Annotated in this window: 54 protein-coding genes and 2 pseudogenes (2 of these 56 running past the window's edge); 38 read left to right on the top strand and 18 right to left on the bottom strand. The window is 70.4% G+C overall.

Annotation, left to right across the window (positions count from 1 at the left end; translation table 11 throughout):
* The 3 genes in view from IE107_RS10210 to IE107_RS10200 are tightly spaced (at most 59 nt apart) and all read left to right on the top strand, a layout consistent with a single transcriptional unit that may run on beyond the window.
* Positions 1-887 carry the 3' portion of a DEAD/DEAH box helicase gene (locus IE107_RS10210; RefSeq protein WP_189543370.1) on the top strand. Its footprint begins 619 nt before the window's first position, so the window shows 887 of its 1,506 coding nt (coding positions 620-1,506); its start codon lies off the left edge, out of view; its stop codon occupies positions 885-887.
* A gap of 46 nt (positions 888-933) precedes the next feature.
* Complete coding sequence (locus IE107_RS10205; protein ID WP_189543369.1) at positions 934-1,332, top strand: CBS domain-containing protein; 399 nt, start codon at positions 934-936, stop codon at positions 1,330-1,332.
* A gap of 59 nt (positions 1,333-1,391) precedes the next feature.
* On the top strand, positions 1,392-1,703 hold the full coding sequence (locus tag IE107_RS10200; RefSeq protein ID WP_189543368.1) for an SCO5918 family protein: 312 nt from the start codon (positions 1,392-1,394) through the stop codon (positions 1,701-1,703).
* 121 nt (positions 1,704-1,824) lie between these two features.
* On the opposite strand, the gene IE107_RS10195 is transcribed toward IE107_RS10200, so the two are convergent.
* On the bottom strand, positions 1,825-2,184 hold the full coding sequence (locus IE107_RS10195) for a GvpU-like protein (protein ID WP_189543366.1): 360 nt from the start codon (positions 2,182-2,184) through the stop codon (positions 1,825-1,827).
* Between the two features lie 937 nt (positions 2,185-3,121).
* On the opposite strand from IE107_RS10195, the gene IE107_RS10190 reads away from it, so the two are divergent.
* From IE107_RS10190 to IE107_RS10170, 5 genes are all read left to right on the top strand, one after another.
* A complete protein-coding gene (locus IE107_RS10190) occupies positions 3,122-3,460 on the top strand; it encodes a MerR family transcriptional regulator (protein WP_189543364.1) in 339 nt (112 codons plus the stop codon).
* A 242-nt stretch (positions 3,461-3,702) separates the two neighbouring features.
* Positions 3,703-3,906 (top strand): cold-shock protein, encoded by a 204-nt coding sequence (locus IE107_RS10185; protein ID WP_008735947.1) that lies wholly within the window; start codon positions 3,703-3,705, stop codon positions 3,904-3,906.
* Between the two features lie 592 nt (positions 3,907-4,498).
* Positions 4,499-5,158 (top strand): SMI1/KNR4 family protein, encoded by a 660-nt coding sequence (locus tag IE107_RS10180; protein ID WP_189543362.1) that lies wholly within the window; start codon positions 4,499-4,501, stop codon positions 5,156-5,158.
* Between the two features lie 13 nt (positions 5,159-5,171).
* The gene (locus IE107_RS10175) at positions 5,172-5,489 is read left to right on the top strand and encodes a hypothetical protein (protein WP_189543360.1); all 318 of its coding nucleotides are present in this window, start codon (positions 5,172-5,174) and stop codon (positions 5,487-5,489) included.
* Between the two features lie 412 nt (positions 5,490-5,901).
* Complete coding sequence (locus IE107_RS10170; RefSeq protein WP_189543358.1) at positions 5,902-7,194, top strand: LAETG motif-containing sortase-dependent surface protein; 1,293 nt, start codon at positions 5,902-5,904, stop codon at positions 7,192-7,194.
* 499 nt (positions 7,195-7,693) lie between these two features.
* Here IE107_RS10170 and IE107_RS10165 read toward each other — a convergent pair whose 3' ends face one another.
* A complete protein-coding gene (locus tag IE107_RS10165) occupies positions 7,694-8,293 on the bottom strand; it encodes a hypothetical protein (protein WP_189543356.1) in 600 nt (199 codons plus the stop codon).
* A 1,109-nt stretch (positions 8,294-9,402) separates the two neighbouring features.
* Between IE107_RS10165 and IE107_RS10160 the strand changes: the two genes are divergently transcribed.
* Positions 9,403-12,456 (top strand): FG-GAP-like repeat-containing protein, encoded by a 3,054-nt coding sequence (locus tag IE107_RS10160; protein ID WP_189543354.1) that lies wholly within the window; start codon positions 9,403-9,405, stop codon positions 12,454-12,456.
* Between the two features lie 446 nt (positions 12,457-12,902).
* Here IE107_RS10160 and IE107_RS10155 read toward each other — a convergent pair whose 3' ends face one another.
* Positions 12,903-14,033: a site-2 protease family protein gene (locus IE107_RS10155; RefSeq protein ID WP_189543352.1), complete on the bottom strand. Its 1,131-nt coding sequence runs from the start codon at positions 14,031-14,033 to the stop codon at positions 12,903-12,905.
* 245 nt (positions 14,034-14,278) lie between these two features.
* On the opposite strand from IE107_RS10155, the gene IE107_RS10150 reads away from it, so the two are divergent.
* The 3 genes from IE107_RS10150 to IE107_RS10140 all read left to right on the top strand — a co-directional run bounded on the left by IE107_RS10150 (position 14,279) and on the right by IE107_RS10140 (position 15,574).
* The gene (locus tag IE107_RS10150; protein ID WP_189543350.1) at positions 14,279-14,566 is read left to right on the top strand and encodes a hypothetical protein; all 288 of its coding nucleotides are present in this window, start codon (positions 14,279-14,281) and stop codon (positions 14,564-14,566) included.
* 130 nt (positions 14,567-14,696) lie between these two features.
* Positions 14,697-14,993 (top strand): hypothetical protein, encoded by a 297-nt coding sequence (locus IE107_RS10145; protein WP_189543349.1) that lies wholly within the window; start codon positions 14,697-14,699, stop codon positions 14,991-14,993.
* 149 nt (positions 14,994-15,142) lie between these two features.
* Positions 15,143-15,574, top strand: a complete 432-nt coding sequence (locus IE107_RS10140) for an SRPBCC family protein (RefSeq protein WP_189543346.1) — start codon at positions 15,143-15,145, stop codon at positions 15,572-15,574.
* A 308-nt stretch (positions 15,575-15,882) separates the two neighbouring features.
* Here IE107_RS10140 and IE107_RS10135 read toward each other — a convergent pair whose 3' ends face one another.
* From IE107_RS10135 to IE107_RS10125, 3 genes are read right to left on the bottom strand one after another with little or no spacing between them, the layout of a single operon-like run.
* On the bottom strand, positions 15,883-16,722 hold the full coding sequence (locus IE107_RS10135; RefSeq protein WP_189543344.1) for an ABC transporter ATP-binding protein: 840 nt from the start codon (positions 16,720-16,722) through the stop codon (positions 15,883-15,885).
* Positions 16,719-17,684, bottom strand: a complete 966-nt coding sequence (locus tag IE107_RS10130) for a FecCD family ABC transporter permease (RefSeq protein WP_189543457.1) — start codon at positions 17,682-17,684, stop codon at positions 16,719-16,721. The genes IE107_RS10135 and IE107_RS10130 overlap by 4 nt, the downstream gene beginning before the upstream one ends.
* Before the next feature lie 56 nt (positions 17,685-17,740).
* A complete protein-coding gene (locus IE107_RS10125) occupies positions 17,741-18,790 on the bottom strand; it encodes an ABC transporter substrate-binding protein (RefSeq protein ID WP_189543342.1) in 1,050 nt (349 codons plus the stop codon).
* 285 nt (positions 18,791-19,075) lie between these two features.
* Between IE107_RS10125 and IE107_RS10120 the strand changes: the two genes are divergently transcribed.
* The 8 genes from IE107_RS10120 (at position 19,076) to IE107_RS10085 (ending at position 27,003) form a co-directional block, all read left to right on the top strand.
* Positions 19,076-20,572 carry a PepSY-associated TM helix domain-containing protein gene (locus IE107_RS10120; RefSeq protein WP_189543340.1) on the top strand — a complete coding sequence of 499 codons (1,497 nt, stop codon included), beginning with the start codon at positions 19,076-19,078 and terminating at the stop codon, positions 20,570-20,572.
* Positions 20,569-21,228, top strand: a complete 660-nt coding sequence (locus tag IE107_RS10115; RefSeq protein WP_189543338.1) for a DUF5134 domain-containing protein — start codon at positions 20,569-20,571, stop codon at positions 21,226-21,228. Before IE107_RS10120 ends, IE107_RS10115 begins: the two co-directional genes overlap by 4 nt.
* Before the next feature lie 204 nt (positions 21,229-21,432).
* Complete coding sequence (locus IE107_RS10110) at positions 21,433-21,651, top strand: hypothetical protein (RefSeq protein WP_189543336.1); 219 nt, start codon at positions 21,433-21,435, stop codon at positions 21,649-21,651.
* Positions 21,651-23,939 carry a heavy metal translocating P-type ATPase gene (locus IE107_RS10105; RefSeq protein ID WP_189543335.1) on the top strand — a complete coding sequence of 763 codons (2,289 nt, stop codon included), beginning with the start codon at positions 21,651-21,653 and terminating at the stop codon, positions 23,937-23,939. Before IE107_RS10110 ends, IE107_RS10105 begins: the two co-directional genes overlap by 1 nt.
* The gene (locus IE107_RS10100; RefSeq protein ID WP_229866810.1) at positions 23,939-24,457 is read left to right on the top strand and encodes a copper chaperone PCu(A)C; all 519 of its coding nucleotides are present in this window, start codon (positions 23,939-23,941) and stop codon (positions 24,455-24,457) included. The genes IE107_RS10105 and IE107_RS10100 overlap by 1 nt, the downstream gene beginning before the upstream one ends.
* A gap of 136 nt (positions 24,458-24,593) precedes the next feature.
* Positions 24,594-25,439 carry a hypothetical protein gene (locus IE107_RS10095; protein ID WP_189543333.1) on the top strand — a complete coding sequence of 282 codons (846 nt, stop codon included), beginning with the start codon at positions 24,594-24,596 and terminating at the stop codon, positions 25,437-25,439.
* A gap of 250 nt (positions 25,440-25,689) precedes the next feature.
* Positions 25,690-26,319 carry a sigma-70 family RNA polymerase sigma factor gene (locus tag IE107_RS10090; protein WP_189543331.1) on the top strand — a complete coding sequence of 210 codons (630 nt, stop codon included), beginning with the start codon at positions 25,690-25,692 and terminating at the stop codon, positions 26,317-26,319.
* Positions 26,320-26,433: 114 nt separating this feature from the next.
* The gene (locus IE107_RS10085; RefSeq protein WP_189543329.1) at positions 26,434-27,003 is read left to right on the top strand and encodes a hypothetical protein; all 570 of its coding nucleotides are present in this window, start codon (positions 26,434-26,436) and stop codon (positions 27,001-27,003) included.
* Between the two features lie 125 nt (positions 27,004-27,128).
* Here IE107_RS10085 and IE107_RS10080 read toward each other — a convergent pair whose 3' ends face one another.
* The 4 genes from IE107_RS10080 to IE107_RS10065 form a co-directional block, all read right to left on the bottom strand.
* Positions 27,129-27,911: a polysaccharide deacetylase family protein gene (locus tag IE107_RS10080; protein ID WP_189543327.1), complete on the bottom strand. Its 783-nt coding sequence runs from the start codon at positions 27,909-27,911 to the stop codon at positions 27,129-27,131.
* 316 nt (positions 27,912-28,227) lie between these two features.
* Positions 28,228-30,951, bottom strand: coding sequence for a cation-translocating P-type ATPase (locus IE107_RS10075; RefSeq protein WP_189543325.1), 2,724 nt, complete (start codon positions 30,949-30,951; stop codon positions 28,228-28,230).
* A gap of 14 nt (positions 30,952-30,965) precedes the next feature.
* Positions 30,966-31,928, bottom strand: a complete 963-nt coding sequence (locus tag IE107_RS10070; RefSeq protein WP_189543323.1) for a polyphosphate kinase 2 family protein — start codon at positions 31,926-31,928, stop codon at positions 30,966-30,968.
* A gap of 230 nt (positions 31,929-32,158) precedes the next feature.
* Positions 32,159-33,109, bottom strand: coding sequence for an alpha/beta fold hydrolase (locus tag IE107_RS10065; RefSeq protein WP_189543321.1), 951 nt, complete (start codon positions 33,107-33,109; stop codon positions 32,159-32,161).
* Between the two features lie 126 nt (positions 33,110-33,235).
* On the opposite strand from IE107_RS10065, the gene IE107_RS10060 reads away from it, so the two are divergent.
* The 10 genes and pseudogenes from IE107_RS10060 to IE107_RS10015 all read left to right on the top strand — a co-directional run bounded on the left by IE107_RS10060 (position 33,236) and on the right by IE107_RS10015 (position 41,851).
* Positions 33,236-33,847 (top strand): TetR/AcrR family transcriptional regulator, encoded by a 612-nt coding sequence (locus tag IE107_RS10060; protein WP_189543319.1) that lies wholly within the window; start codon positions 33,236-33,238, stop codon positions 33,845-33,847.
* A 465-nt stretch (positions 33,848-34,312) separates the two neighbouring features.
* Complete coding sequence (locus IE107_RS10055) at positions 34,313-35,542, top strand: ATP-binding protein (RefSeq protein ID WP_189543317.1); 1,230 nt, start codon at positions 34,313-34,315, stop codon at positions 35,540-35,542.
* Positions 35,539-35,943 (top strand): roadblock/LC7 domain-containing protein, encoded by a 405-nt coding sequence (locus IE107_RS10050; protein ID WP_189543316.1) that lies wholly within the window; start codon positions 35,539-35,541, stop codon positions 35,941-35,943. The genes IE107_RS10055 and IE107_RS10050 overlap by 4 nt, the downstream gene beginning before the upstream one ends.
* Positions 35,940-36,314 carry a DUF742 domain-containing protein gene (locus IE107_RS10045; RefSeq protein ID WP_189543314.1) on the top strand — a complete coding sequence of 125 codons (375 nt, stop codon included), beginning with the start codon at positions 35,940-35,942 and terminating at the stop codon, positions 36,312-36,314. Before IE107_RS10050 ends, IE107_RS10045 begins: the two co-directional genes overlap by 4 nt.
* Positions 36,289-36,879 (top strand): GTP-binding protein, encoded by a 591-nt coding sequence (locus IE107_RS10040; protein WP_072487819.1) that lies wholly within the window; start codon positions 36,289-36,291, stop codon positions 36,877-36,879. The genes IE107_RS10045 and IE107_RS10040 overlap by 26 nt, the downstream gene beginning before the upstream one ends.
* A 115-nt stretch (positions 36,880-36,994) precedes the next feature.
* Entirely contained in the window at positions 36,995-38,386 is a 1,392-nt protein-coding gene (locus IE107_RS10035) for a cytochrome P450 family protein (protein ID WP_189543312.1), read from the top strand.
* 347 nt (positions 38,387-38,733) lie between these two features.
* The gene (locus tag IE107_RS10030) at positions 38,734-39,864 is read left to right on the top strand and encodes a cytochrome P450 (protein ID WP_189543455.1); all 1,131 of its coding nucleotides are present in this window, start codon (positions 38,734-38,736) and stop codon (positions 39,862-39,864) included.
* Positions 39,861-40,640 (top strand): enoyl-CoA hydratase/isomerase family protein, encoded by a 780-nt coding sequence (locus tag IE107_RS10025; RefSeq protein WP_189543310.1) that lies wholly within the window; start codon positions 39,861-39,863, stop codon positions 40,638-40,640. Before IE107_RS10030 ends, IE107_RS10025 begins: the two co-directional genes overlap by 4 nt.
* 134 nt (positions 40,641-40,774) lie before the next feature.
* A pseudogene (locus IE107_RS10020) lies at positions 40,775-41,152 on the top strand (CU044_5270 family protein); the annotation flags it as partial.
* Positions 41,153-41,353: 201 nt separating this feature from the next.
* Positions 41,354-41,851: a CAP domain-containing protein gene (locus tag IE107_RS10015; protein WP_308434216.1), complete on the top strand. Its 498-nt coding sequence runs from the start codon at positions 41,354-41,356 to the stop codon at positions 41,849-41,851.
* 126 nt (positions 41,852-41,977) lie between these two features.
* Here the strand turns inward: IE107_RS10015 and IE107_RS10010 are convergent, their stop codons facing one another.
* Positions 41,978-42,601: a TetR/AcrR family transcriptional regulator gene (locus tag IE107_RS10010; RefSeq protein WP_189543306.1), complete on the bottom strand. Its 624-nt coding sequence runs from the start codon at positions 42,599-42,601 to the stop codon at positions 41,978-41,980.
* A gap of 190 nt (positions 42,602-42,791) precedes the next feature.
* Here IE107_RS10010 and IE107_RS10005 point away from each other — a divergent pair, with 190 nt between their 5' ends.
* Positions 42,792-43,952 (top strand): serine hydrolase domain-containing protein, encoded by a 1,161-nt coding sequence (locus IE107_RS10005; RefSeq protein ID WP_189543303.1) that lies wholly within the window; start codon positions 42,792-42,794, stop codon positions 43,950-43,952.
* Between the two features lie 17 nt (positions 43,953-43,969).
* Positions 43,970-44,164, top strand: coding sequence for a hypothetical protein (locus tag IE107_RS10000; RefSeq protein WP_189543301.1), 195 nt, complete (start codon positions 43,970-43,972; stop codon positions 44,162-44,164).
* Here the strand turns inward: IE107_RS10000 and IE107_RS09995 are convergent.
* Positions 44,127-45,113 (bottom strand): hypothetical protein, encoded by a 987-nt coding sequence (locus IE107_RS09995; RefSeq protein ID WP_189543299.1) that lies wholly within the window; start codon positions 45,111-45,113, stop codon positions 44,127-44,129. The genes IE107_RS10000 and IE107_RS09995 overlap by 38 nt on opposite strands.
* A 531-nt stretch (positions 45,114-45,644) precedes the next feature.
* Between IE107_RS09995 and IE107_RS09990 the strand changes: the two genes are divergently transcribed.
* The 5 genes and pseudogenes from IE107_RS09990 to IE107_RS09970 all read left to right on the top strand — a co-directional run.
* Positions 45,645-47,843, top strand: a complete 2,199-nt coding sequence (locus tag IE107_RS09990) for an MMPL family transporter (RefSeq protein WP_189543297.1) — start codon at positions 45,645-45,647, stop codon at positions 47,841-47,843.
* Positions 47,844-48,018: 175 nt separating this feature from the next.
* On the top strand, positions 48,019-49,278 hold the full coding sequence (locus tag IE107_RS09985) for a sensor histidine kinase (protein WP_229866808.1): 1,260 nt from the start codon (positions 48,019-48,021) through the stop codon (positions 49,276-49,278).
* Positions 49,275-49,964 (top strand): response regulator transcription factor, encoded by a 690-nt coding sequence (locus IE107_RS09980; RefSeq protein WP_189543293.1) that lies wholly within the window; start codon positions 49,275-49,277, stop codon positions 49,962-49,964. Before IE107_RS09985 ends, IE107_RS09980 begins: the two co-directional genes overlap by 4 nt.
* Before the next feature lie 134 nt (positions 49,965-50,098).
* Complete coding sequence (locus tag IE107_RS09975; protein WP_189543291.1) at positions 50,099-50,896, top strand: VOC family protein; 798 nt, start codon at positions 50,099-50,101, stop codon at positions 50,894-50,896.
* A 137-nt stretch (positions 50,897-51,033) separates the two neighbouring features.
* Positions 51,034-51,657 (top strand): annotated as a pseudogene (locus IE107_RS09970) (phosphoribosyltransferase); the annotation flags it as partial.
* A gap of 70 nt (positions 51,658-51,727) precedes the next feature.
* Here IE107_RS09970 and IE107_RS09965 read toward each other — a convergent pair.
* From IE107_RS09965 to IE107_RS09950, 4 genes are all read right to left on the bottom strand, one after another.
* Positions 51,728-53,260, bottom strand: a complete 1,533-nt coding sequence (locus IE107_RS09965; RefSeq protein ID WP_189543287.1) for an alpha/beta hydrolase — start codon at positions 53,258-53,260, stop codon at positions 51,728-51,730.
* A 155-nt stretch (positions 53,261-53,415) separates the two neighbouring features.
* Positions 53,416-53,631 carry a DUF397 domain-containing protein gene (locus IE107_RS09960; RefSeq protein WP_189543284.1) on the bottom strand — a complete coding sequence of 72 codons (216 nt, stop codon included), beginning with the start codon at positions 53,629-53,631 and terminating at the stop codon, positions 53,416-53,418.
* A gap of 143 nt (positions 53,632-53,774) precedes the next feature.
* Positions 53,775-53,990 (bottom strand): DUF397 domain-containing protein, encoded by a 216-nt coding sequence (locus IE107_RS09955; RefSeq protein ID WP_189543282.1) that lies wholly within the window; start codon positions 53,988-53,990, stop codon positions 53,775-53,777.
* Positions 53,987-54,823 (bottom strand): helix-turn-helix domain-containing protein, encoded by an 837-nt coding sequence (locus IE107_RS09950; RefSeq protein ID WP_189543280.1) that lies wholly within the window; start codon positions 54,821-54,823, stop codon positions 53,987-53,989. Before IE107_RS09950 ends, IE107_RS09955 begins: the two co-directional genes overlap by 4 nt.
* Positions 54,824-55,103: 280 nt before the next feature.
* Between IE107_RS09950 and IE107_RS09945 the strand changes: the two genes are divergently transcribed.
* On the top strand, positions 55,104-55,325 hold the full coding sequence (locus IE107_RS09945; RefSeq protein WP_189543278.1) for a hypothetical protein: 222 nt from the start codon (positions 55,104-55,106) through the stop codon (positions 55,323-55,325).
* Between the two features lie 15 nt (positions 55,326-55,340).
* On the opposite strand, the gene IE107_RS09940 is transcribed toward IE107_RS09945, so the two are convergent.
* The gene (locus tag IE107_RS09940; RefSeq protein ID WP_189543276.1) at positions 55,341-55,757 is read right to left on the bottom strand and encodes an arsenate reductase ArsC; all 417 of its coding nucleotides are present in this window, start codon (positions 55,755-55,757) and stop codon (positions 55,341-55,343) included.
* Positions 55,750-56,469: the 3' portion of an ACR3 family arsenite efflux transporter gene (gene arsB / locus IE107_RS09935; protein WP_189543275.1), read on the bottom strand. Its footprint extends 405 nt past the window's final position; only the last 720 of its 1,125 coding nucleotides appear in the window; its start codon lies off the right edge, out of view; its stop codon occupies positions 55,750-55,752. The genes IE107_RS09940 and arsB overlap by 8 nt, the downstream gene beginning before the upstream one ends.

Raw genomic sequence — 56,469 nt, 5'->3', positions numbered from 1 at the left:
ACCTCATCGACCGCGGCGACTGCCGGCTGAACCAGGTCGCCATCACCGTCCTGGACGAGGCCGACCAGATGGCCGACATGGGCTTCATGCCGCAGGTCACCGCGCTCCTGGACCAGGTCCGCCCCGAGGGCCAGCGCATGCTGTTCTCCGCGACCCTGGACCGTAACGTCGACCTCTTGGTCCGTCGCTACCTCACCGACCCCGTCGTCCACTCCGTGGACCTCTCCCAGGGCGCGGTCACCACGATGGAACATCACGTGCTGCACGTGCACGGTGCCGACAAGCACCGGCTGACGACGGAGATCGCGGCGCGCGACGGCCGGGTGATCATGTTCCTGGACACCAAGCACGCCGTGGACCGCCTCACCCAGGACCTCCTCGCCAGCGGTGTCCGGGCTGCCGCCCTGCACGGCGGCAAGTCACAGCCGCAGCGCACCCGCACCCTCGCCCAGTTCAAGACAGGACACGTCACCGTCCTGGTCGCGACGAACGTCGCGGCGCGCGGCATTCACGTCGACCACCTCGACCTCGTCGTGAACGTGGACCCGCCGACCGACCACAAGGACTACCTCCACCGCGGCGGCCGTACCGCGCGGGCCGGCGAGTCCGGCAGTGTCGTCACCCTGGTCACCAACAACCAGCGCCGCGACATGACGCGCCTCATGGCGGCCGCGGGCATCGTGCCCCGGACCACCCAGGTCCGCTCCGGCGAGGAAGCGCTCCGCCGGATCACCGGCGCCCGGACCCCCTCCGGCATCCCCGTGACGATCACCGCGCCGGCACCCGAGCGGCGCAAGCGCGGCACGGCCTCCCGCGCTCGTCGCAGCCCGGCCGCGGCTGCCCGGCGCGTGAGCGGGCGACAGCCCGCCTTCGACGCGGCGGCCTGAGCACCGCGTGATCCGGAAGCTGACCCATCTCTGCAGGAGGCACGTTGTGACACTGGTCCGGATACAGCCCCACCCGGCGACCGCCGGCCCCGTGCCCCGGACGGCGCTCGACGCCATGGACACGGCCGCGCCACAGGTCTGCGACGACATGACCGTCGAGGTGGCCCTGTCCGTCATGGCCAGTGCCAGGACCGGACACCTGAGGGTCTGCGACAACGACGGTCTGTGCACCGGACTGATGACCCGGGCCCAGCTCACCGTCGTCCGCGACGGCCCCACCTACTCGGACCGGCTCCAGCTGCGCGACATCCTCGGCGACCGCGGGCCGCACACCTCGCCCGCCACCATGACGGCCGAGCACGCCACGCCCCACCGCCGGCCCGCTGCTCCGTCCGCCGTGGACGAACAGGACAGCGCGTCGGGCGTCCTCGCCCTGGCCCTCTGAACCGTCTCACCACGGCGGAACAATCTCCTTCCTCATCTCTGTGATCCCTGTGAGGCATCGTGCGCTGTGTTATCGCCCGCTTCCCGTTCGAACTCACCAGGAGCGGCGTCCTGGACTCCATGAAGGGCATCAAGCCCGAGGAGGTCGTCGGCGAGTCCGTGACCATCGGCCGCCGCGCCTACCCTGTCAAGCAGGTCGGCGAGGTCATCACCCGCCAGGATCGCCGCGACTTCAGCGCCGACGAAGTCCTCCGGGCCATGACCAAGCTCGGCTTCACCTGCCGCCGCCTCCCCCGGACCGCCGCCCCCACCCGCGCCCTCAGCCCGCTCCAGCACGCCTCCGCGATGCTCGGCGTCCCGGTGGCCGTCTGACTGTCTGACCGTTTGGCTGATGGGAAGCGCGAGCTGACAACCGAACAGCCAAGAGGGCCCGACCGGCACACGCCGGTCGGGCCCTCCCGCGTACCGGTGGGTTTCTCTGCGTGGCGCGACGTCAGTGATCGGAGTAGCTGAAGTCGCCCATGGTCCAGGCGCTGACATCCGCGATCGAGACGCGGTACATCCCACCCGTCTCCGGGATCCCCACCGTGCCCTGAAGGATCCGCGCCATATGGAAGTGCAGATACGCGGGCGGCCCCTCCCCTCGCGTCGTAGCGGTGAACATGGCGGAGAACTCGCCCAGATGGGACGAGTCCGTCAGGACCTCCGACACCCGTTGCCTCCACACGGCTTCGGGCGCCAGCCGGCCGGTGATGACAGCGCCACCGGTGACCACGGTCAGGGACATCTGATTGCTGTGCCCGGACTCCACCAACGTGGCGACGTCAACGAGCAGCTCGTCAGGCTTCGACATGAGAGCCGATCCTATTCACGAGTCGTCCCGTCCCCTCGACCGGTCGTGCTGCCGAGCAAGACGGACAGTCGCTGTCTTCCCCTCGGAGACCCGGCGGATGACCGCGGTCGCTCTGGCGAGCCGGTTGACCACGGGCCAGCCGGAGCCTCCGGCGAGGTCAATTACCTCCTCACGGGACACGCGAAAATCTCTATTGGCCGGAGTAGACATTGAGTGGTGGCGTGGTTATGGTTTCTCTCGTACCCCAGAGAGACAGCAGGGCCTGGCAGAGATGAACTGCCGGCAGTACATGTAGTTGCAGGACGGTGCGGCAGTGGAGTTTCGAAGCCAGGGTTGTCGCAGGACGGCGACGGGACTGACGGCCGGACCGGGTGGCCCGCAGTGAGGGGCCGCCAGAGCGGGACCGCTGTCATGGAAGTTGCGGTACCCGTGAGTGCAGTTCGCAGTACCCAGCAGTGAAGTGACTGAGCGGTACCTCGGTGAAGGCGTCGGCTGCGGACGCGCGCACCGGGAAGTTCGGCAGTGGGGTTCCAAGCCAGAGCAGACGCAGGAAGGGCAACGGGGCTGGCTGCCGGAGAGCGGCGCTGTCACAGGCCGCTGAGCAGTTCGCATCACCAGCAGTACGCAGTAGTGCAGTACCAGCAGTACGCAGTGCCCCATGGTAGGTAGTTGATCACCGAGGGAAGAACGGAGGAGCCCGCGCCATCAGGATCGCCCGGGCCGGAGCATTGAGCCCGGGTACCGCAGGACATCGATAGTGAGGTGGTCTCCGGTCAAGCAACCGCGATCCCCGCACTCCCGACAGCAGCCAGGTCGGGTCTGCGGACACAGAATGCCGGTGCAGTATCAGGGCCGGCAGGTGGTGTAGTAGTTCCTTCAGGGCCCTGGTGCCGTACGGCACCAGGGCCCCTCCATGCGTTCCACAAGAGAGGTGCAAGTGACAGCAGACGACTCGTACGGCCGGCTTGACGACGACGACTACCCCGCCTACACGATGGGCCGGGCCGCCGAGATGCTCGGCACCACCCAGGGCTTCCTCCGCGCCATCGGCGAAGCCCGCCTGATCACCCCCCTGCGCTCGGAGGGCGGCCACCGCCGCTACTCCCGCTACCAACTGCGCATCGCCGCCCGCGCCCGCGAACTGGTCGACCAGGGCACGTCCATCGAGGCCGCCTGTCGCATCGTCGTTCTGGAAGACCAGCTGGAAGAGGCGCAGCGCATCAACGCCGAGTACCGCCGCGCCGCCGAATCGGCAGAGCCGCCGACCGAGGACTGAGGCGGTGCGCGCCCGCCGGACATCACCGGACACCGGCGGGCACCGCGCACAGATGCAGGCGATTCCTCTGGTGACGGAGTGTGCGGCCGTGTACCGTCCCGGTGAGTTGTCGTGGTTCGGAAGTTCCCTCTGCCCACCCCTTCGGTGTGGGCGTTCTGCTGTGCTGTGCCGCAGGAACCAGGACGATCACCTCCGTCTTCCGCATGCAGCGGAAGTCGTGAATCGACTGGAAGGCATGAGACATGGCTACGGGAACTGTGAAGTGGTTCAACGCGGAGAAGGGCTTCGGCTTCATCGCTCAGGACGGTGGCGGCCCGGACGTCTTCGCCCACTACTCGGCGATCAACTCCTCGGGCTTCCGTGAGCTCCAGGAGGGTCAGGTCGTGACGTTCGACGTCACCCAGGGCCAGAAGGGCCCCCAGGCGGAGAACATCAACCCGGCCTGACCTCACCCACTCCACCGGCGGAACCAGGATCCCCTGGGTCTGGCCGCAGGCTATGGCGGCCCCGGACCGACTCGGTCCGGGGCTCGCTCACGCTCGTGCGGGGTTTGGATGTATGCGCGCGGGGTGCCGGCCGGGAAACGGCGGTACCGGGCAGGGGCTTCGCCTACTCCGTCCCCCTGGCAGCACCGCGTGCCACAACGTGCCGGTATCGGCGGTGAACAGCGGTCAACAAGGGATCGGCCGATACGGCCAGAACAGCACCTTCAGTGGGCGTTCTCACAGGTCAGGAGCCCTGCGGGCCATCAAGTACCGGGTGATTCCCAAGCTCAGAGCGCGAGTTCGATTCCCGTCACCCGCCCTTCGGATGAAGCCCCAGGTCAGAGACTTGGTGTTTCACTGTTGTCCAGACCTCTCAGGTTTCTCGGCCGGTGCAGCCGACACCCTTGCCGCGTATGGCCGGCGAGCCCGCCAGCCTGGCTCCTGCCGTCGCGAGCGATCACGCCGGCGACGGCAGAGGGCAGCGTGCGCTGGACACTCGTGCTCCACGGTAAATTCCGGGTCGGTACAGTGCGCGTCGCCCTAGCGTGTACCCATGAGTGAGGACACGTGGGCGGGAGTGCGGGAGCGGGTGCTCCGGCTCGCCGAACGCCCCGGAGCGGACAAAGTCTTCGGGGCACGGGGGCATGGCTTTCGCCTCGGTCCGGTCATGAGCGAGGAACAGCTCCGGGCACTGGAGGCGGACCTGGGCGTGGATCTGCCCGCGCAGTATCGGAGTTTTCTCCTCCATGTCGGAGGAGGGGGAGCCGGCCCCGACTACGGCCTGACGACACCGACCTTGGGCGACGGTGGGTGGCAGTGGCGCGGCATCGGGCTCGCCTTCTCCGCGCAGCCGACCACCGCCGAGTTCGCCGGACGGCCCTTCGTGGCCGAGGCGCTGCAAAGTGAGCTTGCCGCGCTTGAGGCGCAGGAGCCCGAGAAGGACGCCTTCGCCGCCGACGAGGAGTTCCGCCGCGCGTACGCGGCCTGGGATGCGCACTACGAGGAGCTGCATGACGCACAGGAGGCGGGCACGGTGTTTCTCAGCGAGCAGGGATGCGGCTATGCGTCGCTGATGGTGATGACGGGTCCGCACCGAGGTGCCATCTGGGAGGATCTGAGACCGATGGACCGAGGGATCGAGCCGACCGGGCTTGACTTCGCGTGCTGGTACCGAAGTTGGCTCGATCGCACCGAGCAGCGACTCGAAACCTGACAGGGTGAGGACCATGCAGTACTGCGAACGCCATGAAATGCACAACTGCGCGGACTGCGCTCCGCGCGCACCTCGCAGCAGTACATCCACCGGTGATTGGGACGAGTGGCCGGCGGCTGCGATCATCATCCACGCCAGCGGCAAGGCCCACCTCCCCGGCTGCACGCACATCGACCCGGTCGACATCCGGCCGCCCCGCTACGGCTGGGTGCTCACCCCCTCGCCCGGGGCATGGCGTCGTCTCGCGCCCTCCAGCCCGCTCCGCGCTGCCCAGGGCAACATCGAGCGGGCCGCTGTGAGCCGCTGCGAGAGTTGCGACTCGACGCAATAGGGACGCCGCTCGATTCCTTGGTGGGGGACCACCTGCCCATTCAGGCTGAGCCCCGTGGCCTCGTCGCAGAGAGAGGCGCGCTTGTGAGCGCATCGAAACCGTTGTCCTGGACTCACAAGGGCTTTCCGCCCGGAGGTGCAGGCGTTCGCCGAGGCGGGCGGCGCGCCGGAAACACGCGGAACACCGCACCCAGGGGTCTGTGGCATTGATCACAGCGAAAGCGCAGGTGGTGAATACAACTGCGCCCTTTCGCCTTTTCTGTCGGCCACGGTGCTGTGGTATCAGCCGGCACAGGTGAAGAACTCGTGGTGGTGGACCGTTGGCCCGGCCCTACGATCCCCTCAAGTCGCATCTGCGTGCCCCCTCCCGCTGCGACCCCTTCTTCTCTTTTTCCGGACACCGAAGGGCTCTTGTGAAGATTCGCCCGATTCTTGCCACAGCTGTTGCCGCCGCAGTGACCATGCCTGCTCTCCTGCTGTCGGTCACCCCCGCGTTCGCCGACGACAAGCCGGCAGCACAGACGCAGGACAAGACGCAGGACAAGCCGTCCATCGCGGAGCTGGAAAAGGCCGCCGCCGCCGCGAAGGCGACGTACGACGACGCCGTAGAGGCCGAGAGTGCCGCCAAGGCGGCTCTGGAAGCCGCCCTGTCCGACACCCATCCTCTGGCCGTGGCCGCCAAGGCCGCCGAGGCCGCGGCGGCGGAGGCCGCCGCCGCGAAGGTGAACGCCGACCAGGCGGTCATCGACGCCCAGGCCATGGTCGACGCACTCCCGGAAACGGCCACCGAGGAGGAGAAGGCCGCCGCCGCGACCAAGCTCACCGAAGCGAAGGCCGACGCCGAGACCGCCAAGGAGACCAAGGCCGCCGCCGACGCCGCGGTCGTGGAAGCCCTGGACGCGCGGGACGACGAGCGGGTCGCGGCGGCCCGGAAGCTGAACCAGGCGCAGAAGGCCACCAAGGCTGCCCTCGCTGACAAGACCGCCGCCGACGAGGCACTGGCCAAGGCGAAGGAGGAAGAGGAGGAGGGTGGCGAGGGCGGTGAGGACTGCGTCCCGGAGGCCAGGCTCACCACGGTCGTCACGGGTCTGCCGTCCACCGTCGTCGCCGGCACGAAGGTCGACTTCAATCTCCGGGTGACCAACGGCACCGACAAGACGATGGACGAGGTGCTTCCGTTCGCCTACGTCCACGCGACCGACCGGAGCGGGCTCAAGAGCATCGACGACCTGGTGCACCTGCAGTGGTCCTCCGCCTCGTCCTCGAAGTGGAAGACCGTCGACAACAAGCACTACATGGACGCCATCAGCCCGCTGAAGGCCGGCGCCCACGCCGACATCAAGATGCGCCTCAAGATCGACGCCTCGGCCCCCGCAGGCAACGGCGTCACCTTCGTCGCAGGTGACTACTTCAACGACAACGGCACCTGCGGCGGGAACCCGGACCTCGAAGGCTACGAGTTCCTGATCGCCGCCGCGGGCAGCAAGCCCGGCAAGGTCGACGACGCCAAGCCCAGCACCACCAAGCCGAACACCTCGGACGTCAAGGCGCAGAGCAGCGCGTCCCGTCCGGTGAGCGGCAGCCTCGCCGCCACGGGCTCGTCCTCCGCGATGCCGCAGCTTGCCGTCGCGAGCGGTGCGGCCGTGGCGATCGGCGGGGGCGCGGTGTTCCTCGTACGCCGCCGCAAGGCCGGCTTCCACGCCTGATGCATGGGGGTGGGGTGCCGACCGGGCACCCCACCTCCCCTCGGACTTGGCAGGCCCTTCCGCCCGCCAGCCGGTGGCCAACTCGGGGGCCGCCTTCGCACGATGACGGTGACGTTGTCGACGTCGATGTCCTTGCGGAGGCGTGCAGCCTGTTTCTCGGGGCGCATCGGGGCCGTACGCCCCATTTCTCGGCACCGCCGTCGGCTGGGGTCTTGACCGCCGCGCAGAACTGGCCCGGAGGCATCCCGGTGGTTGTGGACCGGACTGCCGTCTCTGCCGTCTTCGCCCCGCCCGCCATCCTCGGTGCCACGACCGCCTGGACGCTGTCGCTGCGGAATCCAACTCCCGCCCACGCAGAACGCCCGGCTGGGAAACCCCAGCCGAGCGTCTGACCGAACTGCTGACAACAGCCGCTTGACCAGCGGGTTGTTACGCCCTCTTGAATCCGCCACCGGGAGTTTGCTTGTGCATCCGGCGTGGCATCCAGGCTGCCATCAGGTCAGATCGTCGGCGTGTCATCGACGATTTCCTTGTGCGGTTCGACGATGAACTTCCAGCCCTCGCTGGGCTCCAGGAACCGCACTCGGGTCGGGTAGATGTCCAGGGCGCGGCGGTCGCGGTTCTGGTTGTTCGCGTTCTTCCGCGCCCGGGCCGGCTCCTCGTACAGGTCGACCTTGACGTCCGGCACCGCGACGACTTCCTCGCTCCAGCGCTGAACAACCCCCGCACCGAACGCGTCCCGCGCGGCGGAGTAGAGCGACTCCAGGGATTCCTTGTTCCCGCTGGGCACGAAGAGGGCAAGGTTCAGGAGGACGCCGGCACTCTGGAGAACCTCGATTTCCTCGCCCGCCTTGTCAGCGATCCAGATCCCGGCCTCCTCAGCGTTGTCCGGGAGGACGTGAACCTCCTCACCGAAAACCGTCCTCGCAGCGAAGGACCCTCCCTCGAAATTCTTGCCCGGCTCCGTGAGGAAAGCCGGGGCATAGCAGTCGAGAGGAAGGCCACTCATCCCTGCCGAGACGAAGATAGCGTCCTGGGGGCCCAAGCCTGAAATCTCTTCGGCCGTAAGACGTCGAGCCGTAACCTTCTCGGTATTCACGCCATTCCCCTTTTAATCGCGGCGTCCTGCGAATTCATTAAGACTCTACCACGAAAATGATCAGTCACTTCCCATTACGCATGTCCTGCACTCACGGCGGCACCGGCCGACCTGCGAGCAATTCCTTCCAGGAGAGCAGCGGACAACTCCCCCTGCACCGCCGAAGAAACGCAGCACTCATAGAGAAATTCGGCGCGCGACCCAAGGACTGCCCCGTAATCCCTGGTGGACCAGCGTGCGGTGTCAGATGTGGCGCATCGCAAGACGGACGGGCGTCCGCATACCGGATGTATGCGGAAGTTCCGACAATGCCGGAAGGCGCCGTAGCTGTCGCCGCGCACCCGCAAGGGATTACGGGATACCCCTTTTAGGGACAACACAAGCAGATTGCGCATTCACAGCACCCTGCGCCCCCCGGACAGAACACCGAACTGCGCGCACCGAGCGACAACTCCGATCGAATCAAAATTGGGTGGGCTTTCCGTTCTCAGCGACACGCCGACGACTGCGAACCACCATGCAGGGTTCCGCGATTACGGAAGTCAACAGCGGTCTCTGCCGGTTTCGAGATCGCAATCCCAGCCCCCGGCATTTTTCGCGGGGAGCTCGGGTGTGTCTCCGGGCATCGTGGCTCCTCAAGGCGTACGAACAGCGGCGGAACGCTGTGGGCACGCCAGTACGCGCCACCGACAACCCGTGCAGCAACGACCGCCTCATCACACCCCCCGACTGCGAGTGCAGCGAGACCCGAACTGATCCGGGGGATCGCCGACGAGGAGGCCCTCTGCGCGCGTATCCGCAGCTCAGAGGCCATACGCGGGACCAAGTGCCGGGGTGATTCCCAAGCTCGGAGCGCGAGTTCGATTCTCGTCACCCACCCCATGACGGGGACCCGACTCAGGGCTCGGGGTCTCGTGGTGGTGCGCGGTGACCAGTCATCACCACCGTTCTGCGACCCATAGGTCATGTACATGCAAAGTGCTAGAATCCGGCCACTCGCCTGGGGGGTGTCTGAACGTCATATGCGCCGCGCGTCCATGACCTGCGGCTCAACGGCGTACGCACAAGTCTCTCCAAGCCTTCGCCTACCCTCCCCGGAGAGGTCCTGCATGGGCAGACGTGCGCCCGTACGATGCGCCACCGCCGCCGCTGTTTCCTTCACACTCGCCCTCGGACTCGGCCCGCTCACGGCCGGCATTGCGCATGGGGAGACGGTCACCGGAGAGGTGGTCGTGCCGGCCACCATGTCCACGACTCCCCGGACGGGCCTGCTGAGCGCGGGGCCCTCGGGGTTCCTCCGGTACGAGGAGGGGCGGGGCCAGCTGTGGACGACGTACGACGGTGTCGACACGGTCGTCGATGCCTCGGGCACGGACGTGTACGGCGTCACGAGTGCCGGCGCGGGCTCGGACGTCGTCGCCCGCTACGACAACTCCGCCAGGACCGTGACGCTGCGGAACATGACGTCCGGCCAGGTCAGTACGGTCGCGCTCCCCGACGGGCACTCGTACTTCAGCACCCTCGGGTCGACGGTCGTCACGACGGCGGGAACCCCGGGCGCCGACTCCGTGTGGCACCTCCTGGACGCCCGGGCCGACGGCTCCGTCACCGACCGCACGGTGGAAGGCGTCCCCTCCGGCGTCCACCTGTGGTCCGCCGCGGGGCTCGGCGACGCACACGGACAGGTCGTGCGGTACCGGAAGGGCGACGACGAAGTCACCGGGTGGCTCGATGTCGAGCAGGGGCGCTTCACCGCCCTGCCGTACACCGTGCAGTCGTGGCACGACATGGTCGCGCTCAGCCCCACCCACCTGGTGTGGTTCTACGACGGCACCCTGCACGTCGCCTCCCGCCAGAACCCGGCCGCCGCCGTGCGAACCGTAGCGGTCGGCGACATCGCGCAGGTGCTGGGCCTGGTCGGCGACACCGTCATCGTGTCCCGGTACGACTCCTCCCTGGGCCGCTACGACACCAGTCGCCCGGTCTCACGGGTCGAGGCCGTCCCCCTCGACGGCTCCGCGCCGCGGACGCTGCTGGCCCGGACGTCACGGCAGGCCATGCCGACTCCTGACGGCGGGCTGCTGGTCGCGGGCGGCGCCGACCCGGACCACTGGGGCGTCTCCCTCGTCGAGGCCACCGGGGGCGGTGGGGTCACCGTGCGCCGGATCGCGGACGCGTACCCCCAAAAGACCGCACACACGGTCTCCCAGTTGACCCTCGCCCAGGGGCGGTTGACCACCGTGGAGCGGGACCCCGTGGGTGACTGGTCGTATCTCCACACCCGGGAGACCGGCGTGGCCGGATCCCCCACGGCGGGGGCGCGCACCACCCGCGGCCGTATCGCGCTGGAGGACTACTCGGAGGGCCGTCCTCGTCTCATCGACACCGGCGACGGCCGGACGGTCATCTCCGGCCACGGCACGAGCGCCGCCCAGCAGCCCCAGTTCCTCGGGGCCGCCCAGTCGCTGCCCGGCACCCGGATCGACAGCTCCCGCAGCTACCGGACCGCGACCGCCGCCAACGGCCGCTTCGCCGCCCTGACCAGGCCGTACGACAGCACCGGCGCGGCGGAGACCCGGATCGTCGATCTCGACACCGGGCGCACGGTGTACACGACGACGGAGACCGTGCGGGCGATGTGGGGCACCACCGTGTGGGTGATGTCCGGCAACGACACCGTGGTCCCCGTCGACCTGCTGACCGGGCAGCAGGGCGAGCCGGTCCGGTTCGGGCGCGGCTGCCTGCTGAACGACTTCCAGGCGGTCGGGCGGTGGCTGCTGTGGAACTGCGTGCTCAACTCGGAGGGCCAGGGCGTCTACGACACCGTCACCCAGCGGAACCTGACCCTTGTCTCCGGCTCCGGCTGGGAGCAGGCGCAGCTCGGCGACGGCTTCGTCGCGACGGTCGAGGCCGACCGGCTGAAGGTGATCGACGTCCGCAGCGGGACGCCCGTGTCGCACAGCGCCGGGAAGTTCGAGGGGAACGCCTGGGACGTCGACCCGTACACCGGCGTGATCGCCCAGCTCCGCTCCGACAACACCATCCGTCTGACCTCCAGCGACGTTCCCGTCTCCGCTCTCGTGCAGCGCGACGCCACCGCCGCCGCCTCGGTGGACGTCAAGGGCGGCGCCGCGCAGTGGAGCCCGAAGTGGTGGCTGAACAAGCCCGCGGCCTCCTGGCAGCTCGTGATCAACAACAGAGCCGGTACGGCCGTGCGCACGCTCTCCGGCGGCCTGGCACGCGGCGTGGTGACCCCGGCCTGGAACGGCAAGGACGGCTCCGGCCGGCTGGTGCCCAACGGCGCCTACTCCTGGAAGCTGACCGTCACCCCCGCGGACGGGCAGGGCGCGGCGCTGACGAAGGCGGGCACGGTCGAGATCACCGGAGCCGCCGCGGCCCGCCGCGACTTCGTCGGATCGGACGGCTTCGGCGAGCTGTTGACGCTGAACGGCTCGGGCGGGCTGACGTACCAGTACGGGACGGGGAAGGGAACGTTCACCGGGAAGCGAACGGGCTCCGGGTGGCCGACCACGGTGAAGGCGGTGCCCTTCGGCGACCTGAGCGGTGACCGGTGCAACGACGTGCTCGTCCGGTTCGGCAGCGGCGCTTTGCGCGCCTACCGGCCCTCGTGCGGTTCGGCGGTGACGCCTTCCACCGCGTACACCTCGCTGGGCACGGGCTGGAACCAGTACGACGTGCTGACCTCGCCCGGGGACATCAGCGGTGACGGCCGGGCCGACCTGATCGCCCGCCAGTCCTCGACCGGCGACGTCTACCTCTACAAGGCGACGAGCACGGGCAAGCTCTCCACCAGGGTGAAGATCGCGTCCAAGTGGACGGGTTACAAGAAGATCCTGGGCGCGGGTGACCTCAACGGCGACGGTTACGGCGACCTGCTGGTGCACGACAGGTCGAACGAGCTGTGGCGCTACGACGGCACCGCGACCGGCAGGTTCAAGAGCCGCGTGAAGGTCTTCAACGACTGGGGCTCGTCGTACAACGTGATCGTGGGCGTCGACGACATCACCGGCGACGGCAAGGCCGACATCGTCTCCCGCGACACCTCCGGCACCGTCTGGCGCAACAACGGCAACGGCAAGGGCTCCTTCGGCGGCCGTACGAAGATCGCCACCGGTTGGCAGGGGTACAAGGGCCTGTTCTGAGACGGCCTTTGCCACTGCCCCGCGGGCCCGGACAACGTGATTCGTCCGGGCCCGTTCCATGCCGCAGGCCCAACCCCGGCGACCACTGCCCGGCGAACGAACCGCGGGATGGCGCGTCCATGACATCCAGCGCTGATTCGGCGCCGGGGACAGAACACACCGCGCGGCGTCCTGCGAGGCACGTGGTCCCGGTCCTGCCGGCGAGCAGCCGTACCCCGGCCACCTGGTCCTCCGTGCCGGAGGCAGCCGGAGCGCAGCCGCCCGGAACACGAAGCTCGGTGGTGCTGCAGGTTCGGGACCGCCGGTGCTGTAGTTGCCTGGGACAGCGGCACAACGGCTACGGGCGGGGCGACGGCGGTATCAGGCGGGGTTGCCCCGCCTCGGCGAAGCCGACGGGTCTCCTGGCCGAAGGTGCAACATCGCCGACGACGCTGCGGGACCTGGGCTCAGCCGGCCCCCTGGCCCCCCAGTGTGTGCCGCTGGATCAGCCGTGAGATGTCCTTCGCCGTGACGATCCCCACCAGATGGCCCCCGTCCACGACGAGAATGTTCATGCCAGTACCTGGGCGGAGTTTGTCGAGAGCCTCACTCAGAAGATCACTCGGGGCGGCAACCGCGCACTGCGCCAGCGGGGTCGCCACCTCGCGCACGCGCAGCGCCTCCCGGCGCGCTTCCGGTACCCGGGCAAGCCTGCGTATCTGAACGATCCCGCTGGGACGGCCTTCGAAATCGAGCAGCGGCACGGCGGAATGGCCGGAGTCCACCGCCACCTCGTCGATGAAATGCCGAATGGTCAGCCAGTCGGCGCCGGTAGTCACCGGGCTGGACATGCCATCGGCAACCTTGATGCCCCGCAGTGCCGTGTGGATCACGGCGCGCTGCCGTTCGGCCCCGGCGACGACCATGATGAAGAGACCGACGAAGACGAGCCACAGCCCGCCCGGCGCCCCGCGCAGCAAGGAGATCCAGCCGAAGGCCAGCAGCAGCCCGCCCACGACCTGACCGCTTCGGGAGGCCGCCCGATCCGCACGTTCCCGGTCTCCGGTACGCCACCACAACAGCGCCTGCACCACCCTTCCGCCGTCGAGCGGCGCAGCGGGAAGGAGGTTGAACGCGCCCAGGAACAGGTTCGCCCAGCCGAGCCACACCGCAACGGCGGCAGGCACCCCCCAGCCGGACATCGCGTGCAGCCCGATTCCTGCTCCGAGCGCGGCGCTTCCGACGGCCAGGCTGGTGAGCGGCCCGCTGATCGCCACTGCGAAAGCCACCGCGGCCGTCGGCGGTCGCCCCATCCGGGTCATCCCGCCCAGCGCCCACAGCGTCACATCCTGCACCGCGATCTTCTTCCTGCGGGCAGTCGCAGCATGTGCCGTCTCGTGGAGCAGGAGGCTGCCCATGAGCAGCACGGCCCCCACGGCACTGGCGAAGGTGTAGACCGCATCCGAGCGCCCTGGAGTCCATGCGGGGAGGGTCTTGCGGCCGAGACCGTACGCGAACAGGACCACCAGCAGCGGCACGCTCCAATGCATCCGCAGTGGTACCCCGACAACTTGTCCGACACGGACCGAGCCGTTCATCGTCGTCTCCCGCCGGCTCGGCACCCGGTCCACCGGGCAGGACCTCGCGACCTGACTCCATGAACCGACCAGCACGGCACCTACCCCACAATTGTCACTCTCGGAATCTCCCGCAATCGGCCAGGGCCCAGGACGCGTTTCGCTCCTCGGTTCCGTGGATTCCGTTCAGCGCGTCGCTGCGCGGGCACAGTCGGGAGGGCGCCGGATCTAGGCTGGACCTTCCGACAGCACTGTGGAGGTGCGTCATGGGGCACAGCCATCACTTCCACCTGGATCAGGGTGACCACTCGATCACCGTGAACGTCGGGCCCAGAAGAAACGGAGAGATCGAACTCCTGGTCAACGGCAAAGTGGTCGCGTACCAGAAGCAGCACGCCCCCGGGACGAGCTTGCTGACCGGCGAACTGCCCGAAGAGCCCGCCCGCCCATTCCGGGTCCGGGTACACCAGCCGCACCTCGTCCCCTCCAAACCCAGATGCACGCTGGAGCTCGACGGCACGGAGCGCCCCATGCCGGACCGGCCCGAGCGGTGAGTTCCCCGCTGCGTGACGAAGCCGGCCGATTCAAGGCAGATCGTGCAGCAGGGGCGGAAACGATGCCACAAACCTACGATGGATCGACAAGGCGCCATCAAGTCGAACCGGCATTCCAGAGGAGACCGTGATGGTGGAGCACTTTGTCTGGGTGACGACACGCCGCATCAGGCCGGGCGCGTTGGAGGCGTTCGAGAGGGCCTGGCGCCCGGACCAGTACCCGCAGGCGCTGCGCCGCGCCTACGCGTACTGGTCCGAGGACGGGCAAGAGATCACCGGGGTGTCGTTCTGGGACACCAAGGAAGCGTGCGACTCCTGGCGGGCCTCCGCGGTCGAGACGCAGCGGCGTGAGGCCATGGCCCCATACGTCGTCGAGGAGCAGGAAGGCTTCTACCGCGGCCGCGAACTCGGAGTCGGACCCGCCTGAAGCCCGTCTCGCGTCCGTGCCCCGGAACGCCGGGGACGGACAGCGCCGGCCCGCCGGCCCAGGGACAGCAACGGCGGCCTCCATCGACCTTCTGGAGGGCGACAAAAGATACGTTCCCGTAAACCGTGAACCGAGTTGCGAGGTGGCCGATGAGCACTCTCGAAGAACAGGTCGATGTCGATGTTCCGATCGCTGAGGCCTGGGAACGCCTCCACCGAGTGGAGGCCTATCCGCGGTTCGTCGAAGGAGTACGCGAGGCTCGTTCGGAGGACGGGCACCAGACGCACCTGGACGTCGATGTCGGCGGCCGGGTTCAGGAGTTCGAAGCCGAGATCACCGACCGTGGCAAGGAACACACGATGGAGTGGCAGACCACGAGTGGCCCCGACCTGGCGGGAACCTTCTCGCTGCTGCCCATCGACCGGGAGCACACCCGAGTCCAGGCCCGGATCGAGTACGACCCAGGCACCGTCAAGGAGTCGTTCGGCGGGCCGAAGGGATTCGCCCAGGCGGCCGCGATCGAACGGCTTGTACGGGACGACCTCCAGCACTTCAAGGAGTTGGTGGAACGGGAACGGTGAGGCGCCCCCACCGAGTACGACGGCAGTGCGGTCCGCGGCCGTTGTGCCCCGCCCGTGCCCTTCAGCACGGCAGCCAGCGGTCAACAACGGTGCCTCGTGCACGCCCGGACGGGTCGCCCCGCTGGCGTCTGGCCTGGTCAGGGGCCATGCCGGCCTCGCAGGCGGCGTTGATTCCCAAGCGCAGAGCGCGAGTTCAATTCTCGTCACCCGCTCCACGACGAAGGCCCAGGTCGATGACCCGGGCCTTTCTTGTTGTCCGGATCTGCCCGAGCGTCGTGCACCACCTCTGCACCACCTGATCCTTTCTGCTACTGCTCGCGTGCCCCTTCTCGGGCAGCCTGTGCCACCGCTTCCTTGAGCGTCGCCCCGGTTCGAGCCTCCGCGAGCGGGTCCGCCTCGTACGTGATCCGGATGACGCCGTCCGGGTGTCGTTCGGTGCGGGCGCGGACGCCGAAGACCTCGTGGAGGAGGTCCGGGGTGAGGACGTCGAGAACCGGGCCCGCGGCGACGGCACGGCCGCGGTGGAGAACGACGAGGCGGTCGCAGAGCCGGGCGGCGAGGTCGAGGTCGTGCAGCACGGCGAGGGTCGTGACGCCGGTGTTCCGGATCAGGCCGAGGAGTTCGAACCGGGCCCGGATGTCGAGGTGGTTGGTCAGTTCGTCCAGGACGAGGAGTTCCGGGGCCTGGGCGAGGGCCCTGGCGAGCAGGACGCGCTGGCGCTCACCGCCGGAGAGGGAGGAGAGGTCGCGGTCGGCGAGCGACGCGATGCCGCAGCTCTCCATCGCCCCGGCGACGGCGCGCCGGTCGCTCTCGCCGTCGCGTCCCAGCACCCCGTGGTGCGGGGTGCGGCCGAGGGCCACCGTCTCGGCGACGGTGAGGCCGCCCGCGCCCGCCCCGTCCTGGAGGACGGCAGCGGTGTGCCGGGCGGCGGCTCGCGAGGAGAGCCGCCACACGTCCCGCCCGCCCACCTCGACGACCCCGGCGACGGGCCGCAGCGAACGGTAGACGGCCCGCAGCAGGGTGGACTTGCCGCTCCCGTTGGGGCCGACGAGGCCCACGATCTGGCCCGGCGACACGTCGAGTCCGACGTCGTGCAGGACCGGAATGCCGTCGAGGGTGACGTGGAGGCCGTCCACGGTGAGTCTCATGCGGTGTCGAGCCCCCTGTTGCGGCGCAGCAGCCAGAGGAAGAACGGTGCGCCGAGCAGTGCGGTGAGGATGCCCAACGGCAGCTCGTTGGGCCGGTCGACGGTACGGGAGAGCAGGTCGACCAGTACGAGGTAGACGGCCCCGAGCAGTGCGCTCAGCGGGAGCAGCCTGCGGTGGTCCGCACCGAGGGCGAGCCGTACCAGGTGCGGGATCATCAGGCCGACGAAGCCGATGCCGCCCGCGACGGCGGTGAGGGTTCCGGTCAAAAGTGCGCTCACCACGAGCAGCACCGCACGAGTGCGGTGCACGTCCACGCCGAGCGACGTCGCCGACTCGTCCCCGGCGAGCAGCGCGTTCATACGCCGCCCGAGGAAGGCGAGCAGCGTCGCCCCGAGCACCACCACGACGGTGACGGTGGGCAGTTGGCCCCAGCGTGCGCCGGAGACGCTGCCCAGCATCCAGAACATGACGCCGCGCAACTCGTTGGGCGTTGCCCGCAGTTGCACGAAGCTCGTCGCCGCGAGCAGCACATAGCCGACCGCGACCCCGGCGAGCACGAGCCGCGTGGGCGCGAGCCGTCCCCTGCGTTGTCCGAGCGCGAAGACCAGCGTCCCCGCCAGCAGCGCGCCCACGAACGCCGCCCCGGAGACGCCGAGTCCGCCGAGCCCCGCCCCGCCGAGCGTGATCACGAGGACCGCGCCCAGCGATGCTCCGTGCGAGAAGCCGAGGACCGTGGGATCGGCGAGCGGGTTGGAGACGAGGGTCTGGAGGACGGCGCCGCAGACGGCGAGTCCCGCCCCCACGACCGCTGCGAGGACGACACGGGGGGTGCGGAACTGCCAGACGATCTGGTCGAGGGCGACATCGTCCACGGGTCCCCGGCCGGTGACGTGGTGGACCAGGACCGTCCACACGTCACCGACCGGCACGTCGACCGCGCCGATGCCGATGGCGAGGACCATCGAGACCAGCAGCGCGGCGGTGAGCACGAGCACGCAGGCCCACAGCGGGAAGCGGCTCAGAAGGCTTCGGGGTGCAGCATCCTGGCGATCTTCTCGACCGCCACGTCGTTGCTGGGGCCGAGGTACATCGAGTCGGAGAGCACCACGAACTTGTTCTTCTTGGCCGCGGACCACTGGGGGAACTCCTTGAGCAGCTTCTTCGCGTACGCGGTCGGGTCCGGGTCGTTGTAGCTGACGACCACGAGGGCGTCCACGTCGGTGGCGGCGACCTTCTCCTTGCTGAGATCGGCGAAGGAGGTCTTCGACGCGCTCGCGAAGGCATTGCCGCCGCCGGCCTTGGCGAGGATGTCGTTGTAGATGCCGTGGGCGGCGATGGAACTGAAGTCGTTGCTGCCCATGGTCATGTTGGAGAAGATGACCATGACCTTCGGCTTCTTCGCGTCGCCGACCTTCTCCGCCACGTCGGCGATGTTCCGCCGTTCGGTGGCGATGAGCTTCTCGGCCCTGTCCTCGACACCGAAGATCCTGCCCATGTCCCGCAGCAGTGTGTAGCTGTCGTCGATCGTCGTGTTCAGGATGTCCTGGCCGCAGCCCTCGGGCGAGATGTAGGTACGCGCCCCGGCCTCCTGGAGCTGCTCGCGAGTGGCGAAGCCGTTCTTGGCGTCGAAGCCGTAGGACATGTTGGAGAGCACGAGGTCGGGCCGCAGACCGATCATGGCCTCGCGCGGGATGTCGTAGGCGTCGTTCGGCTTCACCCCGCCGGTGGGCAGCTTCTTTATCTCCTCGGCGCGCCCGGGGACTTCGGACATGCCGTAGGACTGCTGGTTGGAGACGATCCGGTCCCCCTGGCCGAGGGCGAGCAGCGTGGACACCTCGGCGACCGAGGCCCCGTTCATCACGACGACCCGGCTGGGGGCCCGGTCGAACTTCTGGTTCAGCCCGCAGTTCTTGAGAGTGACGGGGTACTCGCCCTGCGCGGCGGGGGACGTCTTTTCGGCGGCGTCGGTCTTCTTGCCGCCGGAGCCGGAGTCCGAGCCGGAGCAGCCGGCTGCGGCGAGGCACAGGAGGGCGGCGAGGGCGGCGGCTGTCGGCCTGGGTGTCGGCATGGGGGTATCTCCTCGGTGATCAAGTGGGGCGTGTCGAGGCGCTGTTGCAGGAGTCGGGGGCGGGGGCGGGTGAGTTCCCGGCGGTCATCGGTGTGACGTACGTGACGCAGGCGACCACCCGGCGCGGTGGGCGTGGGGAAGCCCGTGCGGGTCCGTCCGGACGCGCGGCGGCGCCGTGCACCCCCTGCGATCGGCGTCACACCCCGCGTACGGGAACTCGCGCACCTCTCGCACCGACTCCCTGTACGTCACCGTCCCCACCGGTCCACGTATGAGGAAGAACCGATGACCGAGACCACGCCTGCCGCGTCACCACCGCCCCGGCAGCGCTCAGCCGAGGAGACCGACCCGGTCGAGGACCTCACCCGTTCCGAGCGGGCCGACGGCGGCGGCACCTGGAGCGGGCTGCGCCCCCTCCTGCTCCGCCTGCACTTCTACGCGGGCATCCTCATCGGGCCGTTCCTGCTCGTCGCGGCTGTTACCGGGCTGCTCTACACGTTCACCCCGCAGATCGAGTCCGTCGTCTACCGCCACGAGCTGCAGGTCACCCCGCACGGCGAGCCGAAGCCGCTCGACGCTCAGGTGGACGCCGCCCGCGAGGCGATACCCGGCGGGCGGCTCGTCTCCGTCACCAAGGGTGCGGGGGACAGCGACACGACCCGGGTCACCTTCGACGTCGAGGGACTGCCCGAGGGCTACACACAGACCGCCTTCGTCGATCCGTACGACGCAAAGGTGCGCGGCACGCTGCGTACCTACGGCGAGTGGCTGCCCGTGCGGTCCTGGTTCGACAGCCTGCACCGCACCCTGCACCTCGGCGACTTCGGCCGCAACTACAGCGAGATCGCCGCGAGCTGGCTGTGGGTCGAGGTGCTCGGCGGGCTCGTGCTGTGGCTCGGGGCGCCGCGCGGCCGGGAGCGGCTGCGCAAGCTGTTCGTGCCGCGCCGGGGCCCGAAGGGGCGCGGGCGCACGCTGTCCTGGCACGGGGCTGTCGGGCTGTGGGTGTCGATCGGCTTCCTCGCGCTCTCGGCAACCGGGCTGACCTGGTCGGCGCACGCGGGCGCGAACATCGGCAGGATCCAGGACTCGCTGGGCGGTGCGACGCCCTCCGTCTCCTCGGCCCTCGGTCACGGCACGCACGGCGACGGCCCGGCGGGGGCGCACTCGGGCGCCTCCTCCGCGGATGCCGCCGCGAAGGTCGACCTCGATGAAGCCGTCCGCATCGCCCGCTCCGAGGGGCTGCGCGGCAAACTCGTCGTCAGCCCGCCCGCGGACACCAAGAGCGCGTACGTCGTCCGCGAGAACACGCGGCAATGGCCGGAGCAGCAGGACTCGATCGCGATCGACCCGGCCACCGGCAAGGTCACGGACAAGCTGCTCTTCGACGACTTCCCCGTCCTCGCCAAGCTCACCCGCTGGGGCATCGACGCCCACATGGGCCTGCTCTTCGGTCTCGCCAACCAGATCGTCCTCGCGCTCATCGCCGTCGCGCTCATCGGGATGCTCTTCTGGGGCTACCGGATGTGGTGGCTGCGCAGGCCCACCCGGGCGGGCGGCAGGCGGTTCGGCCGCCCGCCGGCGCGGGGAGCCTGGCGCCGGGTGCCGGGCAGGGTCATGGCGCCGCTCGTCGTCGTGGCCGCCGTCCTCGCCTACTACCTGCCGTTGTTCGGGCTGCCCCTGGTCTGCTTCCTGCTCGGGGACCTGGCGGTCGCGCAGGCACGCCGACACGAGCGCGCGCACACGCAAGCGCGCGACGAGACACCGAAGGAGATGGCCCGATGATCGCCGCCACCGGGCTGCGCTGGATTCTGACGCTGCTCTTCTGCGCCCTCGCCGCCTACGGCCTGTGGCGCGCCCTCGCGGCCCGCTCCCAGCCGTGGACCGCGCGGCTCGCCCACGGTCTGCACGCGGTCATGGCCCTCGCCATGTTCGCGATGTCCTGGCCCTGGGGCATGGACCTGCCCGGCACGCCGCAGGTGGTCTTCTTCTCCGCCGCGGCGGTCTGGTTCGTGCTGATCGCCCTCGCTCTGCCGAGCGGACCCGAATCCCGGGCGCGCACCCTCGTGAGCGCGCTGCCGCACGCCGTGATGACCGGAGCGATGGCGTGGATGGTCGCCGCGATGTCCTCGGGCATGTCCATGAGCGCGACGGGCGGGGGCCACGCGCACGACATGCCCGGGATGGACATGTCGGCCCCGGGAGCGATCGCGACGATGACGCTCGGCGGCACCGGCGACCGCTGGAGCGCGGGGCTGCTCGCCCTCGTCCTGCTGGCGCTCGCGCTGTGGTGGCTCGCGAAGGGCTTCGACACGGGCCGCCTCGCGCCCCGCACGGCGAGCGGCGCGTCGTCGGGCGGCGCGGTGCACGCCGCGTGGGACCTGGGCTGTCACGGGCTGATGGCGCTGGGCATGGCGGTGATGTTCGTCGTGATGGTGTGACCCGCGGGGTCGGCGCCGGCGGAACCGGCCTCGGCCCGTGCGGTCCCGGGCGCCGGGCGCGCGTCCTGGGGGCGTGATGCTCCTGGGACGCGCGTGACAGGTGTCCGTTATGTGATGCACGTCACCCGGGGTGTGGGGGAACTCGCGGCCCGGTCCGGCCGACCTCTGGACCGTACGACCCGCACTCTCGCCGGAGCCTGACTCATGGACCACTCGGTGACGCCTTCCGCCGGACGGCGTTCCACCCCCGTGCCGTACGCGCTGCTCGGGGGTTTCCTGCTTCTGCTCGTCGCGCTCTTCGCCGTCTCGTACGGGGTGGGTCATCTCGCCGGGCCCGTCGCCCCCGACATGCGCGGGGTCCCGGACCAGGACGACGACTCCGTCCCGCACGACATGGGCGGCATGAGCGGGATGGATCACTGATGGGCCATCAGACCGCTTCGCGCGCCGTCGCCACGACCGATCTCGTCGTCGGCGGCATGACGTGCGCGGCCTGCGTGCGCAGGGTCGAGAAGAAGCTCGGTGCCCTGGAGGGCGTGCGCGCCACCGTCAATCTCGCGACCGGCACGGCCCGCGTCGAGCACCCGGCGGATCTCGGTACGGACGCGCTCCTCGCCACCGTCGAGAAGGCCGGTTACACCGCCCGCCTCCCCGAGCCGCCCGCGTCCGGGGAAGAACAGGAGGACGAGGAGACCGAGCCCGGCGCCCCGCAGCGGCTGCTGGTGACCGCGCTCCTCACCGTCCCCGTCCTCGTCCTGTCGATGGTGCCCTCGCTCCAGTTCCGCAACTGGCAGTGGCTGTGCTTCGTGCTCGCCGCGCCCGTCGCCTTCTGGAGCGCCTGGCCCTTCCATGAGCGGGCCTGGCGCGGGCTGCGGCACGGCACGGCGACGATGGACACGCTCGTCTCGCTCGGCGTCGTCGCCTCCTTCGGCTGGTCCTCGTACGCGCTCTTCCTCGGCGGCGCCGGTGACCCCGGCATGCGGATGCCCTTCACACTGCTGCCCACCGTCTCGGACGCAATGGCGCACGTCTATCTCGAAGCAGCGGTCGGCGTCCCGCTCTTCGTCCTCCTCGGCCGCCACCTGGAGGCCCGCGCCCGGCGCGGCACCTCGGCCGCCCTGCGCGCGCTCGCCGAGCTCGGCGTGAAGGAGGTGACGGTACGGGACGGGGCCGTGGAGCGTACCGTCCCGGCCGCGCGCCTCGCGGTGGGCCAGGTCTTCCTCGTACGGCCCGGGGAACGTGTCGCGACGGACGGCGAGGTCGTGGAGGGCACGTCCGCCGTGGACCTGTCCCTCGTGACCGGCGAGACGCGGCCCGTGGAGGTCGCGGCCGGCTCCGCCGTCACGGGCGGCTCGGTCAACGCGGGCGGGCTCCTGCTCGTACGCGCGACGGCCGTCGGCGCCGACACCCAGCTCGCCCGCATCACGGCCCTCGTCACCGAGGCCCAGGCCGGGAAGGCCCGCGCCCAGCGGCTCGCCGACACCGTGGCCGGGGTCTTCGTGCCCGTCGTCCTCACCCTCGCCGTCACCGTGCTCGGCTTCTGGCTCGGCGCGGGCGCGGAGCCTCAGCCCGCCTTCACCGCGTGCGTCGCCGTCCTCGTCGTCGCCTGCCCGTGCGCGCTCGGGCTCGCGACCCCCACAGCTCTCATGGCGGCCACCGGCCGAGGTGCCCAGCTCGGCATCCTCGTCAAGGGACCGCAAGCCCTCGAAGCCCTCCGGCAGATCGACACCGTCGTGCTCGACAAGACCGGCACCCTCACCTCCGGGCACCTCACCGTCACCGCCCTCACCGCGCGCTCGGAAGGCCCCGGCGCGCAGGAGGTGCTGCGGCTCGCGGCGACCGTCGAGACCGGATCCGAGCATCCGCTCGGCCGCGCCCTCGTTCTCCACGCCGAGCGCTCCCTCGCCGAGGGCGCGGTACGGCCCGGCGCACTCAGCGGTTTCACCGCGACGCCCGGCAACGGCGTGCGCGGACACGTGGACGGGCGGCTCGTGGAGGTCGGCGCCCCCGAGGGCGAGCTGCCCGAGGAGCTGGGCGCGGCCCTCGCCACCGCCCTGGAAGCCGCCCACACCCCTGTCCTGGTACGGGTCGACGGGCGGCCCGAGGCCGTCCTCGCGCTCGGCGACGTCGTACGCCCCGGCAGCTACCACGCCGTGGACCGGCTCCGCCGCCTCGGCGTGCACCCCGTCCTCGCCACCGGGGACCGGGAGGAGCCCGCGCGGGCCGTCGCCACCGCACTCGGCATCGACGAGACGTACTCCCGCTGCACCCCCGAACGCAAAGCGGAGCTGGTCCGCGCGCTGCGCGCGGAGGGGAAGCGGGTCGCGGTCGTCGGGGACGGCGTCAACGACGCGGCGGCGCTCGCCGGGGCCGACCTCGGCATCGCGATGGGCACCGGCACCGATGTCGCCATCGGCGCCGCCGACGTCACCCTCGTCCGCGACGACATCGAAGCCCTCGCCGACGCCGTACGCCTCGCCCGCCGCACCCTCGCCACCATCCGAGGCAACCTGCTGTGGGCCTTCGGCTACAACGTCGTCACCATCCCGCTCGCCATGGTGGGCCTGCTCAATCCGATGCTCGCCGCTGCCGCGATGTCCCTCAGTTCGGTCCTCGTCGTCCTCAGCAGCCTCCGCCTGCGCCGCTGGCAGCCCGCCGCAGCGGCGGCCGTCGCGCGGCGCCGGCGCCGCTCCCCGAAGGCGGCCTTCTGATGCCCGTTCCCTCCGCGCGCCTGCGCGCCCCGCTCACCGCCGTCGGCGTTCCCGTCCTCGCCTGCGCCCTCGCCCTCTGTGGTCTCGGTGCCTGGACGGCGACCGGACGTGCCGGGAGCCCGCCGCACGTGGCCGTCACGAAGGCGTACGTCTACCAGCCGCTCGGCTCGACGCGGGAGACCGCCGCGTTCTTCACCCTCACCAACGACGGCGGCTCCGCCGACCGGCTCGTGAAGATCACCTCGCCCGACACGGCCGCGCCTCCCGCGCTGAGCGAACACCGCATGACATCCTCCGGCGCCGCCTACCGGCAGCCGGTGGGCTCCGCCGCCGTTCCGGCCGAGGACGGGCTCACGATGACCCCGCACGGGACGGACGTGACCGTACGGCCGAAGGGAACGTGGCTGCCCGGCGAAGAGGTCTCCTTCACGCTGCGCTTCGCGTACGGGAAGCCGCTGAAGGTCCGGGCGGTGGTGGTCCGGCCGGGTACGGAGACGGACCGGCCCCTTCGCCCGTAGCGCCGTGCCCCGCACCGCCGTCCGTTCCTGCCCCATATGCCGGAACTCCGCTCCAGCGGGCGCCTTTCCGGCATTGAAGGCAAGCCGGGCGCCCTGCCATGTCGCCCGGCCTCCCTCGATGGGAGGATGAGGCGCCATGGAAGCGGGACCGGTCGGACGCGCGGTGAGGGCGGCGATGTTCGCCGCCGTCTCCGTCACGCTCGCCGCGACCGGGCACGTCCTCATGTCCGAGGCCCCGCTTCCCTTCTGGGTGCTCGTCACCGGCTTCCTCGCGCTCGCGGTCCCCGGCTGGTGGTTCGCCGCCCGCGAGCGCGGCCCCTGGCTCGTCACGGGCCTCGCCGTCGCGACCCAGGGCGTGCTGCACAACGCCTTCGCCGCCGCGCAGTCCGCCCTCGGGACGGTCGGGGGGACGGGCTCGTACGAGGCCGGAGCGGGTGCGGCGCCGACGGACGCCATGGCGGGCATGGACCACATGGCGGGCATGGACCACTCGGCCGCGAGCGGCGCGATGACCGGCATGGACCACATGGCCGGCATGGACCACTCGGCCGCGAGCGGCGCGATGACCGGCATGGACCACATGGCCGGCATGGACCACTCGGCCGCGAGCGGCGCGATGACCGGCATGGACCACATGGCCGGCATGGACCACGCCTCCGCCATGGGTCACATGGGCTCGACGGCCCACATGGGCCACGACATGGCCGGGATGTCCTCGACGGGGATGCTCGCCGCGCACGTCCTCGCCGCCCTCGCCTGCGGGGTGTGGCTGGCCCGCGGCGAACGCGCCGCCTTCCAGGTCCTGCGCGCGGTCGCGGGCCGGCTGCTTGCTCCCCTCCGTCCCCTCCTCACGGCGCCGTTGCCGGCCCCGCGCCGCCGTCTGCGCCCCCACCGGGGCCTGAGCGACCGGCTGCCGCTGGGCCTGCGGTGCGCTCGCGCGCGGGACCGGCGCGGGCCGCCCGGGGTGCTCGCCGCGTTCTGAGAACGCGGCAGGCATTCCGGAGGACGTACACCCCGCTGGCACGCGCCCGGTCGCCGACCGGCCCGCCGCCGTACCCGCACGCAGTGGGAGTCCTCCGGCACACCCGGCCCCGAAGGGCCCGGGTGCCCCATTCACCGGAGACCCGGACCCGTCCCGCACGCCGCCACGCGCGCCGCAGCCGCGGCGCGCGGCCCCGCGCCGTGACCGGACGCCCGGGTGCCGGACCGATCCGTGAAGGACACACCTGGCGATGAACACCACCCTGCCCGCCCCGCGCGGGTCACAGCGCGCCTCCGTGCCGCACGACAGGACGACGGAGGACACCGTCTCGACCGGCTGGGCGCTCGCCGCCCGCGCCGGGGACCGCGAGGCGGCCGACGCCTTCGTACGGGCCCTGCACCGCGACGTCGTACGGTATGTGGCCCACCTGTCCGCCGACCCGCAGGCCGCCGAGGACCTCGCGCAGGACACGTTCCTGCGCGCTCTGCGCACCCTGCACCGCTTCGAGGGCCGCTCCTCGGCCCGTACCTGGCTCCTCACCATCGCGCGCCGCGCCGTCGTCGACGACTTCCGCAGGACCGCCGCGCGCCCCCTGCTCGCCGACACCGACGACTGGAGCGCGACCGTCGAGCGCGCCCAGCCGACAGGGCTGCCCGGCTTCGAGGAAGGGGTGGCGCTCCAGGAACTCCTGGCCGCGCTCCCGTACGACCGCCGACAGGCGTTCGTCCTCACCCAGTTGCTCGGGCTCTCCTACGCGGAGGCCGCCCGCGCGGCGGGCTGCCCGGTCGGCACGGTCCGCTCCAGGGTGGCCCGCGCGCGTACCGCCCTGACCGCACAGCTGGAGCACGGCGAGGCGGAGGCCCTGGCGCAGGCCGCCTGACGCACACCACCGGGGCCGCTCCCGCACCGGGGCGGCCCCGGCCCCGCCACGCGCGACGGGGCGCACGCCCGTCGGCAGTCGGTCACGAACGGCACGGTCCACCACGGCAGTAGCATGATCGCCGTGACAGAGCTGGAAGAGCTGGTCCTGACCCCCGACGAGCGGGCCCAGGGAGTCGGGGTCGACAGTGTGACGTTCACGATGGACTGGTCCGGTGAAGATCACCCGGGGCAGCTGGCGGCATTCGTGGCCGGTCGGGTACGGGCCTTCGGGGCAGATCCGGCAGACGTCGACACCGACGCCGTCCACCGCGCGGCCGAGACCGACCCGACTCTGCGCCGCGGTGATCTTCCGGTCCGCCAGCTCGATCATCTGTCCGGTGTGCTGGCACATCTCGGCTGCACTCTCATGATGCAGGACAACGGCACCGACACCTACGAGCTACTGGTCGCACTGACCGGTGAGCACGAGCCGACCGAGCTGACGCACCAGGGCGTCCCGGTACGGGCCTGGGGATCGGAACCCGAAGAGACCCTCGTCAGCCTGAACTGCCCGAACTGCTCGCAGATGCTGGTCTGGGAACTGCCGTCGACCGAGGCCCTGGCCGACGAACGCTGCCCTTGTGGAACCGCGTTGTTCGACGCCACTGGCCGCCCACTGCCCCACGTCACTCTCCACGACTGAGCCGCTCGGTCGCCGGCACCACCCGCTCGGGCCTGACGGGCGGTCACGCCATTGCGCCGGACCGCGTCCCGGCCGGAGCCGACCGCCACGAATCCCCGCTGCTCGCCCGTGCGGGCGAGACCCGCTCACCGCACGGGGAATCCGAAGGAGTATCCCTGCTGCCTCAGCCAGGGCAGGATCTCGCGCAGAGCGGCCACGGTCTGGGAGCGGTCCCCTCCCGCGTCGTGGAAGAGGACGGTCGGCCCGTTGGAGATCTCCCTCTTGACGGTGGCGACCATGGTCTGCGCACCGGGGCGCTCGAAGTCCCTGGAGTCGACGTTCCAGCCCAGCGGTCGCATCCCCCGGGACGCGGCGAGCTGCCGGCTGTACGGGGTGAAAGCACCGCCCGGGGCCCTGTAGTACTCCGGCCGGACGCCTCCGGACGCTTTGGTGATCATGCGTTCGGCATCCAGGATCTGCTGGGACTGGTATGCCTCGGACTTGGTGTCCATGGTGGTGTCGTGCGAGACCGTGTGGTTGCACAGCCGGTGCCCGGCCGCCACGACCTCCTTGACCAGGTCCGGATGCGCCTGGGCCTGCGTGCCCACCATGCAGAACGTGGCCTTCACACCGTTGTCCTTCAGCAGTTGCAGCACCTGCGGCGTCCAGACCGGGTCCGGTCCGTCGTCGATGGTGATGTTGACGCCCCGGGCGCCTTTGTCCGAGGCGTGCGCGATGTCCGCCGCCACCTTGGTCACGGTCCGGTCCTGAGGCCGGGCGCCCGGCGCCGAGGCCTGCGCTTGCGGCTGCCGTGCTCCGGCGGTGTCGGCCTGCGCGGTCCAGACCGAGGTGGCAGCGGCCAGCGCTGTCACCCCGAGCGCCGCCCCGAGAAGCTTGCTGTGCCATCCCCTTCCCTTGTGCTTTGCCATGTCCGCCCACCCCTTTGCTGTCTCCGCCGATGCCCTGCCCCCATGAAGACATACGAACGCCCGTACGGGATCGCTCTGTTACCGATCGCAGACGAATCCGCAGGGGACCGGCGACAAACGCGGGAGACCCGCGACAGACAAGATCTGTCGTACGGCATCGGTCAACAGCGGTGTGGTCCGGGCGCAGTAGCCGCCGATGCCCGGCCGGTGACGCCCGGCTCCGGGGGCGGTGTGCCGCCCGTGGCGTCGGGCCGAGTGGCTTCCTCCCCGCCGTGGAAAACGCGGTGGCCGCCGTCCGGCGCCGGCCGGGTGTCCGTTACGCCGCGGCGTGCCGCGCCCTGCGCGCCGCCGACTTGCCCAGTTCCCACAGGAGCAGGAACACGAGCGCGGCAAGGAGGGCCCAGCCGAACTGGCGGAGGTTGATCTGGGTGGTGCCCAGGATGCGGCGGAAGCCGTCCATCTGGGTCACCAGCACCGCGAGGACGAATTCGGACAGCGCCGCCCAGTTCATCTGCTTGCTGTCGAAGGTGGCCGTCGTCAGCACCGAATCCGTCTCGCTGCGGCACTCGAACGCGGCCGCGATCAGGCAGAGCGCGAAAGCGGTGAAGGCGATCGAGTTGCCGGTCCGGGCGCTGCCGAAGTGGATCTCCCCCAGCTTGATCAGCGCGAGGAGCGCGACGGTGAGGGCCAGCCCACCGAGCCCGACGGTGACCAGTACCGGCCGGGTCAGCACCGACTCACCGCGGGGGCGGGGTGTGCGACGCATGAGCCCGGGACTCTCCCTGTCGAAGCCGAGCGCGAAGCCGAAGGGGGCGTTGACGACGAAGTGCACCCACAGAACCTGTGCGGGCGTGAAGGGCTCGCCCGCTGCGATGTTGAACAACGTGGCACCGAGAAAGGTCAGCACGAAGGTGACCAGCAGCAGCAGAACGAACCGGATGTACTTGGTGAGGTTGTCGTAGAGCTTCCTGCCCTCCTCCACCGCGAAGACGATCGTGGCGAAGTTGTCGTCGGAGAGAATCATGCGGCCGGCGTTCTTCGCCACGTCCGTGCCGCTGCCCATGGCGATGCCGATGTCGGCGGCCTTGATGGCGGGCGCGTCGTTGACACCGTCGCCGGTCATCGCCACGACCTCACCTGTCTTCTTGAGGGTGTCGGCGAGCAGGACCTTGTGCTCCGGCGCGACGCGCCCGACCACACCGATGCCGTCGATACGGGCGAGCTGCTCGTGCTCCGGCCACGCGGCGAAGTCGGCACCGAGCACGGCCTCACCGGGGATCCCCAGCTCTCTGGCAATGGCGGCACCGGTGGTGACGTCGTCCCCGGTCACCAGACGGACCCGGATATGAGCTTCCTGGGCGCTTGCCACAGCGGCCCTGGACTCCTTGCGCGGCGGGTCGACCATGCCGACCAGGCTGGTCATCCGCAAGTCGGTGACATGGGCGAGGAGGTCACCGTCCGGATCGAAGCCCGAGGGGTCCAGATCCCGGGTGGCCGCGGCCATCACCCGCTGCCCCTCGCCGCCCATCCGCTCGATCTGCTCCTGCGCGCGCCGCTCCAGTTCCGCGTCCCAGGCGATGGTCCCGCCCGCCGAGAGCGCGGTGGCGGCGCGCGCCATCACCGCCGGCGCAGCGCCCTTGACGAAGCAGCGCACCACCGGTCGTCCGGCGGCGTCCACCGTCGAGTTGAAGGTGGCCATGAGCTTGTAGTCCGGATCGAACGGCAGCGTGGCCAGCCGCGGGAGCCGCTGCTGCGTGGCCTCGATGTCCAGGCCGGCCTTGTGCCCGAGCACCAGGAGCGCGCCTTCGGTGGGATCACCCACCACCTGGCCGTCCACCAGCTTGGCGTCGCTCGCGACGATGTACGGGAGGATCGCGTCCTCGATCCTCGTGGGTGATCCCGCGGCGTGGTGGATCTTCCCGTCGAGACCGTAGCCCGTGCCGGAGACGGTGTACCGGTCGGTGGGACTCACCACTTCGACCGCGGTCATCTGGTTCATCGTCAGCGTGCCGGTCTTGTCCGAGTTGATCGCCGAGGTGAACCCCAGGGTCTCCACCGAGGGAAGTTCCTTCACGATCGCGTTGCGCCCGGCCAGGTTGAGACTGCCGACGGAGAGGATCACCTGGGTCACGGTCGGCAGTGCCTCGGGAATGGCCGCGATGGCCAGGGAGACCGCGCTGACGAACAGAACGTCCCACGCCTGGCCCCTGCTGCGGCCCAGGGCCAACATCACGATCATGGTGAGACCGGCCGCCGAGGCGATCCACAGCGTCAGGGTGTTGAGTTCCCTGGTGAGCGGCGTCGCCTCCGGCGCGGTGGCCGACAGCATTCCGGAGATCTTGCCGAGTTCGGTCCTCTCGCCCGTCCCGGTGATGACCACGACACCGCTGCCGTGGGTGACGGGCGTGTTCATGAACGCCATGTTCGACTGCTCCCCCGGCCCCGGCCGGCCGGCCGGCAGCGTACCGGCGTCCTTCGCGGCGGGGACGCTCTCCCCGGTGAGCGCCGACTCGTCGATCTGCAGGGCGTGGGCCTCGATGACCCGCCCGTCCGCCGAGACCTGGTCACCGGCGGCGATGAGCACGATGTCGCCGACGACGAGTTCGGTGGCGGGGATCTCCAGCTCGGTGCCGTCGCGCCGTACCCGTGCCGTCGCCTTCATCATCGATTTCAGCGCGTTCATGGCGCTGACGGCCTTGCCCTCCTGCCGCAGGCCCACGACGGCGTTCAGCAGTGTCAGCAGGGCGAGCACGACTGCCGTGCCCCACTGCGCGACCAGGAGCGACACCACCGCCGCGGCCACGAGAATGATCTGCATGTAGCTGCGGTACTGGTCGAGGAACCTCCGCCAGGCAGGGGCCGGTTGCTCCTCGGGCAGCGCGTTCGGGCCGTTCGCGACGAGCAGTTCGGCCGCGCGCGCCGTGGAGAGCCCGATCGCGGGGTCGACCCCGAGTGCTGCCGCGACGTCCTGGGGAGTGCGCGCGTACCAATCCGCCGGAGCGGGGGGCTGTTGTTCTGCGGGGTCCCGCTGCACCGCCATCTTCCTGCCTCCGATCAGGTGCGCTTCGCCTGCCCTGCCCTGCGATGCCTGGCCGCGTACGGGTCGGCCGCCGCCCCATTGGGAGCCTCCGCCGCCAGTTCCCGGCCGGCGGCGAGCAGATCCTCCCGGGCCTGCTTGCCGACCGTGGGGTACTGGGGGTCGATCTCCATGAGTGTGTGGACGAGCACCGCCGCCGTGCAGATCCGGGCGAACCACTTCCGGTCGGCGGGCACGACGTACCACGGCGCCCAGTCCGTGCTCGTGGCCGACAGCATCTCGGAGAACGCCTGCTGGTAGTCGTCCCAGTAGCGGCGCTCCCGTACGTCGGCGGCGGAGAACTTCCAGTTCTTCTCCGGCAGATCGATCCGCTTCATGAAGCGGGTCCGCTGCTCCTCCTTGGAGAGGTTCAGGAAGACCTTCACCACCTTGAACCCGTTGTCCGTGAGGTAGCGCTCCCAGTTGTTGATCTCCCGGTAGCGGCGCTCCCACAGCTTTTCGCCCCGGGGGCCGGCGGGGAGGTGCTGCCGGTCGAGAACCTGGCGGTGGACCCACACGACGAGGACCTCCTCGTAGTGCGACCGGTTGAAGATCGCGATGCCTCCGCGCGTGGGCAGTTCGCGGGCGTAGCGCCACAGGTAGTCGTGGTCGAGCTCCTCGTCGGAGGGCACCTTGAAGCTGCTGACCCGTACGCCCTGCGGATTCACCCCGCTCATGACGTGCCGGATCGTCCCGTCCTTGCCGCCCGCGTCGAGCGCCTGCAGGCAGAGCAGCACGCCGTATGTGTTCTGCGCGGCCAGCCGCTCCTGGTACTCGGCCAGGAGCGACACGCCGGTACGCAGCAGCTCGGCGCTTTCCTGCTTCGTCACCACGGCCTTGTAACGAGGGTCGAAGTCCTTGCCCAGGTCCACCTTCGACCCCGGCTTCACCCGCAGCGGCTTGATGAATCCGGCGATGCGGTCGGCCCTGTCGTCCGGCATGGCCGATCACCCCTTCTCACGGACACGGCGTGCGCCGCATGACACCACTCGCCCGGACGACCACGATCGCGACCACGAGGAGGCCTTTTCGCCCAGGAAGGAGACCATTCACCACGTTTCGCCATGGGAGGTTGCGCGTCAAAACACAGCGGGCCGTTCGGCTGAGCCGGTCCCGGCACACCCCACGGCGGGCGGACCCGCATCCGGCCACGCCGCCGGCTCCTGCGGTGTCACGCGCCGGCGGCGCCCGGATCCGAGGACGGGGCGAGGGAGTCGGCGTCCTCCATGAAGGCCAGCATCCGGGCGTTGACGAGGTCGGGGTGGTCGATCTGCGGTCCGTGGCCGGTCGCGGCGATGATCTCGGCGCGGGCCCCGGGAATCAGGCGCGGCACCCGCTCCAGCTGCCGTTGCGGGTGCACCAGCAGACTGCGCTTGCCCATGATGAGATGGAACGGCGTCCGGATGGAGCCGAGTTGTGCGTCGGACAGCGGCAGAGGCGCGGGGCGCCGGATCCGGAAGGCCCGTACGCCCGTCCGGACCATCGTCCGCAACTCCGGTACGACGAGCACCGGTTGCTCCAGCCAGGCCGCCAGGCGCGGGCGCAGCGCCTTGGGTGCGAAGGTGGCGAAGAGGCTGGCGAAGATCCAGACGAAGAAGCGCAGGCCCACCTTCTCCAGGCCACCCGGGTCGAGGGCGGTGACCGAGGCGAGCCTGCCGGGCCGCAGATGCGCCTGGTTGATGACGAGCCAGCCCCCGTAGGAGGAGCCGACGAGGTGGACCCGGTCCAGGCCGAGCGCGTCGAGGGCCTCGTCCATCCACTGGGCGGCGCGCTCCGGCTGCCACATGGGCTCCCGGTGCACGCTGCGGCCGGGGTCTCCGGGGGTGTCGAGGGCGTAGACGGGGCGCTCGGCGCTGAGCGCCGGGGTGTTGGGGTACCACTGCGCGGAGCAGCCGCCCGAACCGTGGATCAGGACGACAGGGGTGCGCTCCTCGGCGGCCGGGTCGGCTGAGCCGTACCGGTAGACGTGCGTGGTGCCGAACGAGGTCTCGACATCCGTCTCGGAGCGGGCCGGCGCGCCCAGCGCGTAGACGGCCTCGCAGGCGGCGAAGTACCGGTCGCGCAGGGCGTCGCTGACATAGCGACCGATGTCGCGGCGGGCGCGGGTGGTGTTCTCGGGCACGGCGGCACCTCCGGTGAGGACTCATCCTTCGTAATACGACCGTACCACCATGCTGATACAGCGGTACCATGAAGAGGTCCGGGCAGCCGGACCGCGCAGGCGCGACCGACGGGTGGAGACACGAGCATGCCGAAACGCGTGGATCACGAGGAACGGCGCAGCCAGATCGCCGAGGCGCTCGTCCGGGTCGCCGGACGGCGCGGGCTGCACGCGGTCGGCATGCGGGACGTGGCGGCCGAGGCCGGCGTGTCCCTGCGGCTCGTGCAGTACTACTTCGGGACCAAGGAGAAGCTGCTGCTCTACGGGCTCCGGCATCTGACCGACCGGTTCACCGCCCGGGTGGGCGCCCGCCTCCGGGCCGAGGACCGGGACCCCGGCCCGCGCGCGACCGCCGAGGCCCTGCTCCTGACCTCCCTCCCGGCCGACGAGGAGAGCCGGATCTTCCACCTCCTCTACACCTCGTACGCGATCCTGTCCGTGACCGACGAGGCGCTGGCCGCCCAGCCCTTCATCGACAGCCCCGACGCCGCCGAGGACGCCCTGACCGGCCTGCTGCGCCGGGCCCAGGAGGCGGGCCTGGCCGATCCCGGCGTGGACGCGCGCACCGAGGCGATCGGCCTGCTGGCCATGGCGGCCGGCATGGGCACCAGCATCCTGGTGGGCCAGCGCCGCCCGGAATCGGCCGCCGAGGTGCTGCGCCACCACCTGGACCGCGTCTTCACGTCCCCGACTCCGTGAGCGCCGGGGCCCGGCGGGGCCGGACGGCCCGCCGTCCCGCCGCAGCGTCTTCACGGTGTACGGAAGTCCGCCTCCGCCCGCTCCTCGTCCCCGTTGTCAGTGGGCACTGTCAGCTTCCTGCCTGCGTCGCCGAGGAGATCACCGCCGCCCCCGGGGTCGGGGCGGCCACGGAGCGCGACAGCGGTGAACCGGCCCTGTAGCCAAGTGGCCCGGATGTGAACATTCCGCGCAAGAGTGCAACTGGCATGTCGGTCTTGACAATTGCCTGGAGGGCCGATGTTAAGATCATCTTACTTCCAGTGGGCTGATGGCATATGGGGGCATTCCGGGAGGGATGAATTCCGCGGCCCCACATCCGGAGGGGCCTTCCCTGGGTGGTGCAAGCCGTGGCTCGACCGGCCCGGTGCGCGGCACATGAGGGAGCGTCAAGCCGTATCCATAGCCATGGCACTTGAAGTGAGTCTCATGACATTTGCACAGGGCCCTCTCCTGTGGGCACTGGTTGTCGTCGCGCTGGTCGCCGTGGGTGCCGTTCTGCGGGCTCGCAAGACCAACATCGGACTGCGCAGACAGAACTCCGAACTCCACCAGCAACGAGACGGCTTGCAGCGGCAGCGGGACGAACTCCACGTCGCCTACACCGGCCTGACGCATCAGCACTCCGCCGAGCTGGCCGAGGTCCGCAAGGACGCCGAGGAGGAGACCAAGGCGGTCCTCAAGGCCGCCGTGCGCACCCTCCAGGGGCTTGCGGACGAGCAGCAGGTGGTCATCGGGAACGCCCAGCAGAAGTACGGCGACGACCCCGGCATCCTGGCCGATCTGATGGCCATGGACCACGCCAACAGCCAGTTCGGACGCCGGGCCCAGGGCATCGCGGTGCTCTGCGGCGGCTGGCTCGGCCGCCGGGAGACCGTCGCCTCCGTCTTCGACGTGGCCCGCAGCGCCCAGGGCCGTATCCGGCAGTTCGACCGGGTGCGGATCAACGGGCAGGTGAACTTCTCGGTCGTCAGCAAGGCCGTGGAGCCCGTGGCCGTCGTCCTCGCCGAGCTGCTGGCCAACGCCACCAACTACTCCGCCCCCGGCACCCCGGTCGAGATCAACATCCAGGCCGTCCCGACGGGTGTCTGCCTCATCGTCGACGACGCCGGTCTCGGCATGGGCCAGGAGGAGAAGGACCGCGCGGCGGCCCTCCTCGCGCCGCAGGCCGCGATCAGCGTCTCCAGTCTGGGCATTCCTCCGCAGTTCGGGTTCGCCGTCTCCGGGGTGCTGGCCGCCCGCTACGGGTTCAGGGTCTCGGTGGATTCCGTATCCCCCTATGGAGGTGTACGCGCCGTGGTTCTGCTGCCCGACGAGTTGCTGACCAGCGATGTGCCCGGGCCGCAGCTCCCGGTCGCCGCCGAGCGCCAGGGCGCGGACATCGCGGCGCTCCCCCGGCGTCAGGCGCCCGCGCCGTCTCCGACCCCGCTGTTCCCGCCGACCGCGCAGCCGGTCGCCGCTCCAGTGCCCACCGGGCCCGCCACCACCGCCGGTGGCCTGCCCAAGCGTCGTCGCAAGAGCCCGGTGTCGGTGGTGCCGCCGGCCGAGCCAGGGCCGGTGCGCAGCAACGAGGAGACCGCTTCCCGTCTGGGCGCGTTCCAGCGCGGAACCCGGTCCGGGCGTGACATGACGACGATGGAAGGACCCGAGTTCCAGTGAACCCCGATCTGTCCTGGGTGCTCAACGATGTGCTCCAGGTACCCGGCGCACGGCACGCGATCCTCGTCTCCGCCGACGGTCTGCTGCTGGCCAACTCCAGCGAGATCGGCCGGGACGACGCGGAGACCGTGGCGGCCGCGATGAGTTCCATGCAGTCGCTGAGCCGGGCCGTCGCACCCTTCATCGGGGCCCAGGCCCCGGGCCGCTGGCGTCAGACGCTGCTGGAGTACGACCACGGCTGGATCTTCCTGATCGCGGCAGGCACCGGCGCCTACCTGGCGGCCGCCGCCGCGGCCGACGTGGACATGGAGGCCATGTCGTTCCGCATGCAGCAACAGGTCACCGCGCTGGGGAAGGCGATGACCACACCTCCCCGCCAGGACGTGGGAATCGACATATGACGACGCCGGGCGAGGAACAGGCGGTCAACAGCGGGTTCGTCCGGTCCTACGTGATCACCGGAGGGCGCGGCCTGCCGGATGCGGAGGGCCTCTCCCTCGTCACCCTGGTCACCATCGCACCCGACCGGCAGCCGCCCCCGAACCCGAGCCCGGAGGTCCGGGCCATCTGGGAGCTGTGCTCCGGCGGCTACCTGTCGGTGGCCGAGGTGGCGGGCCACCTCGGCCAGCCGGTCGGCGTCGCGCGGCTGCTGCTGAACGATCTGGCGGAACAGGGCCATCTGATGCGCCGCACGGCGCCACCGGCGGCTCAGCTCGTTGACAGGAAGATCCTCGAAGAGGTGTTGCATGGACTCCACGTCCGGTTCGGCTGACAGCATCTATGTGCCGGACGCGGTGCGGCGTGCGGCGAAGATTCTCGTCGTCGGGCACTTCGCCGTGGGCAAGACGACGCTCATCGGCACCCTCTCCGAGATCACTCCGCTGCGGACCGAGGAGCGGATGACCCAGGCCGGGGCCCACATCGACGACCTGCGCGGGGCACCCGACAAGGTGACCACGACGGTCGCGCTGGACTTCGGCCGTCTGACGCTCAGCGACGAGCTGGTGCTGTACCTGTTCGGTACGCCGGGCCAGCAGCGCTTCGTCGAGCTGTGGGAGGACATGGCGCGCGGCTCGCTCGGCGCGCTGCTCCTCGTCGACCCGGCCCGTCTTGCCGACACCTTCCCGGTGATCGACCTGGTCGAGACGTACGGGCTGGAGTACGCGGTCGCGGTCAACAGCTTCGATCCGTACTCCCGGCATGCCGAGGAGGAGTTGCGCGAGGCTCTCGATCTGCTGCCGGACACCCCGGTCGTGTACTGCGACGCCCGGGACGAGAAGTCGTCCGCGCAGGCCCTGATCACTCTGGTCCAGCATCTTCTGGCACACGTGGCCTGAGAAGCTGTCGCCCGACCGCCGTTCGAACGTGCCGGTCCGGGCCATGCCTCCCGGGCCCGCTCTCCGTCCACCGTCCGGGCCCTTCGGGGCCCGCGATCACATCGAGGAATCACACATGGACTCGTCGCCGGGATCCACCCCGTACAGCGCCCCCACCGGGTGCCCGATGCGCGGTGAGCGCCAGACGTCGCTCTACGGGCCTGAGTTCGCGTCCGATCCGCAGCGCGTGTACGACGCATTCCGGGCGCACGGACTCGCCGCTCCGATCGAGCTGGCCCCCGGTGTGGAGGCCACCCTGGTCGTGCAGCACGAGGCCGCGCTCCGGGTGCTGCAGAATCCGTCCTTCTTCGCCCGTGACTCGAGGCGCTGGGCCGCACTGCGGGAGGGCCGCGTACCGCTGGACAGCCCGGTGCTGCCGATGATGGCATACCGGCCCAACTGCCTGTTCACGGACGGCACCGAGCATCTGCGGCTGCGCAAGGCGGTCACCGAGAGCCTCGGCCGGCTCAACACCACCCGGCTCAGCCGGGACGTGGAGCGGATAGCCGACTACCTCATCGACCAGTTCATCGAGCGCGGCAGCGCGGACCTGCTCGGCGACTACGCCAAGCTGCTGCCGCTCCTGCTGTTCAACCAGCTCTTCGGCTGCCCCGGCGACATCGGCGACCGGCTGACCCGCAGCATGTCCGCGATCTTCGACGGCCAGGACGTGCTCCGGGCCAACGCCGAGCTGACCGAGTGCCTGATGGAGCTCGTCGCGCTCAAGCGGCGGCAGCCCGGCGAGGACATCACCTCCTGGCTCATCCAGCACCCGGCCGGGCTGCGGGACGAGGAGCTCAAGGACCAGCTCGTCATGCTGATGGGCGCGGGCGTCGAGCCGGAGCGCAATCTGATCGCCAACGCGTTGCTGCTCATGCTGTCCAGCGACACCGGGGTCACGCAGCGGCGGGGCACCGGAATGCTGGTCGAGGACGCGCTCGACGACGTGCTGTGGAACAACCCGCCGATCGCCAACTACGCGACGCACTACCCGGTCCAGGACATCGACCTGGGCGGAGTGACGCTGAAGGCGGACACCCCGGTGCTGATCAGTTTCGCCGCCGCCAACAGCGACCCCGCGCTCACCGACGCCCGCCAGACCCTGAGCAAGGGCGCCCATCTGGCCTGGGGCGCCGGCCCGCACGTCTGCCCGGCGAAGTCCCCCGCGCAGCTCATCGCCCTCACCGCGATCGAGAAGATCCTCAACACGGTGCCCGACCTCGCGCTCGCGGTAGCGCCCTCCGCGGTCGAATGGCGCCCGGGGCCCTTCCACCGGGCCCTGGTGTCACTGCCCGTGCACTTCACCGCCGCCCCGGCGCGCCGGAACACCGCATCGGCCGCGCAGGCGCCCGTTCCGTCCCGGAACGTCGTCCCGGACGAGACGCCGGCCGCGCACCACGACCACGCGGAGCCGCAGAAGAAGACGAAGGGCTGGTGGAGTTCCTTCCTGGACGTGTTCCGGGTGTGACGTATGTCTACCCGGGCGTGACGTACGGCTTGTGCGCATAAGGCGGACTTTCTCATGCGTAACAGCTGTGGCTCAGGGAGGAGTTGAGGCGCAGGCGACAGATGACAAGGGGCCGGAGCAGGGTTTCTCTGTGATACGGGCAACATGGATCCACGCATGGGTGGCATATGCATGAGGGTAGGTTCTGCCGGTAACCATGAGCCCAGGTCAAGGAACTCTGCGTGAGCGCAATATGTGGCACAGACAGGCCCCCCGTCGACCGCCGTGCCCTCATCTCCCTCCTGAAACGCCTCAAATCGCCCGAAGGGCAGGCTGATCCCTACCCTTTGCTGGCCGATCTGAGGGCCATGGGCGACGTCGTGCGCGCTCCCTGGGACGCGTACTTCGTCACGGGCTTCGACGCGTGCAGCGAGGTGCTGCGCGGACGCAACTGGCTGGCGCCCGACTTCGCCTGGCAGGAACGCCAGGCGGACACCGAGCGCTGGGAGGCCGTCGCCACGCAGGAGATGACCAAGACCCTCTCCCGGCTCAACGCCCCCGAGCACACCTGCCAGCGCCGCAGCCTCGGCAACCTCTTCGACCGGTCGACCATCGCGCGGCTGACCCCGCAGGTCGAGGAGCACGTCACCCGGCTCCTCGACGAACTGGCCGACAAACTGCGCTGGGGCGAGGCCGACTTCGTCAGCACGGTCAGCGAGCAGCTGCCGATCAGCACCATCGGCTCCTGGCTGGGGATACCGCCCGAGGACTACCCGCACATCCTGGAGATCACCCACAACCAGGTGCACGCCCAGGAACTGCTGCCCACCAAGAAGCAGCTCGCCGTCTCCGCCGAGGCGACCGTCCATCTGCGCAGCTACTTCACCGACCTGGTGAAACAGCGCCGGGCCAACCCCGGCAACGATGTCCTGACCGGCTGGATCCACACCTGGGACGCCCAGGAACCCGACCGCGAGGCGGCGGACGAGATCCTCTACCGGCTCACCATGTTCGTCACCATCGCCTCGCTGGAGACCACCGCCACCCTGCTGTCGACCATGGTGGAGCTGCTCCTGAAGGAACCCGGCCGGTGGGCCTGGCTCGGCGAGAACCCCGGATACATCGACGCCGCCGTCGACGAGGTCCTGCGCTACGACCCGCCGATCCACATCAACACCCGGATCGCCGCCGACGACACCGTGCTGGCGGGCGTGCCGATCGCCAAGGACAGCATGGTCCACGTCATGTACGGGGCCGCCAACCACGACCCGCGGCGCAACGAGAACCCGGACGCCTTCGACGTACAGCGCTCCGGAACGCATCTCACCTTCGGGGGCGGGGTGCACTACTGCCTGGGCGCGGCCCTCGCCCGCCTGGAGGCGCGTACGCTCCTGACGCAGCTGCTGAAACGCTTCCCCACCCTGCGCGCCGTCGCGCCGGCCGACTACGCGTCCCGGCTGGTCTTCAGGCGGGTCACCTCGCTGAGCGTGGCGATATGAAGCTCTCGCTGTCGCAGTACCTCGCCCCGCACCGGCGGCCGAGCACGGTGCGCACCGAGCGCGAGGGCGCCGTCCTCCGTGTGGAGCTGGACTCCCCCGGCACCGGCAACGCGGTCACCGAGGCGATGCTGGACGATCTGCTGGCGGTCCTGGCCGTACCGGACCCCGACGTCCGGGTGCTGGTGCTCAGCGGGGCCGGTGACGACTTCTGCCTGGGCGGCGACCGCAACGAGTTCGCCGACTGGCTCGACGAGGACCCCACCGGGCGGGGCATCCGGATCGCCGGTGACAAGGCACGCCGGGTCTGCGAGGCGATCTCCGCCAACCAGGCCGTCACCATCGCCCGGATCCAGGGCAAGGCGATCGGCGCCGGTCTCGCGCTGGCCCTCGCCTGCGATCTGCGCGTGGGCGCCGACACCGCCGGTTTCCGGCTGCCGGAGCTGGCGCTCGGGCTGCCCACCGCCTGGGGCGGCGTACTGCCCCGGCTCATCCACGAGGTCGGCGCCGCCCGCGCCCGCGAACTCATCCTCACCGGACGCGCCTTCGACGCCGCCGAGGCGTACGAGCTGTCGGTCCTCCAGCGCGTCGTGCCCGTCAGCGACCTGGACGCGGCGGTCACCGCCTGGGCCAAGCCCCTCGTGCGCCGCCCCGAGGCCGCCCTGCGCGTCACGAAGGCGCTGCTCAACTCCTACGCGGCCCCGACCCGGCTGGCCGATCCCGCGGTACTGGACGCGGAGCTCATGGCCACCGTCGCGGCGGCGACCCGGCGGCGGTAGCGGCAGCGGTACCCTTCGGTCTCCCGGCCGGGACACGACCTTCCGCCGGGCGGAATGTGATGTGGGTCACGGGAGCTCCGGGCGGGGCGCCGGACAGCCGGTAGGAGTGAGCACACACCTGCGTACCCGGGTACGGGCCGGGGAATCGAGCGCGTTCGCGGAGCTGTACGACAGCTGCGCCCGCACGGTTTACCGGCGACCTGCTCGGCGAGAGCTACCCGCCGGCCGGGCTCTGCTCCGCGCTGTTCAAGGCCGCCGCGAAGATCCCCGGCGTCGTGGTGGTGCAGGACGCGGCGGGCCGGCACGGAGTGGCGGTGGCCCGGCTGGACGAGACCAGCGGCGAGCGGATGGAGTGGATCTTCGACCGGAAGACCCATGTCTTCCTGGGCGAGCGCAGTGTCCAGGTGCGGGAGGGCGGGGCCTTCGAGCGCGGCACGGTGACATCCACCAGCGCCATCATGAAGCGGGCCGTCGTCGACGACATCAAGCAGATTCCTGGTGAGAACGGGTGAGATCTTCGCGATCCCGGCCGGAGCGGGGTAGTACTCCCCCACGTCGCCCCCTCCCGGAGCCGTTCCGACATTGACGACCGCGCGGCGCCTGCGAAGCCGGGCGCAGGCGCCGCGCGGAGCCGGCCGCAAAAGGCTGCTCAGCGAAGATCGAGCGAGGTCACGGACATGAGAAAGCACCGCAGCAAGACTTCCCGCCGAAGGATGACCGTCGCTGTCGTCGCAGCGGGGGCCGTCGGCATTCCCACCGCTGCCACGGCCCACACCCCGTACGAGAAGCCGGCCGCCGCCACGAGCACGTCGAAGGCGTCCGCCCCGTTCTCCGGTGCCGCCGCGCGCGTACTGAAGCTGGTCAACAGCGCGCGTGGCAAGGCGGGTTGCTCGCCGCTGACCCTGAACGCCGAGCTGACGAAGGCCGCCCAGGCCCACAGCGCGGACATGGCCTCCCACCGGAACATGTCCCACACGGGCTCCGACGGATCGGCCCCGGGCGGCCGGATCGGCGGCGCCGGCTACGGCTGGAAGGAGCACGGCGAGAACGTCGCCCGCGGCTACCCCACCCCGGAGAGCGTCATGGCGGGCTGGATGCGCAGCCCCGGCCACAAGCGCAACATCCTCGACTGCTCGTTCAAGGAGATCGGCGTGGGCCTTGCCCAGCCCGGCGGCTACTGGACGCAGGACTTCGGGACGTCCTCGGGCTGAATCCCGACAGCCCCGCACGCCACTCGGTACGCCGTCAGCCGGCGTGACCAAAGCCCCGTCGTGTTCCCACCTCCGGAGGCACGGCGGGGCTATCGTCATTGCGGCGGTCGGTCAGCGAGTGACTGTCTACCCGTGATCGTCCGCACTGCCGGCCCGGGTGGAGTGGTCGAGAAGGCGTACGGCGAAGTCGATGGCGCGGTCCGCTCGTGCGCGGTCCCCGGAGACGAGGAGATCGAGCTGCAGGCCCCGCACCTGCGCGAGGACAAGGGTGGACAGAGCGGAGGCGTCCTCGGGCGGCCAGCCGTCCGCAGCAAGCCTGTCGGCGATGATCTCGGTCCAGTCCTGGACGATCGACCGGGAGAGTTCCTCGTCCTCCCCGGACTTCTCCCCGTGATGGCCGACGAATTCGAAAAGCAGGAGGAATTGGCGCTGCTCCTGCGGTTCGCACAGCCGGCGCCATACCGCCCTGAGGAGTTCGGCCGCCGAGCGTGCCTCACGGAGTTCCACGTCCGACATCAGCCATGCGGCCATATCCGTGCGGACCTTCTCCGCGACGGCCAGGAGCAGCGCGTCCTTCGAGGAGAAGTGCCGTAGCAGTGTCGCGTGGGTGACACCGAGCGCCTGCGCCACGGGACGCAGGGACAGGCCGGTGACGCCGTGTTCAAGGATGTACTCGGTCGCCGCAGCCAGCAGCTCCGGCCGCCGGTGCTGGAACCGGAGGGCGCGCCCGTCGACGCGGGAAGAACTCATCGCTGCCTTCCCCTGCTCTGTTGTCCATGGAGATTTAACCGTACCACTCGGTTGCCCTAACCAAGTGGTACTGCTACTTTCTCGGTATCGCGGCCGGACCTCTCCGGCCCCCGGGACGAGCCCACCCCAGCAGTGGTGTCGGCCTGCCCACTCCTCCTTCCGGATCCCCCGTTCCACTCGAAGGACGACAATGACTGTTCAGAAGCGCATGACCCTGGTCGACCTCGGCCTCTTCACCGGCAAGCCGCAGCACGAGCACTTCTGCCGGATGAACGACCTCCTCGACACCCGCGAGATGGCCCCCTCCGCGCACCCTCACCACTGGCCACTCGGTGAGACGACTCCCCTGCCGGAGACCTACGACTACGACGGCACCTCACGGCCGACCGAGGAGTTCCTGGCCCGCACCGACACGTCGGCAGTGCTCGTGCTCGTCGACGGGGCCATCAGACACGAGAGCTACTTCCTGACCGGTGGCCCGGACGTGCAGTGGCTGTCCATGTCGGTCGCCAAGAGCTTCATCTCCGCGCTCGTCGGTATAGCGGTCGACGAGGGGCACATCACGGGCATCGACGAGCCCATCAGCTCCTACGTGCCGGTGCAGCCCGGATCCGCGTACGACGGTGTGTCCATCAAGGACGTGCTCCAGATGTCCTCCGGCGCCCGGTGGAACGAGGACTACAACGACCCGGCCTCCGACATCTACCAGCTCACCGCCGCGACGGCGGGCATCGGCGGCACGCTCGACGACTTCGTCGCCCGCATGGTGCGCGAGAGCGAGCCCGGCACCGTCTGTCGCTACAACTCCGGCGAGACGCAGATACTCGGCGCCTTGGTGGCCAACGCCACCAAGCGCTCGGTCGCCGACTACATGAGCGAGAAGCTGTGCGAGCCGCTCGGCATGACGTCGGCGGGTTACTGGCTGCTGGACCCTGCCGGGACGGAACTCGCCTTCGGGGGGCTCAACCTGACCGCCCGCGACTTCGCCAGGCTCGGAGAGCTGTACCGCAACGGAGGTGTGTGGCAGGGCCGGCAGATCGTGCCTGCGCAGTGGGTGCGCGACTCGGTCACCGCGACCGCGCCGCACCTTCGACCCGGCCGCCCCCTTGTCGGCGGCCAGCAAGCCGATGGGGTCGGCTACGGCTACCAGTGGTGGCTCCCGGCGGGAGACCGTGGCGAGTTCAGCGCGGTCGGCGTCTACAACCAGTTCGTCTACGTCGATCCGGTCAGCCGGACCACCATCGTGAAGCTCTCGGCCAGCCGCCTGTACGGGACGTCCCTGGACGAAGCCACCAGCGGCGAGGAGGAGAACATCGCTTTCCTGCGCGCGATCGCCCGGCAGGGCCACTGACCCGCGATGGAACGCGGGTGGTCAGCGGCGGCAGTGATCCGGGACAGGTAGGAACCGTCACCGAACTGCTCAAGAACCGGAAGTACGACGTTCTTGCGAACCCGCCACAGTTCGAAGCAGAAGAAGCCGGCGTCGGCTTCGGTGTCCGGGACATCGAAGCCGACGTCGGCGTGGTCAGGCCCCAGCCGGTGGAGCTGTCGGTGTGCCGTTGATTCTGGCGATGCGTTCGCGCCAGGGGATGGGTTCGGCTTCGGGGTGGGCGGCGGCGCTGCGGCAGGAGGGGCATTCGGATTCGCCGAACAGGGGGCGGAAGACGTGTGGGTCGCCGGGGCCCGCGCATTCGACGAGTTCGGGGAGGGGCGGACGTTCGTGGGGCTGGTGCCGGACCGGAGGTTCGGGGAGTTTCTGGATGAGGCGGTAGCGCAGGAAGCCGACGGCTGAGCGGACGCCGTCCTGCGGGCGTTCGGCGAGCAGGGCGTGGCGGAGGTCGGATTCACTCAGGCCGCGTTCGAGCCACTTGACGGCCTCTACGGCGAGGGCGCGGGCCTCGCGTACACCCAGGTGCAGTTCACGGCGGGCGTGGCGCAGAGACAACAGGACCCGTTCTGCTCGGGCCAGTTGGGCGGGGTCTGCCGTGGTGTCCTGCGGGGTCGGTTCGGGCGTGGGATCTGCCGCAGGATCTGCCGTGGGCTCAGGTTCGGAGGGCGGGTGGGGAGTTGTCTTATCACTGTGGTCTTCTGCGGGTTTATAGCCACCGACCGTCCGAGGCGCCGGTTCGCCGACCGTCGGAAACTGTGTACTCGGCGGCGGGGTCGTGGGCGGGACGGCGGGCGGGGCTCCCCGTAAGCATCCTGCCTGCTCGCTCGTCAGTGGGTTGTTCGCCACGAGTTGCTCGGTCAGCCAGCGGCCTCTCTCGCCCTGGCTCCGCCACTCATGCACGTAGCCGTGCTCGACGAGCTGGACCTTCGCCTTCTGGTACGCGCGGCCCTTGATGCCCATTTTGCGGGCCAGTTCACTCAACGGCTTGCACAGGGCATCGCCCGGGAGGCCCTGGACGTAGAGGAGCAGGATCTTCGCGTCACTGCTCAGACGCGGATGGCGTACGACATCGTGCGATGCCTTCGTATAGCGCGCGGACGGCGCGATAGCATGACGCAGCATTTCCGGTGGCCTCATTCCACTGGTGGTGTAGGCCCTCGGATTGGTGTTGTCGCACCGCCGGGGGCCGCCCTGTGCGCATGAATACACACACAGAGCGTGATGACGTGGTCACCGTAGCGCACCTTCCCCATCTCCCGCCACGCGAACGGAACTTCGCGCGATCCCACCGCCCCTCGCCCACAGCGGGGTCCGATCATTGCGATTGAAACGCATCAATCCCACCGACCGAGGCGTGAGACTTCCATGCGAACGGATGTCCCCATGGCCGACCTGCGTCAGGCGCTCGTTACGCTCCGGGGCTGACCCGGCGACTACCGGGACCGCCGAAGGCTGAAGGCTCGGCGCAGTCGTACGTACGGCAACGGCAGTACGTACGACTGCATGCAGGCGGACGACGACGATGACGCCCCTGTTCACGAAGGATTGAGGCATTCCTCCGGCCCCGCCGTGCCCCGGCACGGCCCAGGCACGGCCGGAGCCGCGGCACCGCGCCGCCGACCTCGCCCGATCCAGAGACTGGAGCGCCTCTTCGTGGCTACCTTCCTTTACCGGCTAGGCCGCTTTTCCTTCCGGAGACGCCGGCTCGTCGCCCTGCTCTGGGCGGTGGTCCTGGCCGCCTGCGCCTTCGCCGCGGCCAAGGCTCCGGCCGCCGCCGAGGACGGGTTCTCGATGCCGGGGACGGAGTCGCAGAAGGCGTTCGACCTGCTGGACCAGCGCTTCCCCGGCGGCAACTCCAACGCCGCCGACGCCCGTATCGTCTTCGTCGCGCCCGAGGGCCAGAAGGTCACGGCGGGCCCGAACAAGGCGGCCATCGAGAAGATCGTCGCGGACGTGGCGGGCGGCGACCAGGTCAAGGGCGCACTCGACCCGTTCAAGATGGCCGGGGCGGTGAGCAAGGACGGCACGACCGCGTACTCCACCGTCTCGTACGACGTACAGAGCGTCGATCTCACCGACGCCACCACCGAGGCGCTCCAGGACGCCGCGCAGGCCGGGCGGGACGCCGGGCTGACCGTGGAGCTGGGCGGTTCCGCCCTGGTGCCGGGGGGCGAGCCGGGCGGTACGACGGAACTCGTCGGCGTCGCCGCCGCCGCGGTCGTCCTGCTCATCACCTTCGGGTCGCTCGCCGCGGCGGGCCTCCCGCTGCTCACCGCGATCGTCGGCATCGGCGTGGGCGTGGCCTCGATCATCGCCATCGGGATGTCCACGACGACGACCACGCTCGCCCTGATGCTGGGGCTCGCGGTCGGCATCGACTACGCGCTGTTCATCGTCTCGCGCTACCGGACCGAACGCGCCGACGGCCACGACGCCGAGGAGGCCGTGGCACGGGCCGTGGGCACGGCGGGCTCCGCCGTGGTCTTCGCCGGTCTCACCGTGGTCATCGCGCTGGCGGGCCTGTCCGTGGTCGGCATCCCCGTCCTCACCGAGATGGGCCTCGCCGCGGCGAGCACCGTCGTGATCGCCGTCCTGGTCGCGATCACCCTGCTGCCCGCGCTGCTCGGCTTCTTCCGGAACGCCGTCCTGCCGCGCACCCGGCGCAAGGCGCGGGGCCGGCAGCGCGCCGGGGACGGGCGGCCCGGCACGGGCATCCGCTGGGCCCGCTTCGTGATCCGCCGGCCGCTCGCGGTCCTCGTGCTCTCCGTGCTCGGCCTCGGGCTGATCTCCGCGCCCGCGCTCGACCTCCAGCTCGGCATGCCGGGCGACGAGTCGAAGCCCACCTCGACCACCCAGCGCCGCGCCTACGACGCCCTGGCCGACGGCTTCGGTCCCGGCTTCAACGGGCCGCTCACCGTCGTCGTCGACGCGAAGCACGCCAAGGACCCGAAGGCCGCCGCGGCAGGGGCCGCGAAGGAGCTCTCCGCCACCGACGGCGTCGTGGCCGTGACACCCCCTGCCTTCAACGAGACCGGTGACACCGCGGTGCTCACCGCCGTACCCGCCACCGGGCCCAGCTCCGCGGACACCACGGACCTCGTCCGCACCATCCGCGACGAGGCCCGTGACCTGGAGTCCGGCACCGGCGCGAAGATGCTCGTCACCGGCACGACCGCGGTGAACATCGACGTGTCGCAGAAGGTCACCGACGCCCTGCTGCCCTACCTCGCGCTCGTCGTCGGCCTGGCTTTCCTGCTCCTGATGGTCGTCTTCCGCTCGCTGCTGGTCCCGCTCAAGGCGGCGCTCGGCTTCCTGCTGTCGGTGGCGGCGGCCTTCGGCACGGTCGTCGCGGTCTTCCAGTGGGGCTGGCTCGCCGACGCCCTCGGCGTCGAGCAGACCGGGCCGGTGATGAGCGTGATGCCGATCTTCCTGATCGGTGTGGTCTTCGGTCTGGCCATGGACTACGAGGTCTTCCTGGTGACCCGGATGCGGGAGGCGTACGTCCACGGGGAGCGGCCCGGCGAGGCGATCGTCACCGGGTTCCGGCACAGCGCGCGGGTCGTCGGCGCCGCTGCCGTCATCATGATCGCGGTGTTCGCCGGGTTCATCGGGATGAGCGATTCGATGATCAAGATGATGGGTGTCGGCCTCGCCTCGGCCGTCTTCTTCGACGCCTTCGTGGTCCGGATGACGATCGTCCCGGCCGTGCTCGCCCTGCTGGGCGACCGGGCGTGGTGGCTGCCGGGGTGGCTGGCGAAGGCCGTGCCCCAGGTGGACGTCGAGGGCGAGAAGCTGAACCACGCCGCACCCGCGACGCCCACGGAACCGGCCCCCGATCCCGTGCGCGTATGAGCCGCGGTGAAGTGACATGAGGCGGCCGGACGGCCCGCCCGTCGTGCCCGCGACGGTCGGGCCTCCGGCCGCCCTGCGCGGGCGGAGGCCCGGTCGGAGACCATGGACGGGCGGACGGCCCGGTCGACGGCCATGGGCGGTCGGACAGATCCTGCGAAAGAGGAAGAGAGACTGCGTGTTCACCGACTGGTGGCAGTGGGCCCGACGCCACCCCCGGGCCGTCGACGTGGCGACAGCCGTGGTGCTGTGGATCGGCGTGGTCTTCTCCAGCACCCTGACCGACGCCCGGATCGTCCGCGTCCCGCCCCTCGACTTCTCCCTGGCCGCCGTCGTACCCTCCGCCGTTCTGCTGCTGGGGCAGCGCAGGTTCCCGCGCGCGGTGGTGGTGCTGACGACGATGTGCGGTGGTGTCCTGGGCGTCATGGGCGGCCGCATCGGCTTCGACCCCAGCCCCAGCGTCGCCGGTGCCGCCCTGGTCGCCCTCTACGTCCTGGCCCTGCATACGGACCTCCGCACCACCACGGTGTACACGGCCGGGGTGGCCGGCGCCCTCGTCGTCGTCTCCGTCGGCTGGGGTCACGGCGCGCTGCTGCGGCCCGACCAGGTCGGCACGCTCTCGTGCGTCCTGCTGGCGGGCGCCGTCGGTGAGTCGGTACGCAACCGGCGCAACCATCTCGCCGCCGTGGAGGCACGGGCCGAGCTGGCGGAGCGTACCCGTGAGGAGGAGGCACGCCACCGGGTGAGCGAGGAACGGACCCGGATCGCCCGCGAGCTCCACGACATCGTCGCGCACCACATCGCCCTCGCCCACGCACAGGCGGCCACCGCCGCGTACCTGCTGCGCAGCCGGCCCGAGCAGGCGCAGGACATGATGGACCAGCTCGCCGGAACCACCTCCTCCGCGCTGCGCGAACTCAAGGCGACCGTGGGGCTGCTGCGCCACGAGGGCGACCGCGACCCGGAGACGCCTCTGGAGCCCTCCCCCGGGCTGGCCCAGCTCCCGGATCTGGTCGCCTCGTTCGAGCAGACGGGCCTTGCCGTCTCGGTCTCGGTGGAAGGCGAGCGGCGGGCGCTGTCCTCGGGCACGGACCTGACCGCGTACCGGATCGTCCAGGAAGCGCTGACCAACGTCACCAAGCACGCGGGCTCCGCGACGGCCTCGGTCCGCCTGGTCTATTCGCGCCGGCTGCTCACGCTCACCGTCTCCGACGACGGGCACGCGCCGCCGACGACGGGCGCGCCGGGCTACGGTCTCATCGGCATGCGCGAACGGGCCCTGTCCGCGGGCGGCCGGCTGGCCGCCGGACACCGGGAGGGCGGAGGCTTCGAGGTGACCACGGAGCTTCCCCTGGAGATGACGGACCCCGCACAGCACGACGGCCGGAGCGACGGACAGCACGACGGGGACGAAGAAGAGGGGAGGACGACGCGGTGACCATCCGGGTACTGCTGGCCGATGACCAGGCGCTGCTGGCCGGAACCTTCCGGCTGCTGATCGATTCGAACGACGACATGGAGGTCGTCGGTGTCGCGGCGGACGGCCGGGAGGCGGTGGAGAAGGCCCGCGCCACCGTCCCGGACGTGGTGGTGATGGACATCCGCATGCCGGGCGTGGACGGGCTGGCGGCCACCGAGGAGATCTGCCGCGACGAGGCACTGAGGGAGACCCGCATCCTCATCCTCACCACGTTCGAGATCGACGAGTACGTGGCCCGCGCCCTGCGCGCGGGCGCGAGCGGCTTCCTCGGCAAGGACGTCGGGCCCGAGGAGCTCCTGGACGCCATCCGTACGGTTTCCTCCGGCGACACGCTCCTGTCGCCCACCGCCACCCGGGCCCTCATCACCCGCTACCTCGCCCGCCCGGAGGGCGGTGTCGCCGTGCCGGAGGCCCTGGACGTGCTGACCGCCCGCGAGCGCGAGGTCATGGCGCAGGCCGCCGAGGGCCTGTCGAACGACGAGATCGCCGAGCGGATACACGTCAGCCCGCTGACCGTACGCACCCACGTCGGGCGGGCGATGACCAAGCTGGGCGCCCGGCACCGGGCCCAACTGGTCGCCATGGCCTACCAGTCGGGCCTGGTGCGGGTGGACCCGCCGCAGGGCCGGAGCGCAGCCGGGTAGGGCCCGCGGCGGCGGGCACCACCCGGACGGTCCTCGCGCACCCGCCGGGCCCGCCGCTTCCAGCGCGCGGGGACGCGGTCGGCTGGCTAGCGTGAAAAGCCGGACCACTCACCGAGCGCGAAGGAGTCAGGGCCATGGCTGTACAACCGGAGGGCACACCGTGCTGGGCCGACGCGATGTTCGCCGACCTGGAGGGAACGAAGAGCTTCTACGGTGATGTGCTGGGCTGGACGTTCGGCGAGTCCTCGTCCGAGTTCGGCAACTACACGCAGGCGTACGCCGACGGCAAGGCGGTCGCCGCGGTGGTCCCCCCGATGCCCGGCCAGGAGGGCCACTCGGCCTGGTGCCTGTATCTGGCCTCGCCGGACGCGGAGGCCACCGCCGCGAAGATCCGGGACAACGGCGGCGAGACACTGATGGACCCCATGCAGGTGGGCGATTTCGGCACGATGCTGCTGGCCCGCGACCCCGGCGGCGTCGTCTTCGGTGTCTGGCAGGCCGGCAGCCACGAGGGCTTCGAGGCCCAGCGTGTGCCCGGTGCGTTCTGCTGGGCCGAGGTCTTCACCCGGGAGCCCGCGAAGTCCGACGCCTTCTTCCCCGCCGTCTTCCCGTACACGGTGACGAAGCTGGAGGACGAGCACGTCGACTTCAGGATGTTCAACCTCGGCGACAAGACGGTCATGGGGCGGATGAAGATGGGCGACGAGTTCCCGCCCGAGGTCCCGCCGTACCTGAACGTGTACTTCACCGTCGCCGACTGCGACGCGGCGGTGGCGAAGGCCACCGAGCGCGGCGGCGTCCTGCGGTTCGGCCCGATGACCATGCCGTTCGGCCGGTTCGCCGCGCTGACGGACCCGCAGGGCGCGGCGTTCTCCGTCATCGACGTCAACACGACCGAGGGCGAGATCCCCAAGACGTCACCCGTGTCCTGAGCAGACCCCGCAACGGTGCCGCCGGGGCCCCGCCCGAGTTGCGGCGCCGCCGCGCATGGGGTTGTTTCGGTACTAGGGATGCGGCGGGGTACGCACGCATGCGGCCCCGGGCTCCCCACCGCTGGGGGTGAACGATCGTGCTGTTCGCCGACCGCGTGGACGCGGGACAACAGCTGGCCGAGGCGCTGCGCCACCTCGAACGGGAGAAGCCCGTCGTACTGGGACTGCCCCGCGGCGGAGTCCCGGTGGCCTTCCAGGTGGCGCAGACCCTCGGTGCCGAACTCGATGTGATCGTCGTCCGCAAGCTCGGCGTACCGCACCACGAGGAGGTGGCCTTCGGCGCCATCGGCGAGGGCGGGGTGCGGGTCGTCAACGACATCGCCGGCCGGCTGCTGGTCGGGAAGCAGGATCTCGCGGCGGTCGAACGGGTCGAGGAGGCGGAGCTCGTACGCCGCGCGCAGCTGTACCGCGCCGGCCGGGCACGGACCCCGCTCGGCGGCCGGACGGTGATCGTGGTGGACGACGGCTTCGCGACCGGCGCCACGGCCGAGGCGGCCTGCCTGGTGGTACGGGCGCAGCAGCCGGCGCGGGTGGTGCTGGCCGTACCGGTGGCACCGCCGGAGGCGGTCGTGCGGCTGCGCCGCAGCGCGGACGAGGTGGTGTGCCTGTCGGTGCCGCGCCTGTTCTACGCGGTCGGCGAGTGGTACCGGGACTTCTCCCAGACGTCCGACGAGGAGGTCGTCTCCCTGTTGGCGCAGGCCAGGAACCGCGGGCATGTGACGCCGGGCTGCGACTGAGCGGAACGCCTGCCCGGTCGCAGCCCGGACACGGTCAGTCCGCGCAGTACGCGTCCCGCTCCGGCCGGGTCCCGGTGTTCAGGAACGTGGTGACTGCGCGGTTTCCGCAGGCGTTCCCGTTGCCCAGGTACATCCCGTGCCCACCGTGGTCGACCGCGACCAGGCGGGCCCGGTCGCCGAAGGCCGCGCGCATCTTCAGCGCGCCGGAGTACGGGGTCGACGGGTCGCGCAGGCCCTGGATCATCAGGACGTTGGACGGTCCCTGGTCCGTGATCCTGGTCGGCTGCTCGCCGGGGGCGTCCTTCCAGAAGGTGCACGGGGTGATGTTCACCGGCATCCCCGCGGTCAGCGGGTGCTTCACACGGTCGGCGGCGACGGCCCGTGCGTACGAGGAGACCGTGCCCCGCCAGCGCACGTCGTTGCAGACCACGGCGATCGTCACCGCCGCTTCCGCGTCCGGCACCGGCCCGCTCAGCCCGTCGGGCAGGACCGGCTTCGACGAGGTGTCCCGGGCCGCCCGGACGAGCCCCGCCAGCCGGGCGAACGCCTCGTCGTTGTACAGGGCCATCTGGAGCGCCATGCGCAGCCCGTCGCCGGTCAGCGGGACGCCCGGCGTGGTGGACTCCTGCGGTTCACGGTCCAGCCGGGCCGCGAGGTCCAGCACCAGTGGCTGCACGTCCTCGGCCCGCTGCGCCAGTCGCAGCCCCTCCGCGTCCCGGGCCGGGTCCGAGGCCCAGCGCGCGAAGTCGGGGAACCGGTCGGCCGCCCCCGCCGACATGTTCGCCAGCCAGCCCTTGGCCACCCGCGACGGGTCCGGGTCGCCGCTGCTGTCCAGCACCCAACGGTCCGTGTGCTGCGGGTACTTCTGCGCGTACACGGCGCCCACATAAGTGCCGTACGAGCTCCCCCAGGCCGACAGCTTCTCCTCGCCGAGCGCCTGCCGGAGGCGGTCGATGTCCCGTACCTCGTTGGCCGTGGTGAGGCTCCGCAGCACCGCTCCGCCGTTGCGGGCGCAGGCCTCGGCGACGCGCCGGGAGCGGGTCACGTTCTCGGTGATCGAGCCGTCGGCGCCGGGCCAGGACCGCAGGTGCACCAGCTCCCGGTCCTCCGGGGCGAGCCCGCAGCCCGCCTTCGTGCTGCCGCCGACCCCGCGCGGGTCGAGGCTCACGATGTCGTACCGCCCCTCCGTCTCCCGCTGCAACCGCTCCCCCTTCTGCGTCACCCGCTGCACCCCGGAGGAGCCCGGACCGCCCGGGATCACGATCAGCGTCCCGCGCCGGGCGGCCGGGCGGTCGCTGCGGACCCGGGTCACCGCGAGAGAGAGCTGCGGGCCGTCCGGGTCGTGGTAGTCCAGCGGTACGGGGAGATCGGCGCACTCCTGGGCGGCCGGGCCGCCCTCCCGGGCACAGGGCCGCCAGGAGAGCTTGGGGGCCGTGGTGGTGGCGGACGCGACGGTCGCGGTGGGGGCGTCGGCGTGGGCCTGCGGGGTCACGGCCCCGGTGAGAACGGTGGCGACGGCGGTGACGGACAGGGCGACGAAGGCAGCGGATCTTCCGTAAGTCCTCATGCTGCAAGCCTTGTTGGGCGAGCGCTATCGGCCCATCCGGGAGGCCTGCCGGAAGGCGGTGGGGTTAGCCCCCGGCTGCGCGATGCAGACAGCGAGAAGCCCCACCACGCTGTGCGCGATGGGGACTTCCGGATCGCAGGTGCTGGGCGGAGCGGTCAGACGGAGCCGAACTCGCCGGCCTTGACGCCCGCCACGAAGGAGGCGAACGAGGCAGCGGGCACGCTCAGCACCGGGCCGCCCGGGTTCTTGGAGTCCCGGACGGGGACCACGCCACGCGGGGCGACGAGGTTCGCGGCGACCTCGACGCAGTTGCCGCCGTTGTTGCTGTACGAAGACTTGAACCAGCGGGGGGACTCGGTCGTGGTTGTCACGGGGTGCCCTTTCGCGTCTCTGGAACAACGCTTCAGCCTGAACCCGGAGTTGATGGCCGTCAACCGCACGATGGCGCTGGCGAGGAGCCCCACCACGCTGTGCGCGATGGGGACTTCCGGATCGCAGGTGCTGGGCGGGGCGGTCAGACGGAGCCGAACTCGCCGGCCTTGACGCCCGCCACGAAGGAGGCGAACGAGGCGGCGGGCACGCTCAGCACCGGGCCGCCCGGGTTCTTAGAGTCCCGGACGGGGACCGTACCGAGCGACTCGACGAGGTTGGCGGCGACCTCGATGCAGTTGCCGCCGTTGGAGCTGTACGAAGACTTGAACCAGCGGGGGGACTCGGTCGTGGTCGTCACGGGGCGCCCTTTCGTGCTTCGTTGATCATGGCCACCGATGCCGCCTGGGACAGCGCTTCGGCCTGTAGCTGATGGTAGGCCGCCAGCAGAGGGAGCACCAAGGTCGTATCGCGCTCCAGGTGGCCCCGCATCTGGGACTCTGCATACGCGACGGCGGACAGGTCCGACAGCGTCAGCAGGTTCATCGGAAGGTTGAACGGTCGGCGCTCCACCATGTCGAACGGGGCGATCTGGAGCACGGTGTTCGGCATTTCGGCGAACTCCATCAACCGGTCGAGCTGGGCGGCCATGATCTCACCCCCACCGACCCGCCTGCGGATGCAGCTCTCGTCCATCACCACCAGCATCGTGGGAGGACGGGGCCGCACCAACGCTGCCTGACGCTCCGCCAGGAACGAGACACGGTCGCCTGCTTGCTCGGGCGTGATGGAACCGCGCCACACGTCGGCCTCCGCCAACGCCCGCGCGTACTCCTGCGTCTGCAACAGCCCCGGGATGATGCCGACTTCGTACAACCGGATCTCCGCCGCGCGCCCTTCGTAGCCCACGTACTGCGGGAAGCCCTCCAGCAGCGAGCCGTGCCGGATCTCGCGATACTGGCGTTCGAACGTGTCTGCTGTTTCCCCGGTGCCGAAAATCTGGTCCGCACTGCGCGAGAATCGAAGAGTCGGCATCTTACGACCAGTTTCGACGGCGGAGATGTGGGTGCCGGAGTAGCCCATCCGCTCGGCTAACTCCTCCTGCTTCCATCCGCGTTCCTCTCGCAGGCTGCGGATGCGTGCGCCGAAGGCTGCTTCCGGGCTGCTCTCGGGGTCCAACTCCTTGCGGTTCAACGGCTGTCACCTGACTTTTCGCTCGTACCCAACAAGTTGAAGCACTCCGGACTCTAGGCCAATCTGAACCGCCTGAGTAGTGGAACAACTACGGAGAGGAGTGACCCGTGTCCGCAGAGACCCTTCCCCCGACCGGACAGGAGCCCTGTCGCGGGTGTCAGCAACTCCGCCTGGCCGAAGCCCTCGCCAACGATCAGCGCGACTACAGCAGGGCAACGGACTGCCGGGTACTGCTCCGGCGCCACCGGAACACGGCGGAGTGTTCGGAGCGGGGGCCGGCATGAGGGGCCAGGAGCCGGGGCCCGCACCGGAGTTGCCCGAGTTCAACCCGCTGCGCTGGCCGCCCTGCGAGTGCGCGCGGTGCCGCTCCGGAGCGAACGGCGAAGCTGCGAACGGCCAAGCTGTGGACGGCGAAGCTGCGGACTCCACGCTGATAAGGCAGCTCCGGGCCAGGGTCGCCGAGGAGAACGGGCTGCGCAGCTCGCTCCGGCGGGCGCGGTGAGGCCCCGGCACGTGTTCAACACCGAGGCTGGATACCGAGGTCTTCCAGAAGGCCACGGATGCGCCGTTCGATCTCGTCGCGAATGGGGCGTACGGCGTCGACGCCCTGGCCTGCCGGGTCATCGAGCTTCCAGTCCAGGTACGTCTTCCCCGGGAAGACGGGGCAGGTGTCGCCGCAGCCCATGGTGATCACCACGTCGGACGCTCGTACCGCTTCCACGGTCAGGACCTTCGGCGTCCCGGTGGACACGTCGATGCCGACTTCCGCCATCGCCTCGACGGCGGCCGGGTTCACGGCGTCGGCCGGTGCCGATCCGGCGGATCGGACCTCGACCCGGTCCTCGGCGAGGTGGGTGAGGAAAGCGGCGGCCATCTGGGAGCGGCCGGCGTTGTGGACACACACGAACAGCACGGACGGCTTGGACTCAGACACGGGTGGAGCCTTCCGGGGTGACGGCCGGTCCGGCCGCCGGCGAGGGCGGGGGGAAGAACCGGCGGGCGGCCAGGGCCACGTAGACCAGGCCGATCAGGACCGGCACCTCGATGAGCGGGCCGACGACTCCCGCGAGGGCCTGTCCGGAGGTCGCGCCGAAGGTGGCGATGGCGACCGCGATGGCGAGTTCGAAGTTGTTGCCCGCGGCGGTGAAGGCCAGCGTCGTCGCCTTCGGATAGTCCAGGCCGACCGCGCGGCCGACGGCCATGGACCCGGCCCACATGAGCGCGAAGTACACCAGCAGGGGCAGCGCGATCCGGGCGACGTCGAGCGGCTGGGAGGTGATGGCGTCGCCCTGGAGGGCGAAGAGCACGACGATGGTGAACAGCAGCCCGTACAGGGCGAACGGACCGATGCGCGGGATCAGCTTCGTCTCGTACCAGGTGCGGCCCCGGGCCTTCTCGCCGAGGCGGCGGGTGAGGAACCCGGCCAGCAGAGGGATGCCGAGGAAGATCAGCACGGAGCGGGCGATCTCCCACGCGGACACGTCGAGCGTGGTCTGTTCCAGATCGAGGAAGCCTGGCAGCACGGACAGGTAGAACCAGCCCAGCGCGGCGAAGGCGATCACCTGGAAGACCGAGTTGAGGGCGACGAGGACGGCGGCGGCCTCGCGGTCACCGCAGGCGAGGTCGTTCCAGATGATGACCATGGC

The organism is Streptomyces gelaticus (assembly GCF_014649535.1).
In the GTDB taxonomy this organism is placed as follows: Bacteria; Actinomycetota; Actinomycetes; order Streptomycetales; family Streptomycetaceae; genus Streptomyces; species Streptomyces gelaticus.
The sequence above is the reverse complement of the archived record's forward strand: the minus strand, read 5'-3'. Positions and strand labels throughout refer to the sequence as shown.

Bases quoted from the DNA above. Each gene is read 5' to 3' on its own strand.
- IE107_RS10195 (WP_189543366.1), bottom strand. From the start codon at position 2,184: ATGTCGAAGCCTGACGAGCTGCTCGTTGACGTCGCCACGTTGGTGGAG.
- IE107_RS10185 (WP_008735947.1), top strand. From the start codon at position 3,703: ATGGCTACGGGAACTGTGAAGTGGTTCAACGCGGAGAAGGGCTTCGGC.
- IE107_RS10180 (WP_189543362.1), top strand. From the start codon at position 4,499: ATGAGTGAGGACACGTGGGCGGGAGTGCGGGAGCGGGTGCTCCGGCTC.
- IE107_RS10175 (WP_189543360.1), top strand. From the start codon at position 5,172: ATGCAGTACTGCGAACGCCATGAAATGCACAACTGCGCGGACTGCGCT.
- IE107_RS10160 (WP_189543354.1), top strand. From the start codon at position 9,403: ATGGGCAGACGTGCGCCCGTACGATGCGCCACCGCCGCCGCTGTTTCC.
- IE107_RS10155 (WP_189543352.1), bottom strand. From the start codon at position 14,033: ATGAACGGCTCGGTCCGTGTCGGACAAGTTGTCGGGGTACCACTGCGG.
- IE107_RS10150 (WP_189543350.1), top strand. From the start codon at position 14,279: ATGGGGCACAGCCATCACTTCCACCTGGATCAGGGTGACCACTCGATC.
- IE107_RS10145 (WP_189543349.1), top strand. From the start codon at position 14,697: ATGGTGGAGCACTTTGTCTGGGTGACGACACGCCGCATCAGGCCGGGC.
- IE107_RS10140 (WP_189543346.1), top strand. From the start codon at position 15,143: ATGAGCACTCTCGAAGAACAGGTCGATGTCGATGTTCCGATCGCTGAG.
- IE107_RS10135 (WP_189543344.1), bottom strand. From the start codon at position 16,722: ATGAGACTCACCGTGGACGGCCTCCACGTCACCCTCGACGGCATTCCG.
- IE107_RS10130 (WP_189543457.1), bottom strand. From the start codon at position 17,684: ATGGTCCTCGCCATCGGCATCGGCGCGGTCGACGTGCCGGTCGGTGAC.
- IE107_RS10125 (WP_189543342.1), bottom strand. From the start codon at position 18,790: ATGCCGACACCCAGGCCGACAGCCGCCGCCCTCGCCGCCCTCCTGTGC.
- IE107_RS10120 (WP_189543340.1), top strand. From the start codon at position 19,076: ATGACCGAGACCACGCCTGCCGCGTCACCACCGCCCCGGCAGCGCTCA.
- IE107_RS10115 (WP_189543338.1), top strand. From the start codon at position 20,569: ATGATCGCCGCCACCGGGCTGCGCTGGATTCTGACGCTGCTCTTCTGC.
- IE107_RS10110 (WP_189543336.1), top strand. From the start codon at position 21,433: ATGGACCACTCGGTGACGCCTTCCGCCGGACGGCGTTCCACCCCCGTG.
- IE107_RS10105 (WP_189543335.1), top strand. From the start codon at position 21,651: ATGGGCCATCAGACCGCTTCGCGCGCCGTCGCCACGACCGATCTCGTC.
- IE107_RS10100 (WP_229866810.1), top strand. From the start codon at position 23,939: ATGCCCGTTCCCTCCGCGCGCCTGCGCGCCCCGCTCACCGCCGTCGGC.
- IE107_RS10095 (WP_189543333.1), top strand. From the start codon at position 24,594: ATGGAAGCGGGACCGGTCGGACGCGCGGTGAGGGCGGCGATGTTCGCC.
- IE107_RS10090 (WP_189543331.1), top strand. From the start codon at position 25,690: ATGAACACCACCCTGCCCGCCCCGCGCGGGTCACAGCGCGCCTCCGTG.
- IE107_RS10085 (WP_189543329.1), top strand. From the start codon at position 26,434: ATGATCGCCGTGACAGAGCTGGAAGAGCTGGTCCTGACCCCCGACGAG.
- IE107_RS10080 (WP_189543327.1), bottom strand. From the start codon at position 27,911: ATGGCAAAGCACAAGGGAAGGGGATGGCACAGCAAGCTTCTCGGGGCG.
- IE107_RS10075 (WP_189543325.1), bottom strand. From the start codon at position 30,951: ATGGCGGTGCAGCGGGACCCCGCAGAACAACAGCCCCCCGCTCCGGCG.
- IE107_RS10070 (WP_189543323.1), bottom strand. From the start codon at position 31,928: ATGCCGGACGACAGGGCCGACCGCATCGCCGGATTCATCAAGCCGCTG.
- IE107_RS10060 (WP_189543319.1), top strand. From the start codon at position 33,236: ATGCCGAAACGCGTGGATCACGAGGAACGGCGCAGCCAGATCGCCGAG.
- IE107_RS10055 (WP_189543317.1), top strand. From the start codon at position 34,313: ATGACATTTGCACAGGGCCCTCTCCTGTGGGCACTGGTTGTCGTCGCG.
- IE107_RS10045 (WP_189543314.1), top strand. From the start codon at position 35,940: ATGACGACGCCGGGCGAGGAACAGGCGGTCAACAGCGGGTTCGTCCGG.
- IE107_RS10040 (WP_072487819.1), top strand. From the start codon at position 36,289: ATGGACTCCACGTCCGGTTCGGCTGACAGCATCTATGTGCCGGACGCG.
- IE107_RS10035 (WP_189543312.1), top strand. From the start codon at position 36,995: ATGGACTCGTCGCCGGGATCCACCCCGTACAGCGCCCCCACCGGGTGC.
- IE107_RS10030 (WP_189543455.1), top strand. From the start codon at position 38,734: ATGGGCGACGTCGTGCGCGCTCCCTGGGACGCGTACTTCGTCACGGGC.
- IE107_RS10025 (WP_189543310.1), top strand. From the start codon at position 39,861: ATGAAGCTCTCGCTGTCGCAGTACCTCGCCCCGCACCGGCGGCCGAGC.
- IE107_RS10015 (WP_308434216.1), top strand. From the start codon at position 41,354: ATGACCGTCGCTGTCGTCGCAGCGGGGGCCGTCGGCATTCCCACCGCT.
- IE107_RS10010 (WP_189543306.1), bottom strand. From the start codon at position 42,601: ATGAGTTCTTCCCGCGTCGACGGGCGCGCCCTCCGGTTCCAGCACCGG.
- IE107_RS10005 (WP_189543303.1), top strand. From the start codon at position 42,792: ATGACTGTTCAGAAGCGCATGACCCTGGTCGACCTCGGCCTCTTCACC.
- IE107_RS09995 (WP_189543299.1), bottom strand. From the start codon at position 45,113: ATGCTGCGTCATGCTATCGCGCCGTCCGCGCGCTATACGAAGGCATCG.
- IE107_RS09975 (WP_189543291.1), top strand. From the start codon at position 50,099: ATGGCTGTACAACCGGAGGGCACACCGTGCTGGGCCGACGCGATGTTC.
- IE107_RS09965 (WP_189543287.1), bottom strand. From the start codon at position 53,260: ATGAGGACTTACGGAAGATCCGCTGCCTTCGTCGCCCTGTCCGTCACC.
- IE107_RS09945 (WP_189543278.1), top strand. From the start codon at position 55,104: ATGAGGGGCCAGGAGCCGGGGCCCGCACCGGAGTTGCCCGAGTTCAAC.